This is a genomic window from Streptomyces sp. NPDC052299, from assembly GCF_040679335.1.
GTDB lineage: Bacteria > Actinomycetota > Actinomycetes > Streptomycetales > Streptomycetaceae > Streptomyces.
This window is the reverse complement of sequence record NZ_JBFAUP010000018.1, coordinates 113,370-159,006: the sequence shown is the minus strand read 5'-3', so window position 1 is coordinate 159,006 and position 45,637 is coordinate 113,370. Positions and strand designations below refer to the sequence as shown.

Annotated in this window: 37 protein-coding genes (1 of these 37 running past the window's edge); 15 read left to right on the top strand and 22 right to left on the bottom strand. The window is 72.7% G+C overall.

Translation table 11 applies throughout. From position 1 onward, the window contains the following. Nucleotides 1-417: 417 nt before the first annotated feature. The 3 genes from AB0L33_RS27580 to thyX form a co-directional block, all read right to left on the bottom strand. Nucleotides 418-2,103, bottom strand: coding sequence for a ribonuclease J (locus tag AB0L33_RS27580; protein WP_365685705.1), 1,686 nt, complete (start codon nt 2,101-2,103; stop codon nt 418-420). A gap of 148 nt (nt 2,104-2,251) precedes the next feature. Continuing rightward, nucleotides 2,252-3,151: a 4-hydroxy-tetrahydrodipicolinate synthase gene (gene dapA / locus AB0L33_RS27575; RefSeq protein ID WP_365685704.1), complete on the bottom strand. Its 900-nt coding sequence runs from the start codon at nt 3,149-3,151 to the stop codon at nt 2,252-2,254. Nucleotides 3,152-3,304: 153 nt separating this feature from the next. Beyond that, on the bottom strand, nt 3,305-4,045 hold the full coding sequence (gene thyX, locus AB0L33_RS27570) for an FAD-dependent thymidylate synthase (protein ID WP_161211431.1): 741 nt from the start codon (nt 4,043-4,045) through the stop codon (nt 3,305-3,307). 198 nt (nt 4,046-4,243) lie between these two features. On the opposite strand from thyX, the gene AB0L33_RS27565 reads away from it, so the two are divergent. After that, complete coding sequence (locus AB0L33_RS27565; RefSeq protein WP_365685703.1) at nt 4,244-4,483, top strand: hypothetical protein; 240 nt, start codon at nt 4,244-4,246, stop codon at nt 4,481-4,483. Nucleotides 4,484-4,577: 94 nt separating this feature from the next. Next, the gene (locus AB0L33_RS27560; RefSeq protein WP_365685702.1) at nt 4,578-5,129 is read left to right on the top strand and encodes a hypothetical protein; all 552 of its coding nucleotides are present in this window, start codon (nt 4,578-4,580) and stop codon (nt 5,127-5,129) included. Nucleotides 5,130-5,197: 68 nt separating this feature from the next. Here AB0L33_RS27560 and AB0L33_RS27555 read toward each other — a convergent pair whose 3' ends face one another. The 6 genes from AB0L33_RS27555 to eccD form a co-directional block, all read right to left on the bottom strand. Continuing rightward, nucleotides 5,198-5,734 carry a tetratricopeptide repeat protein gene (locus AB0L33_RS27555; RefSeq protein WP_365685701.1) on the bottom strand — a complete coding sequence of 179 codons (537 nt, stop codon included), beginning with the start codon at nt 5,732-5,734 and terminating at the stop codon, nt 5,198-5,200. 11 nt (nt 5,735-5,745) lie between these two features. After that, on the bottom strand, nt 5,746-6,498 hold the full coding sequence (dapB, locus tag AB0L33_RS27550; RefSeq protein WP_365685700.1) for a 4-hydroxy-tetrahydrodipicolinate reductase: 753 nt from the start codon (nt 6,496-6,498) through the stop codon (nt 5,746-5,748). Between the two features lie 21 nt (nt 6,499-6,519). Continuing rightward, nucleotides 6,520-7,899, bottom strand: coding sequence for a pitrilysin family protein (locus AB0L33_RS27545; protein WP_365685699.1), 1,380 nt, complete (start codon nt 7,897-7,899; stop codon nt 6,520-6,522). Then, the gene (locus AB0L33_RS27540) at nt 7,896-10,109 is read right to left on the bottom strand and encodes a polyribonucleotide nucleotidyltransferase (protein ID WP_365685714.1); all 2,214 of its coding nucleotides are present in this window, start codon (nt 10,107-10,109) and stop codon (nt 7,896-7,898) included. The genes AB0L33_RS27545 and AB0L33_RS27540 overlap by 4 nt, the downstream gene beginning before the upstream one ends. A 270-nt stretch (nt 10,110-10,379) precedes the next feature. Further along, on the bottom strand, nt 10,380-10,670 hold the full coding sequence (rpsO, locus tag AB0L33_RS27535) for a 30S ribosomal protein S15 (RefSeq protein ID WP_018102307.1): 291 nt from the start codon (nt 10,668-10,670) through the stop codon (nt 10,380-10,382). A gap of 177 nt (nt 10,671-10,847) precedes the next feature. Then, the gene (gene eccD, locus AB0L33_RS27530) at nt 10,848-12,296 is read right to left on the bottom strand and encodes a type VII secretion integral membrane protein EccD (protein WP_365685698.1); all 1,449 of its coding nucleotides are present in this window, start codon (nt 12,294-12,296) and stop codon (nt 10,848-10,850) included. Nucleotides 12,297-12,505: 209 nt separating this feature from the next. Between eccD and eccCa the strand changes: the two genes are divergently transcribed. Both eccCa and AB0L33_RS27520 read left to right on the top strand, forming a co-directional pair. Beyond that, on the top strand, nt 12,506-16,447 hold the full coding sequence (eccCa, locus tag AB0L33_RS27525) for a type VII secretion protein EccCa (RefSeq protein WP_365685697.1): 3,942 nt from the start codon (nt 12,506-12,508) through the stop codon (nt 16,445-16,447). 98 nt (nt 16,448-16,545) lie between these two features. Next, nucleotides 16,546-16,779: a DUF397 domain-containing protein gene (locus AB0L33_RS27520; protein WP_328902700.1), complete on the top strand. Its 234-nt coding sequence runs from the start codon at nt 16,546-16,548 to the stop codon at nt 16,777-16,779. A gap of 80 nt (nt 16,780-16,859) precedes the next feature. On the opposite strand, the gene AB0L33_RS27515 is transcribed toward AB0L33_RS27520, so the two are convergent. The 3 genes from AB0L33_RS27515 to eccB form a co-directional block, all read right to left on the bottom strand. Then, nucleotides 16,860-17,165, bottom strand: a complete 306-nt coding sequence (locus tag AB0L33_RS27515; RefSeq protein WP_365685696.1) for a WXG100 family type VII secretion target — start codon at nt 17,163-17,165, stop codon at nt 16,860-16,862. Between the two features lie 39 nt (nt 17,166-17,204). Further along, nucleotides 17,205-17,555, bottom strand: coding sequence for a hypothetical protein (locus AB0L33_RS27510; RefSeq protein ID WP_328902698.1), 351 nt, complete (start codon nt 17,553-17,555; stop codon nt 17,205-17,207). A gap of 79 nt (nt 17,556-17,634) precedes the next feature. After that, nucleotides 17,635-19,161, bottom strand: a complete 1,527-nt coding sequence (eccB, locus tag AB0L33_RS27505; protein WP_365685695.1) for a type VII secretion protein EccB — start codon at nt 19,159-19,161, stop codon at nt 17,635-17,637. A gap of 268 nt (nt 19,162-19,429) precedes the next feature. Between eccB and eccE the strand changes: the two genes are divergently transcribed. The 8 genes from eccE (at nt 19,430) to AB0L33_RS27465 (ending at nt 30,617) form a co-directional block, all read left to right on the top strand. After that, nucleotides 19,430-20,587: a type VII secretion protein EccE gene (gene eccE / locus AB0L33_RS27500; RefSeq protein WP_365685694.1), complete on the top strand. Its 1,158-nt coding sequence runs from the start codon at nt 19,430-19,432 to the stop codon at nt 20,585-20,587. Further along, complete coding sequence (locus AB0L33_RS27495) at nt 20,587-21,306, top strand: hypothetical protein (protein ID WP_365685693.1); 720 nt, start codon at nt 20,587-20,589, stop codon at nt 21,304-21,306. Before eccE ends, AB0L33_RS27495 begins: the two co-directional genes overlap by 1 nt. 326 nt (nt 21,307-21,632) lie before the next feature. Beyond that, on the top strand, nt 21,633-24,401 hold the full coding sequence (locus AB0L33_RS27490) for an SCO5717 family growth-regulating ATPase (protein ID WP_365685692.1): 2,769 nt from the start codon (nt 21,633-21,635) through the stop codon (nt 24,399-24,401). A 197-nt stretch (nt 24,402-24,598) separates the two neighbouring features. Beyond that, on the top strand, nt 24,599-26,470 hold the full coding sequence (locus tag AB0L33_RS27485) for an ABC transporter substrate-binding protein (protein ID WP_365685691.1): 1,872 nt from the start codon (nt 24,599-24,601) through the stop codon (nt 26,468-26,470). A 100-nt stretch (nt 26,471-26,570) separates the two neighbouring features. Next, nucleotides 26,571-27,650: an ABC transporter permease gene (locus AB0L33_RS27480; RefSeq protein WP_365685690.1), complete on the top strand. Its 1,080-nt coding sequence runs from the start codon at nt 26,571-26,573 to the stop codon at nt 27,648-27,650. After that, nucleotides 27,647-28,597 (top strand): ABC transporter permease, encoded by a 951-nt coding sequence (locus AB0L33_RS27475; protein WP_365685689.1) that lies wholly within the window; start codon nt 27,647-27,649, stop codon nt 28,595-28,597. The genes AB0L33_RS27480 and AB0L33_RS27475 overlap by 4 nt, the downstream gene beginning before the upstream one ends. After that, entirely contained in the window at nt 28,594-29,619 is a 1,026-nt protein-coding gene (locus tag AB0L33_RS27470; protein WP_365685687.1) for an ABC transporter ATP-binding protein, read from the top strand. The genes AB0L33_RS27475 and AB0L33_RS27470 overlap by 4 nt, the downstream gene beginning before the upstream one ends. Continuing rightward, nucleotides 29,616-30,617 (top strand): ABC transporter ATP-binding protein, encoded by a 1,002-nt coding sequence (locus AB0L33_RS27465; protein WP_365685684.1) that lies wholly within the window; start codon nt 29,616-29,618, stop codon nt 30,615-30,617. Before AB0L33_RS27470 ends, AB0L33_RS27465 begins: the two co-directional genes overlap by 4 nt. Nucleotides 30,618-30,663: 46 nt before the next feature. Here AB0L33_RS27465 and AB0L33_RS27460 read toward each other — a convergent pair whose 3' ends face one another. The 9 genes from AB0L33_RS27460 to rimP all read right to left on the bottom strand — a co-directional run bounded on the left by AB0L33_RS27460 (nt 30,664) and on the right by rimP (nt 42,423). Further along, nucleotides 30,664-31,623, bottom strand: coding sequence for a bifunctional riboflavin kinase/FAD synthetase (locus tag AB0L33_RS27460; protein WP_365685683.1), 960 nt, complete (start codon nt 31,621-31,623; stop codon nt 30,664-30,666). Between the two features lie 43 nt (nt 31,624-31,666). Beyond that, on the bottom strand, nt 31,667-35,266 hold the full coding sequence (locus AB0L33_RS27455; protein ID WP_365685681.1) for a serine protease: 3,600 nt from the start codon (nt 35,264-35,266) through the stop codon (nt 31,667-31,669). 206 nt (nt 35,267-35,472) lie between these two features. Next, a complete protein-coding gene (gene truB, locus AB0L33_RS27450; protein WP_365685679.1) occupies nt 35,473-36,369 on the bottom strand; it encodes a tRNA pseudouridine(55) synthase TruB in 897 nt (298 codons plus the stop codon). After that, nucleotides 36,366-36,818: a 30S ribosome-binding factor RbfA gene (rbfA, locus tag AB0L33_RS27445; RefSeq protein WP_161210327.1), complete on the bottom strand. Its 453-nt coding sequence runs from the start codon at nt 36,816-36,818 to the stop codon at nt 36,366-36,368. Before rbfA ends, truB begins: the two co-directional genes overlap by 4 nt. 23 nt (nt 36,819-36,841) lie before the next feature. Next, the gene (locus AB0L33_RS27440) at nt 36,842-37,138 is read right to left on the bottom strand and encodes a DUF503 domain-containing protein (protein WP_365685677.1); all 297 of its coding nucleotides are present in this window, start codon (nt 37,136-37,138) and stop codon (nt 36,842-36,844) included. A gap of 137 nt (nt 37,139-37,275) precedes the next feature. After that, nucleotides 37,276-40,338, bottom strand: a complete 3,063-nt coding sequence (gene infB, locus AB0L33_RS27435) for a translation initiation factor IF-2 (protein ID WP_365685675.1) — start codon at nt 40,336-40,338, stop codon at nt 37,276-37,278. Between the two features lie 147 nt (nt 40,339-40,485). Then, nucleotides 40,486-40,764 (bottom strand): YlxR family protein, encoded by a 279-nt coding sequence (locus AB0L33_RS27430; RefSeq protein WP_328902681.1) that lies wholly within the window; start codon nt 40,762-40,764, stop codon nt 40,486-40,488. Between the two features lie 118 nt (nt 40,765-40,882). Beyond that, nucleotides 40,883-41,923 carry a transcription termination factor NusA gene (nusA, locus tag AB0L33_RS27425; RefSeq protein WP_018102330.1) on the bottom strand — a complete coding sequence of 347 codons (1,041 nt, stop codon included), beginning with the start codon at nt 41,921-41,923 and terminating at the stop codon, nt 40,883-40,885. A 2-nt stretch (nt 41,924-41,925) separates the two neighbouring features. Next, entirely contained in the window at nt 41,926-42,423 is a 498-nt protein-coding gene (gene rimP / locus AB0L33_RS27420) for a ribosome maturation factor RimP (RefSeq protein WP_073963655.1), read from the bottom strand. Between the two features lie 175 nt (nt 42,424-42,598). On the opposite strand from rimP, the gene AB0L33_RS27415 reads away from it, so the two are divergent. From AB0L33_RS27415 to AB0L33_RS27405, 3 genes are read left to right on the top strand one after another with little or no spacing between them, the layout of a single operon-like run. Continuing rightward, nucleotides 42,599-43,114 (top strand): hypothetical protein, encoded by a 516-nt coding sequence (locus AB0L33_RS27415; RefSeq protein WP_365685674.1) that lies wholly within the window; start codon nt 42,599-42,601, stop codon nt 43,112-43,114. Beyond that, nucleotides 43,111-43,557 (top strand): ferritin-like domain-containing protein, encoded by a 447-nt coding sequence (locus tag AB0L33_RS27410; RefSeq protein WP_365685673.1) that lies wholly within the window; start codon nt 43,111-43,113, stop codon nt 43,555-43,557. The genes AB0L33_RS27415 and AB0L33_RS27410 overlap by 4 nt, the downstream gene beginning before the upstream one ends. A 44-nt stretch (nt 43,558-43,601) precedes the next feature. After that, a complete protein-coding gene (locus AB0L33_RS27405; RefSeq protein ID WP_365685672.1) occupies nt 43,602-44,525 on the top strand; it encodes an aminoglycoside phosphotransferase family protein in 924 nt (307 codons plus the stop codon). Between the two features lie 57 nt (nt 44,526-44,582). On the opposite strand, the gene AB0L33_RS27400 is transcribed toward AB0L33_RS27405, so the two are convergent. Next, on the bottom strand, nt 44,583-45,637 hold the 3' portion of the coding sequence (locus tag AB0L33_RS27400; protein WP_365685670.1) for a proline--tRNA ligase. It continues 649 nt past the right edge of the window; 1,055 of the gene's 1,704 nt are visible here — the last part of the coding sequence; its start codon lies beyond the right edge, outside the window; the stop codon is at nt 44,583-44,585.

The window sequence follows — 45,637 nt, the reverse complement described above, 5'->3', positions numbered from 1 at the left end:
CCTGCCGAAGCAGGCCGGGGTATCAACATATCTGGCGTTGACTTTTGGCACGCTGTTGAGTTCTCAAGGAACGGACGCTTCCTTTGTACTCACCCGCAGAACATTCTCTGGGGCTTTCCTCCGGGCGCTTCCCTTCGGTCTTGCGTTTCCGACTCTATCAGACTCTTTCGTGTCCGATTCCCGGTCGAAGCGGGTCAAGCTATTTCCGCTTTCCAGTTCTCCGCTTTCGCGTTTCCCTTTCCGGCGACTCCGACTTTATCAGAGGTTCTGAGTCGGAATTTCCACCCCCTCTTGGATGCTTCGGGGCGCACGGATGCGCTCGCTGCTTCCCGGTGAGGTGGAGACGTAAACGTACTGGAGCGGGGCGCCCCGATGCAAATCGGGGGCCCCGCTCCGGAGTTCGCGCCTGTCGGAGGGTCAGACCTCGACGACGACGGGGAGGATCATCGGGCGCCGGCGGTAGGTGTCCGAGACCCACTTGCCCACCGTGCGGCGGATCAGCTGCTGGAGCTGGTGCGGCTCCATCACTCCGTCCTGGGCCGACTTGTTGAGCGCATCCTCGATCTTCGGAACGACCGCGGTGAACGCCGCGTCGTCGATGCCGGAGCCGCGGGCCTGGATGTGCGGGCCGCCGACGATCTTGCCCGACGTGCTGTCGACCACCAGGAACACCGAGATGATGCCCTCGTCGCCGAGGATGCGGCGGTCCTTGAGCGAGGTCTCCGTGACATCGCCGACGGAGAGGCCGTCGACGTACACGTAACCGGCCTGGACCTTGCCGACGATCTTCGCCTTGCCGTCGATCAGGTCCACGACCACGCCGTCCTCGGCGATGACGATGTGGTCCTTCGGCACGCCCGTCAGGGCCCCGAGCTCGGCGTTGGCCCGCAGGTGGCGCCATTCGCCGTGGACCGGCATCAGGTTCTTGGGGCGGCAGATGTTGTAGAAGTACAGCAGCTCGCCGGCCGAGGCGTGGCCCGAGACGTGGACCTTGGCGTTGCCCTTGTGGACGACGTTGGCGCCCCAGCGCGAGAGGCCGTTGATCACGCGGTAGACCGCGTTCTCGTTCCCCGGAATCAGGGAAGAGGCCAGGATGACCGTGTCGCCCTGGACGATGCGGATCTGGTGGTCGCGGTTCGCCATGCGGGAGAGGGCCGCCATCGGCTCGCCCTGCGAACCGGTGCAGACGAGCACGACCTCGTCGTCCGGCAGATCGTCCAGGGTCTTGACGTCCACGACGAGCCCGGCGGGGACCTTCAGATAGCCCAGGTCACGGGCGATGCCCATGTTGCGGACCATCGAACGCCCGACGAAGGCGACCCGGCGGCCGTACTCGTGAGCCGTGTCCAGGATCTGCTGGATGCGGTGGACGTGGCTGGCGAAGCTCGCCACGATGATGCGCTTCTGCGCATTGGCGAAGACGTTGCGCAGGACGTTCTGGATGTCCCGCTCGGGCGGTACGAACCCCGGGACCTCGGCGTTCGTGGAGTCGGAGAGCAGGAGGTCGATGCCCTCCTCGCTCAGCCGGGCGAAGGCGTGCAGGTCGGTGAGGCGGCCGTCCAGCGGGAGCTGGTCCATCTTGAAGTCACCGGTGGCGACGGCCATGCCCGCGGGGGTCCGGATGGCGACCGCGAGGGCGTCCGGGATGGAGTGGTTGACCGCGATGAATTCGCAGTCGAAGACTCCGATGCGCTCGCGCTGCCCCTCCGCGACCTCCAGGGTGTACGGACGGATGCGGTGCTCCTGGAGCTTGGCCTCGATCAGGGCGAGGGTCAGCTTGGAGCCGATGAGCGGGATGTCCGGCTTCAGGCGCAGCAGGTACGGGACGCCGCCGATGTGGTCCTCGTGGCCGTGCGTGAGGACGATGCCCTCGACGTCGTCCAGGCGGTCCCGGATGGTCGTGAAGTCCGGCAGGATCAGGTCGATGCCGGGCTGCTCCTCCTCGGGAAAGAGGACACCGCAGTCGACGATGAGCAGGCGACCGCCGTACTCGAAGACCGTCATGTTCCGGCCGATCTCGCCGAGGCCGCCGAGCGGGGTGACCCGGAGGGCGCCCTTCGCGAGCTTCGGCGGGGTGCCGAGTTCAGGATGCGGATGACTCAAAAGACTCTCCTTACCACGCGCGCCACGTACCGCTTGGGCACGTGGCGCGCATGTCATTCGTGCACTTGCTGTTGTCTTGGTGGTGCTGTGGTGCGGGTTTCCCCACGTGTTCAGCTGTGTTTCGCGTATTCAGTTGTGAAGTCCGTTGTCAGAGCTCTACCCCGCCGGCGGCGAGATCGATCTTGAGCTGGGCCGTCTCCTGCTCGGTCAGCTCGACCAGGGGCAGCCGGAGCGGGCCCGCCGGGAGGCCCTGCAGCGTCAGCGCGGCCTTGGTGGTGATCACGCCCTGGGTGCGGAACATGCCGGTGAAGACCGGCAGCAGCTTCTGGTGGATCTCGGTCGCCTTCTGTACGTCCCCGCCGAGGTGTGCCTCGATGAGCGCCCGCAGGTCCGGGGTGACGACATGGCCGACGACGGAGACCAGACCGACCGCGCCGACGGAGAGCAGCGGAAGGTTCAGCATGTCGTCGCCGGAGTACCAGGCGAGGCCGGAGCGGGCGATCGCCCAGCTCGCACGGCCCAGGTCGCCCTTGGCGTCCTTGTTGGCGACGATGCGGGGGTGCTCGGAGAGCCGTACGAGCGTCTCCGTGTCGATCGGCACACCGCTGCGGCCCGGGATGTCGTAGAGCATCACCGGGAGGCCGGTGGCGTCCGCGATGGCGGTGAAGTGCCGCAGCAGGCCCTCCTGCGGCGGCTTGTTGTAGTACGGGGTCACGGCGAGGAGGCCGTGGACGCCACTGCGCTCGGCGGTGCGGGCGAGCTCGATGCTGTGCCGGGTGTCGTTGGTCCCGATGCCGGCGACGATGTGCGCCCGGTCCCCCACCGCTTCCAGGACGGCCCTGACGAGCTGGTCTTTCTCCGCGTCGCTGGTGGTCGGGGACTCGCCGGTGGTGCCGTTGATGATCAGGCCGTCGTTGCCTGCGTCCACCAGGTGGGTGGCGAGCCGCTGCGCGCCCTCGATGTCGAGAGCACCGTCCGCCGTGAAAGGCGTGACCATAGCGGTGAGGACCCGCCCGAAGGGGGTCTGCGGAGTGGAGATCGGAGCCATGGGTAACACGCTACTCGCTGCTCGACGCACGGTGCCCCCTCGGGGGGACAAGCAAGAGGAGCCCGGCACTGCCTGCTCGGGGGTTCAAGCAGTGCCGGGTCCGTTTGATCAGCCTAGATGAACTTCTCGAAACGCCGCAATACGGACACCGCCCTATGGGGCGACACGTCCATTTTTGTTGAAGGCTGCATGGGTGAGCGGCATCAGCCGGGCCCAGTGGGCCTCCATCTGCTCGCCCACCATCTCGATCTCCCGCTGCGGGAACGAGGGCACCTTGGCCATCTCGTGCTGCGTGCGCAGGCCGAGGAAGTGCATCAGGGAACGCGCGTTGCACGTGGCGTACATCGTGGAGAACAGGCCGACCGGGAGCACCGCGCGGGCCACCTCGCGGGCCACGCCCGCCGCCAGCATCTCCTGGTACGCCTCGTACGCCTGCCGGTACGAGTCCTCCATGGCGCGGGTGGTGAGCGCGTGCTGCTCCGGCGTGCCCTCCACGAACTCGTACTTGCCCGGGCGGCCCTGCTGGATGAGCTTGCGGGACGTGTCGGGGACGTAGAAGACGGGCTGCAGCTCCCTGTAGCGGCCTGATTCCTCGTTGTACGACCAGCCGACGCGGTGCCGCATGAACTCGCGGAACACGAAGATCGGGGCGCTGATGAAGAAGGTCATCGAGTTGTGCTCGAACGGGCTGCCGTGCCGGTCCCGCATCAGATAGTTGATGAGGCCCTTCGAGCGCTCGGGGTCCTTGGCGATCTCCTCCAGCGACTGCTCACCGGCCGTGGACACGCGGGCGGCGAACAGCACGTCGGCGTCGCCGGCAGCGGATTTCACCAGGTCGACGGTGACGTCGCTGCGGAAATGGGCCTTCGTGGGCTCGGGGGTGTCGTCGGTCACCGGCAGGGTCCTTCCAATGGCGTCGCTCGGGCGGCGTCCACTCTACGGGCCGGGCCGAGGCTGTTCGCGCGCGGCTTGTACGGGAACGTCTTTCCGTTTTTTTCCGATTTCACCGGGCGATTCGGGGCACCGAACGGGGTAGTCGCGCGTCTGACTCAGTAGCACCACCCGAAAGAGATTCCAAGGAGAGCCACCCCCATGTTCCGCCGGCGTGAATCCGTCCCGTTCTCGTTCGTAGCCGAGTCCGAGCGGTTCCGCAGTAACGTCACACCGCCTCCCCGCCCCCGCAGTACGGTCTCCGAGCGGGTGGGACGTGCCCTGATCGGGCTCGTCGTCGTCGGCGGCATCGCGGGGTCCCTGCTCCTCGGCCTGCCCGCTCTGGGCCCCGAGCAGGCTCCGGCGCACACGCAGCAGACGGAAGCGGCGCACGGACGCTGACCCGGACGGACCCCCTGGGGTGGTCGGTCCGGGCATCTCCTCGGTAGCCTCACCGGGCACAGCAATCGAGCGTGCTTGTGAGTGAGGATCAGTCGTGCCCCTGCCCTTTCTGACGGCCGACCGCGCGTTTGACGCGAACGCGGAGGACGTCGCGCTGCCGTTCGACGACCACGACAGCTGGCGGCGGCCGTACCGTCCCGGCCCGTGGCGGGTCGCCGCCGCCGCCGGTCTGCTGCTGCTCGCCTCGTTCATCCTGTTCGCGGGGATGATCATCGCGTTCGCCGGGGCGCTGCCCGGCGCGGGGGCGTGTCTCGCACTCGGTCTCGCGATCATCCTGTGCGCCCTGCGGATGCTGCGCATCGGCGCCTGGGTGAGCCGGCACGGTGTGCGCCGGGTGGGCTTCTTCCGTACGACGACCGTTCCGTGGAGCCGGGCCGCTGCCGTGCGTACGGTGCAGCAGCCGGTGAAGTGGCTCGGGTTCCCGCGTACCGTGCAGGGCCAGGCGCTGATCGTCGTCCGTAAGGGCGGGGACGCGGTGCCGCCGTTGCTCACGGACTCCAACGCGGATTTCCTCGCGCGCGCGGAAGCGTTTGATCGGGCTGCCGACACGATCGAGGCCTGGGGGGACGAGTACCGGCCGCGGTAGCGGTTTCGCGGCGCGAGCCGTCCGGTGACTGAGGTGTCCTCAATCGCCGGACGGCTCTTTTTTTGTCCTCAAACGCCGGACGGGCTGGAGTGCTCGCCCGACGGGCTGGGGGCGCCACCGGACGGGCTGGGGACGTCGCCCGACGGGCTGGGGAGGTCGCCGGGCCGGGTCGTGCGGTGCAAGGCGATTGCTCGTTGCATGGCCTTGCGGGCTCGGGGGGTGTCCCTGGCGTCCTGGTAGGCCACTGCCAGGCGGAACCAGCAGCGCCAGTCGTCCGGGGCGTCCTCCGTCTCCTCGCGGCGGCGTTCGAACACCGCGTCGGCGGAGGCGCGGTCGATGCGGCCGCTGGGCGTGCGCAGCAGTTCGTCGACCGGGAGGCCGCCCTGCGCGTCCAGTTCGGCGGCCAGGGCATTGGCCCTGCGGACGAACTGGGTGTTCTTCCACAGGAACCACACGCCGATCGCGGGCAGGACCAGCACGGCGATCCCGAAGGTCACCGTGATGAGGGTGCCGTGCTTGATGAGCAGGACGCCGCGGCTGCCGACCAGGACGAAGTAGAAGACCAGGACGGCAGCGGTGACGACGTAAGTGATCTTTGCGCGCATGGCGGGGCCAGTCAGTTCAGGTCGAGGAAGTGTTCCAGGCCGAACGTGAGGCCGGGAGTGGTCACCACGCGGCGGGCGCCGAGCAGGATGCCGGGCATGAAGCTGCTGTGGTGCAGGGAGTCGTGCCGGATGGTGAGGGTCTCGCCCTCGCCGCCGAGCAGCACCTCCTGGTGGGCCAGGAGGCCGCGGAGGCGGACCGAGTGGACCGGGATGCCGTCGACGTCGGCGCCGCGTGCCCCGTCCAGCGCGGTGTTGGTGGCGTCCGGCTGCGGGGCGCAGTCGGCCTCGCGGCGGGCCGCGGCGATGAGCTGGGCGGTGCGGGCGGCGGTCCCGGAAGGGGCGTCGGCCTTGTTGGGGTGGTGGAGCTCGATGACCTCGACGGACTCGAAGTAGCGGGCCGCCTGCTGGGCGAACTTCATGGTGAGGACCGCACCGATGGAGAAGTTCGGTGCGATGAGCACACCGGTCTCCGGGGAGGCGGAGAGCCAGCCGTCGAGCTGCGCGAGCCGTTCGTCGGTCCAGCCGGTGGTGCCGACCACCGCGTGGATGCCGTGGCCGACGCAGTACTCGAGGTTCTCCATCACCGAGGCGGGGGTGGTCAGCTCGACGGCGACCTGGGCGCCGGTCTCGGCGAGGGTCTCCAGCTTGTCGCCCCGGCCGAGGGCGGCCACCAGCTCCAGGTCTTCGGCGGCCTCGACGGCTCGTACCGCTTCGGCTCCGATACGGCCCTTGGCGCCGAGGACGGCCACGCGCAGCTTGCTCATTGCTCTGCTTCCTTAGGAGTTTCAGGAGACCGCTTCGTGGAGACGGGCGGCCTGCTTGTCCTTGAGCGGTCCGATGACGGACAGCGAGGGACGGTGTCCGAGGATCTCGCCCGCGACGGAGCGGATGTCGTCCGGTGTCACCTCGCTGATCCGGGCCAGCATCTCGTCCACCGACATCTGCTCGCCCCAGCACAGCTCGCTCTTGCCGATGCGGTTCATCAGCGCGCCGGTGTCCTCCAGGCCGAGGACGGTGGAGCCGGAGAGCTGGCCGATGGCGCGGCTGATCTCCTCGTCGCTCAGCCCGTCCGACGCGACCCGGTCGAGCTCGTCGCGGCAGATCTTGAGGACGTCGTGCACCTGGCTCGGGCGGCAGCCCGCGTACACGCCGAACAGGCCGCAGTCCGCGAAGCCGGAGGTGTACGAGTAGACGCTGTAGGCGAGGCCGCGCTTCTCCCGTACCTCCTGGAAGAGGCGGGAGCTCATGCCGCCGCCGAGGGCGGTGTTGAGGACGCCCAGGGCCCAGCGGCGTTCGTCGGTGCGGGCCAGGCCGGGCATGCCGAGGACCACGTGGGCCTGCTCGGTCTTGCGGCCCAGGACCTCGACCCGGCCGGCGGTGCGCAGGGCGCGGGAGCCCTCGCGGGGCGCGGTCGGGACCGCGTCCGTACGGGAGAGGGCGCCGGCCCTGTCGAACGCCTTGCGGACCCGGCGTACGACGGTGGCGTGGTCGATGTTGCCCGCGGCGGCGACGACGAGGCGTGTCGGGTCGTAGTGCTTCTTGTAGAAGCGGGCGATCTGGCCGCGGTTCAGGGCGTTGATCGTGTCGACGGTGCCGAGGACGGGGCGGCCGAGCGGGGTGTCACCGAGCATGGTGTGCGCGAACAGGTCGTGCACGCAGTCGCCCGGGTCGTCCTCGGTCATCGCGATCTCTTCGAGGATGACGCCGCGCTCGGCGTCGACGTCCTCGGGGGCGATCAGCGAGCCGGTCAGCATGTCGCAGACCACGTCGATGGCGAGCGGCAGGTCCGTGTCGAGGACCCGCGCGTAGTAGCAGGTGTACTCCTTCGCCGTGAAGGCGTTCATCTCGCCGCCGACCGCGTCGATGGCGGAGGAGATGTCGAGGGCGCTGCGCTGGGCGGTGCCCTTGAAGAGGAGGTGTTCGAGGTAGTGCGTCGCGCCGTTCAGGGCGGGCGTCTCGTCGCGTGAGCCGACGTTCGCCCAGATGCCGAAGGTGGCGGAGCGTACGGAGGGCAGGGTCTCGGTGACGACGCGGAGGCCGCCGGGGAGGACCGTACGGCGGACCGTGCCGATGCCGTTGCTGCCCTTGAGAAGCGTTTGGGTACGGGCGACGGCCCGCCCCTCCGAGGAGGGGCGGGCCGTCGTCGCGGAACTACGGGACGTCACTTGTCGGTGTCGTCCTTCTTCTCGTCTTCTTCGCCCTCGATGACGGGGACGAGGGAGAGCTTGCCGCGGGAGTCGATCTCGGCGATCTCGACCTGGACCTTGGCGCCGACGCCCAGAACGTCCTCGACGTTCTCGACGCGCTTGCCGCCGGCCAGCTTGCGGATCTGCGAGATGTGCAGCAGGCCGTCCTTGCCCGGCATGAGCGAGACGAACGCACCGAAGGTGGTGGTCTTGACGACCGTGCCCAGGTAGCGCTCGCCGACCTCCGGCATGGTCGGGTTGGCGATCGCGTTGATCGTGGCGCGGGCGGCCTCGGCCTGCGAGCCCTGCTGGGCACCGATGTAGATGGTGCCGTCGTCCTCGATCGTGATGTCGGCGCCGGTGTCCTCCTGGATCTGGTTGATCATCTTGCCCTTGGGGCCGATGACCTCACCGATCTTGTCCACCGGGATCTTGACGGTGATGATCCGCGGGGCGTTCGGGGACATCTCGTCCGGGACGTCGATGGCCTCGTTCATCACGTCGAGGATGTGGAGGCGGGCGTCGCGGGCCTGCTTCAGCGCGGCGGCCAGGACCGAGGCGGGGATGCCGTCGAGCTTGGTGTCGAGCTGGAGCGCGGTGACGAACTGCTTCGTACCGGCGACCTTGAAGTCCATGTCGCCGTACGCGTCCTCGGCGCCGAGGATGTCGGTGAGGGCGACGTAGTGGGTCTTGCCGTCGATCTCCTGGGAGATCAGGCCCATGGCGATGCCGGCGACGGCGGCCTTGAGGGGCACACCGGCGTTCAGCAGGGACATGGTGGAGGCGCAGACCGAACCCATGGACGTCGAGCCGTTGGAGCCCAGGGCCTCGGAGACCTGGCGGATCGCGTAGGGGAACTCCTCGCGGGACGGGAGGACCGGCACGATCGCGCGCTCGGCGAGCGCGCCGTGGCCGATCTCGCGGCGCTTGGGCGAGCCAACGCGGCCGGTCTCGCCGACGGAGTACGGCGGGAAGTTGTAGTTGTGCATGTAGCGCTTGCGGGTCACCGGGGAGAGGGTGTCCAGCTGCTGCTCCATGCGGAGCATGTTGAGGGTGGTGACGCCCAGGATCTGGGTCTCGCCACGCTCGAACAGGGCGGAGCCGTGCACGCGCGGGATGGCCTCGACCTCGGCGGCGAGCGTACGGATGTCCGTGACGCCGCGGCCGTCGATGCGGACCTTGTCCTTGATGACGCGCTCGCGGACCAGCTTCTTGGTCAGCGCGCGGTAGGCACCGGAGATCTCCTTCTCGCGGCCCTCGAACTCGGGGAGGAGCTTCTCGGCCGCGATCTCCTTGATGCGGTCGAGCTCCGTCTCGCGCTCCTGCTTGCCGGCGATGGTGAGGGCCTTGGCGAGCTCGGTGCTGACGGCCTTGGTGAGGGCCTCCAGGACGTCGTCCTGGTAGTCGAGGAAGACCGGGAACTCGCCGGTGGGCTTGGCGGCCTTGGCGGCGAGGTCGGACTGGGCCTTGCAGAGCACCTTGATGAAGGGCTTGGCGGCTTCCAGACCGGCGGCGACGACCTCTTCGGTCGGGGCCTCGGCGCCGTCCTTGACGAGCTGGATGGTCTTCTCGGTGGCCTCGGCCTCGACCATCATGATCGCGACGTCGCCGTCCTCCAGGACGCGGCCCGCGACGACCATGTCGAAGACGGCGTCCTCGAGCTCGGTGTGCGTCGGGAAGGCGACCCACTGGCCCTTGATCAGGGCGACACGGGTGCCGCCGATCGGGCCGGAGAAGGGCAGGCCGGCCAGCTGCGTGGAGCAGGAGGCGGCGTTGATCGCGATGACGTCGTACAGGTGGTCGGGGTTGAGCGCCATGACCGTCTCGACGATCTGGATCTCGTTGCGCAGGCCCTTCTTGAAGGACGGGCGCAGCGGGCGGTCGATCAGGCGGCAGGTGAGGATCGCGTCCTCGGAGGGGCGGCCCTCGCGGCGGAAGAACGAGCCGGGGATCTTGCCCGCGGCGTACTGCCGCTCCTCGACGTCCACCGTCAGGGGGAAGAAGTCGAGCTGGTCCTTGGGCCGCTTGGAAGCGGTGGTGGCCGACAGCACCATGGTGTCGTCGTCCAGGTACGCGACGGCGGAGCCGGCGGCCTGCTTGGCCAGGCGGCCCGTCTCGAAGCGGATGGTGCGGGTGCCGAAGGTGCCGTTGTCGATGACGGCCTCGGCGTAGTGGGTCTCGTTCTCCACTAGTGAATTCTCCATACTCGTCGTCTTTCGTCCGGGCGCCCGTGTGGCGCCGGACGGAGCGGAGAAGCGCGCCGTCTGTGCGGGGCCGGTCTTCGATCGAAGCTCCCGGGCGTTGTCCCGGGGGCCACTACCGAGGACCGGCGGCGGCCGTGCGGCGCCTCTCCTCGTCTGTTGTTGTACGTCCAGGTTACTGAGGTTGCCCCGAGTACCGCACGTACGGCAAAGGGAGCGGCTCCCTGAGTGAGGGAACCGCTCCCTTGCGCAGCGGTCTTACTTGGCGCCGCCGGCCGCACCGCGGCGGATGCCGAGGCGGTCGACGAGCGCACGGAAGCGCTGGATGTCCTTCTTGGCCAGGTACTGCAGGAGGCGGCGACGCTGGCCGACCAGGATCAGCAGACCACGACGGGAGTGGTGGTCGTGCTTGTGCGTCTTGAGGTGCTCCGTCAGGTCCGAGATGCGGCGCGAGAGCATGGCGACCTGGACCTCGGGGGAACCGGTGTCGCCCTCCTTCGTCGCGAACTCGGTCATGATCTGCTTCTTCGTAGCGGCGTCGAGCGGCACGCGGTACTCCTCTTGGTGTTCGATGCGCCCACGAGTGCCCCTGGTCTGGTTCTCAGGGGAGCTTGGGTGACTCGGGAGCGAGGGTCCGATGAGCGCAGCTCCCAGAGCGAACCGGGAACGCGTACACAAACGGCCACAGCCAGACTACCAGCCGACCGGACCCGCCCCCGCCGGGCGTCAGCCGGTGAGCGCCCTCGCGCGCGCGTAGAGGTCCAGGACCGCGAGGCAGAGCGGGACGAGGGAGAGCAGGAGCGCGCTCTCGGCCAGGTCCAGGAATCTGCCCCAGAACGGGGAGAGGCCCTTGCGCGGGACGGTCACCCCGGCGGCGGCGAGGAGCAGGGCGCCGGCGACGAGCGCGGCGCACAGTCCGGTCGTACGGGGATACGGGGCCGGGGCGCCGCCCTGGACGCCGAGGGCGAGGCCGATGACGGGGGCGGCGAGCGCGCCGATGCCCGCGACCAGCAGGCAGGCGACCTGGGCGGTGTAGCGGAAGAGACGGGCGCGGAGCAGGAGCGCGAGGCCGGCGGCGAGGGCGAGGAGCCGGGCCCAGGTGGTGTCCGAGGCGCCGAGGACGGCGGCCGAGATGGCGGCCAGGCCCGCGCAGCCCCCGGCCAGGCCGAGGAGCAGTTCGTGGCCGCGCCGCGCCCGGTCCGCGACGAGGCGGGTGTCGACGGGGTTGGCGTCCGCGGCGTCCGGGTCCTCGTGCTCGTCGTCCTCGTCCCCGAGGGAGCCGGCCGCCCGGGGCGCCGCGTACCCGGTCGGAAGCCGGGCGAAGCGGGCGGAGAGGCCGGGCAGGAACGCGATGAGGCCGAGGGCGGCGGGGACGCAGACGGCGGCGGTCGCGGTGGCGGACGCCTCGGCGAGGATCGCGGCGGACGCGGCCAGCGCTCCGGCACCGGCGAGGAGGGCGGCGCCCGCGAAGGGGGCGTCGCCGCACGGGGCGAGTGCGGTGAGGGCGGCCGAGACGACGAGGACGGCGGCGCACCCGAGCAGGAGCTGGAGCCGGCCCGCTCCCCCGCCCGGCTCCGGGGCGACGAGGCCGGAGCCGCCGAGGAGGACGAGCGGCAGGGCGCCCAGGCCGAGCGCGGCGGCGGTGACGCGGTCGGCCTGGACCCGGGCGCGCACGGCGGCGGCGGTGGCCGACAGGAGTCCGGCGGCGCCCGCGACGGCTCCGGACGGGCCGTGCAGGTCGTGGCGGACCGGGTCGGCCCGCCACAGGACGAGGGCCGCCAGGAGGAGGAGCAGCGCGCCGGCGGCCGGGGCGGCGCCGCGCAGCAGGTCGTCGCTCCACAGGTGGCGGTCGCGGCGGGTGGCGGAGGCGATGGCGTCGGCGACGTCGTCGAAGACGGGCGGGGGGAGCGAGGCGGCGAAGGGGCGCAGGGTGAGGATCTCGCCGTCGAGGACGCGTTGTGCGGCGAGGGTGCGGTCGCCGTCCAGAACCGTTCCGTCGAGCCGTACGAGGTGGTGGCCGGGGGGCGCGGTGCCGGGTGCGGCCGGTCCGGTGAGGCGCAGGATCTCGGGCCGGATGTCGGCGACGGCGATGTCCTCGGGGAGGGCGACGTCGATGCGGCTGTCGGGCGTGACGACGGTGACGCGGCAGAAGCCGGTCGTTGCGGTCGGACTCACGTGTCGGGGGCCCCTGTTCGTCGCTGGTCGGCGGTGTCCTCACGGTGGGCGGGTCACCCTATCGGGCGGATCGGGGCGAAGGCTGACAGTGCGTAGGATCGCGGGCGCTTCGGGGCAGAGGGTGTCGTCCGATGTGCGCACGCGTCGGCGGCGCCGTTCCCCTCGCCGCCCCGTCCCACACCCGCCCGGACCCAAGGATCGATGCACCGGTGAGTCAGATCGTCGTGAAGCGTCCGCCCCGTCTGCTGCCGCCGGAAGTTCCCACGAAAGAGGTGTTGTTGGAGCCCCCTCCGGCGGGGCCGCGCGGGCAGCGCGAGGGGGTGCTGATGCAGCTCCTTCCGGTGCTGGGCATGGCGTCGTCGGTGGTGTTCTTCTTCTCGCCGCAGGCTCCGCGGTTCATGCGGGTCATGGGTGTGCTGATGCTGGTCTCGACGCTGGCGATGGTGGTGGCCCAGGTGGTGCGCTACCGGCGCGGTACGCAGGGGCGGGCGGCGGACGTGCGGCGCGACTATCTGGCCCGGCTGGCCCGGACGCGGCGTGCCGTGCGGCGGACGGCGCGGGCCCAGCGCGAGGGTCTGCTGTTCACGCACCCCGCGCCCGGCCAGCTGTGGTCGGTGGTCGCGGGCGGGAGCCGGGTGTGGGAGCGGCGGCCCGGTGACGCGGACTTCGGGGTGGTGCGGATCGGGCTCGGCAGGCAGCGGCTCGCGACGCCGTTGGCCGTGCCGGAGCCCGCTTCGGGTGAGCCGGAGCCGGTGTGCGCGGACGCGGTGCGGCGGTTCGTGGCGGTGCACGGCTCGCTGGACGGCCTGCCGTTGTGCGTGCCGCTGCGGGCGGCGTACCGGGTGCGGCTGAGTGGTGCGACGGAGCCGGTCAGGGCGGTGGCGCGGGCGTTGGTGGCGCAGCTGGCGACGCTGCACTCGCCCCGGGACCTGGTGGTGGCGGTGGTGGCCGCGCGGGATGCGGCGGTGTGCTGGGAGTGGGTGAAGTGGCTGCCGCATGTCCAGTCGTCCGGTGCGGTGGACGGGGCCGGTGCGAGGAGGCTGTTCGCGCGGGACGTGGCTGGGCTGGAGCCGCTGCTCGGCGCGGTGCTGGAGGGACGGGGGCGCTTCGTGCCGGAGGGGGCGCCGTTGCCGGACCGGCCGCATGTCGTCGTGGTGGTGGACGGGGCGGGGGTGGCTCCGGGTTCGGTGCTGGGTGCGGCGGCGGGCGTGGAGGGGGTGACGCTGGTCGAGGTGGCCCCGGGTGACGCGGAGGGGCCGCAGGGGGCTCTGTGCGTGCGGGTGGGTCCCGGTGTGCTGGAGGCGGAGTGCGGGGTGGGTGTGCCGGACGGGCTGTCGCTGCCGTCGGCGGAGGCGCTGGCGCGGCGGCTCGCTCCGTTGCGGGCGGGTGGGCGGGACGGGGAGGAGCCGCTGCTGGCCGCGCTCGACTTCACGGACCTGCTGGACCTGGGTGACGCGGGTGCGGTGGAGGTGGAACGGACCTGGCGGCCCCGGCCGGTCGCGGAGCGGTTGCGGGTGCCCGTCGGAGTGGGTGAGGACGGTGTGCCGGTGGTGCTCGACCTCAAGGAGTCGGCGCTCGACGGGATGGGGCCGCACGGGCTGTGTGTGGGCGCGACCGGGTCGGGGAAGTCCGAGCTGCTGCGGACGCTGGTCCTCGGTCTTGCCGTCACCCATTCCTCCGAAACGCTGAACTTCGTGCTCGCGGACTTCAAGGGCGGGGCGACGTTCGCGGGGATGGCGGGGTTGCCGCACGTGGCCGCCGTCATCACGAATCTCGCCGACGACCTGGCGCTGGTCGACCGGATGGGCGACGCGCTGCGCGGTGAGCTGCAGCGCCGTCAGGAACTGCTGCGGGCGGCGGGCAATTTCGCGAGCGTCCACGATTACGAGCGGGCACGGGCGGCGGGGGCGGCGCTGGAACCGCTGGCCACGCTGGTGCTGGTCATCGACGAGTTCTCCGAACTCCTCGCCGCCGAGCCCGACTTCATCGACACGTTCATCCGGATCGGCCGCATCGGCCGATCGCTGGGCGTGCATCTGCTGCTGGCGTCCCAGCGTCTCGAGGAGGGCAGGCTGCGGGGGCTGGAAACGTACCTCTCGTACCGCATCGGGCTCCGCACGTTCTCGGCGGAGGAGTCGCGGGCCGCGCTGGGTGTGCCGGACGCGTACGACCTGCCGCCGGTGCCCGGTTCGGGTTTCCTGAAAACCGGTACGCGGGAACTGACGCGCTTCAAGGCGGCGTACGTCTCGGGGCCGTACCGGCCCAGCGACCCCGGGCGGACCGCGGGGGTGGACTCGGCCGGTCCCGCGGCGGCGCTGTTCAGCGCGCTGCCGGTGCCTGTATCCGTACCTGAGCCGTCCGCCACTGAGCCCGCGTCCGTGGCGGAGGGGCGCGGGAACGGCGCGGTGACGGATTCGGTACTCGATGTGGTGGTGCGGCGGCTCGAGGGGCAGGGCGTGCCCGCCCACCAGGTGTGGCTGCCTCCGCTGGACCGGTCGCCCGGGCTGGACGCGGTGCTGCCGGAACTGGGGACGGACCCGGAGCGTGGGTTCACCGTCGCGGGGGACGGCGGGCCCGGCGGTCTTGTCGTTCCGCTCGGGCTCGTGGACAAGCCGTTCGAGCAGCGGCGGGAGGTGCTGTTCCAGGACTTCTCCGGGGCGGCGGGCCACATGCTGGTGGTCGGCGGGCCGCAGTCCGGGAAGTCCACGGTGCTGCGCACGCTGGTGATGTCCTTCGCACTCACCCACACGCCGTGCGAGGTGCAGTTCTACGGGCTCGACTTCGGCGGTGGCGCGCTGGCGTCGCTGTCGGACCTGCCGCACGTCGGCTCGGTCGCCTCGCGGCTGGATCCCGAGCGGGTGCGGCGCACGGTCGCGGAGGTGGCCGGGGTGCTGCGGGCCCGTGAGGAGCTGTTCCGGGCGCGGGGCATCGGTTCCATGGCCGCGTACCGGAGCGAGCGGGCCCGGGGCGGTCTGCCCGGTGAGGCGTGGGGCGACGTCTTCCTCGTCGTGGACGGCTGGGGCGGCTTCCGCGCGGAGTACGAGGAGTTGGAGCCGGTCGTGGCCGACATCGCGGCCCGGGGGCTCGGCCACGGGGTGCACGTGGTGCTCACCGCCGCCCGTCATCTGGAGGTGCGGGCGGCGCTGAAGGACCAGCTGGCCGGGCGGCTCGAACTGCGGCTCGGTGACGTGTCGGACTCCGAGTTCGACCGGAGGGTCGCCGCCCAGGTGCCCGCCGGTGTGCCGGGCCGGGGCCAGGTGGCGGAGGGGCTGCACTTCCTGGCCGCGGCGCCGTGCCTCGGCCCGGTGGAGAGCGCGGCCGGCCTCCCCGACCGTACGGCGGCGCTGGCCGGACGGATCCGGGCGGACTGGGCGGGTCCGCCGGCCCCTCCCGTACGGCTGCTGCCCGCCGTGCTCCCCGCCGATCGGCTGCCCAAGGGCGACGAGTGCCCGGAGCGGGGTGTCGCGATCGGCATCGCCGAGACCGATCTCGCCCCGGTCTTCGTGGACTTCGACGCCGATCCGTTCCTTCTGGTGTTCGGGGAGAGCGAATCGGGGAAGACCGCTCTGCTGCGGCTGCTCGCCCGGCAGATCGCCCGCCGCTACTCCCCCGACGAGGCGAAGCTCGTCGTCGGGGACTACCGGCGGGGTCTGCTGGGCGCCCTGCCGGAGAGCCATCTGCTGGAGTACGCGCCGACACCGGACTCGCTCGCGACGCACATGGAGGCGCTGGCCGGGGTGTTCGCGCGGCGCCGGCCGCCGGCGGACGTCACGCCCCGGCAGTTGCGGGAGCGCAGTTGGTGGACGGGGCCGCGGATCTTCGTCGTCGTGGACGACTACGACCTCGTCGCGACGGGCACGGGCAGCCCGCTCGCCGCGCTCGCTGACTGTCTGCCGTTCGCACGGGACACGGGGGTGCGCTTCGTCGTCGCGCGCAACTGCGCCGGGGCCTCGCGCGCGATGTACGAGCCGTTCCTGCAACGGATCAAGGAGCTGGGCGCGCAGGGCGTGGTGCTGTCGGGCGATCCGGCGGAGGGCGATCTGGTCGGCTCGGTGCGTGCCCGCCCGATGCCGCCGGGGCGTGCGTGCATGGCGTCCCGGCGCGGTGGGAAGAGCCTCGTGCAGATTGGCTGGCTGCCCGAACGGGGCTGAGGGCAGGGCCGGTCACAGAGGTTCGGCGGAGCGGAACCCCGGCCGCCGTGTTGCCTGTACGGTGCCGTGCAGAGCCAGGTACGAAAGGAGCCCTCACGATGGGCACGCAGGCTGAGAAGGACGAGCTGTACGCACTCGACATCTCGGGGGTGAAGTGGCTGTGCGCTCCCGGCACCGAGCAGGAGGAGGAGCGCGTCGAGATCGCACACCTGCCCGGCGGCGCGGTGGCCATGCGGTCCTCCCTGGACCCGGACACGGTGCTCAGGTACACGGAGGCCGAGTGGGAGGCGTTCGTCCTGGGCGCCCGGGACGGCGAGTTCGACCTTCCGTAGTCGTCGCGGAGCAGGCGTGGGGGCACGTTCGGGTGAGCGTGCCCCTTTCCCGTGTCCGGGGCCGGTACGCCCCGCGCCGGTCAGTAGGCCTCGGTGAACAGGCGTGAGGACCGCAGGTCCGTCGCCCGGTAGTGGTCCTTGCCGGTCTCGATGAGCCTGGCGACCTCGTCGAGCCGGGCCCTCATGTGGTCGGCCTTGCTCCGGTACTTGCCCTGGAGGGCGACGTACTCGGCGTGCGCCTGGCCGTCCCAGGTGTCGGTGACGACCTTGAGGGCGCCGTCCATTTCCTCCAGGTCCCGGCAGATGTTCCGCGAGACGGCGCGGATGCGGTTGGCGACCTCCTGGACGCTCTCGTACCTGACCTTGGTGTGCGGGTCGTGCCCCATCGGGTTTCCTCTGGTCGTGTTCGGGGAACGGCGCCCGGTTCAGACGCCGTTCAGGGCGGAGGAACCGCCCGCGGAGGCCGGTTCGCGTACCGCCTTGAAGGCCGCGCGGACCTCCTCGTCGTTGGCGTTGCTGAGGTTCCTGGTGCCGTCGACGGCGTTGAGCAGTACGCCGAGGAGGCGCCGGATCTCGTCGTGGTCCTCGTTGACCACGAGCTGTGCGGAGGTGAACCCCGAGGCGCCCGCGCCGGTCCAGCCGGCGCCCACCGTCGCGAGGACGTCGGCCAGCTCGCGGGCCTGCCGGGACACCGCCTCGGCGGTGTGGACGATCTTGTTCCTGGCCTGGACGACCGGATCGTCGGCGAGCGCGAATCCACCCGTGGGGCTGGTCATACGAGGTCCTCTCTCTCTGCCGTACAGGCGGCTCAGGCTAGCCAGTCGGGCGTCCCCTCCCGGCCGGATCGCCGCCCGGTCAGGAGCCCTGCGGGCGGCGCGCGGCGGAGGTGTCGAGCCGTGGACCGCGGGGAAGGAACTTTGACCACTCGGCCGGTACGGGGACGGGCTCCACGTCCTCGTAGCCGAGCCGGGTCTGTGCCTCGCCGGGCCGCCCCGGACCGTGCGAAGCGCCGTCGGCGGGCAGCGCGGAGCCACCGTGACCGCCGTCGCCGTTCCCCTGAACCGCGTACCGCAATCCGCTGTCCGTCACCAGGAAGAGTGATCCGTCGGACCCGGCCCGGCGGCCCCGGGCCCGGGTGTAGAGGAGCCCGCTGCCGGGGGTGACGTAGGTGCTGGTGCCGCCCGCGCCGACGGCGGCGGGATAGGTGGTGCCGGCCCAGGTGCTCAGGGTGGTGCGCCCCCTGTCGTCCGTCGCGCGCAGTACGGAACAGACGGTGCTCCGGTGCGCGGTGTCGACGCGGACGGCCTTGCGGGCGGGCCAGTGCGCGGCCTGGCCGGCGAAGGGCGCGCGGTCGGGCACGAAGTCCTGGAGGCCCGCAGGGTAGGCGGTGCCGGCCTGGTCGAGGGCGGCGGTCTGCGGGGAGTTGACGATCAGCCAGGCGGTGAACTCGGAGACCGTCCGGACCCGGCCGTCGAGCACCACGTGATACGCGGTGCCCGCGCCGGTCCTGGTCCGCAGCACCGCGCCGATGCGGTTCTCGCGGGCGGACAGGTGGCCCTCGACGCGGGCGGGGGCGCCGATCTCGCCCGGGATCACGGGGAAGGCGACCGGGCTGCCGGTGTGCAGGGTGGCGAGCCAGTCGCCGGTGACGCGCTGCGGGCGGGCGCGGCCGACCAGGGCGTCGGTGAGGTGTCCGAGGTCGCCCGGCCGCTCGTCCACGCGGTACTTGGTGCCCCGGGCGTCCACGAGGTACCGGGTGCCGTGCGGGTCCTGTACGTAGAGGACCTGGCCGCCGGTGAGCCGGTTCGGGCCCTCCGTCAGCCGGTGGTCGCGGGCGGCGAGGACGAAGCCCGCCTTCCGCGCACCGGCGCCTCCGCCTCCTGGCCGTACGCACGCGGCCCATCGCTTGGCGGTGCCCGCGTCCCGCTCGCCGGGGAGCCGGTCGGGGGCGTACGGGATGCCGACCACCGGTCCGCGCGGGGGCCGTCCCGCGTCGAGGACGTCGTCGGCGACGTGGACGACGCCGTAGTCGCCGGGGTCGAGCAGCAGCCGGGCGGACGCGAGGTTCAGGACGGGGTGCAGCCGGGTACGGCGATGGGCGCCGCGGCCGGTGGTGAGCACCACGTAGCGGGTGGTCGACGTCCTGCCGACGACGACCTTGGCGCCGGGGCGGTCCCAGCCCTTGGGCGCGACCGGACGGAACATGCCGTACGCGCCGAACCCGGAGAGGAGGAGGGCACCGGTGAGCACTCCGGGGAGAACGGCGCGCAGGGGGCGCGGGGCGCCCTCGCCGGACCCGTCCGGTAAGGGCTGAAGGAAGGCGGCAAGGGCCCTTCGCTTCGCAAATGTGTACGCATTCAGCTGGTCCCGTCGGGTCACCATGGCCCGGCCCGCCTTCCCTCTCGCCCGCACCGCACACCTGCGGGCGCCCGCCGTCCGCGCTTCGGCCGGGGCTTCCCGCTTTCCGCGTCCACTATGCCGTCCGCACCTGGGTGTTGACCGTGGGCCGGTACGCTGGGCGCTTCCGCCGGAGAGCTCGGTGGGACGGGTGCGGCACGGGCCGGAACGGCGCGGACAGGGGCAGGGCGCGATGGCGTACAGGGGCGGGGCACGGCTGAACCGGCGGTCCGGGCCGATCGGCTCTTTTCGATTGCAACAGCTGGTTCTGTTCGAAGTGGCGGTGGCGGTCCTGCTGTGCGCGCAGGTCGCCGGGCCCGCGCTCCTGGGGCCTGCGGGCCTGATGGCGGCGCTGCTCGTGGTCCTCGCCGTCGTGCGCAGGCGTCGCCGTTCGCTGCCGGCCTGGCTGGCCACGGTCGTCGCGTTCCGGCTGCGGAACCGGAGGGCCGCCTCGCGGATGCCTGCCGGCGCAGGCGCGGTGGCAGCGCTGACGGAGTGCGTACCGGCCCTGCGCACCTGTTCGTTCACGCACCGGGACCGGCGGCCGGTGGGCATGGCCGTCGACGGTACGCACCTGACGGTGGTGGTGCGGGTGGACGCGGAGGACACGGTGCTACGGCTGGACCGGAGCGTGCGGCCGCTGCCGCCGGGGCTCGTCCGGGAGGCGATGGACGTCGACGGCATCCGCCTGGAGTCGGCACGGATCGTGCAGCACACCCGGCCCGCCCCGGCCCCGCACCTGCACGGGGACGCGGTCGCCACGCTCAACTACGCGCCTCTGCAGGCGCGTACGGGGTCACCGGCGGTGCGGCTCACCTGGGTCACGCTGACGCTGGACCCGGAGCTCTGCCCGGAGGCCGTACGCATGCGCGGCGGCGGTCTCAGCGGGGCGCAGCGGTGTCTGTTGCGGGCGGCCGACCAGTTGTCCGGCCGGCTGACCGGGGCGGGGTTCCACGCGACCGTGCTGACGGAGCCGGAGCTGGGGGCCGCGCTCACCACCGCGGCCTGCATGGACGCGACCGGCGCGCCCCGGGCCGATGGTGCCGCGCGGACCGTCCGTCGCACCCGGGAGACCTCGCGGACATGGAGCTGCGACGGGCACCGGCACACGGCGTACTGGGTTCGCAGGTGGCCGCGTTCCGGTGATGTGCCGATGCCCCGGCTGGTCGCGCTGCTCACCTCGGTCCCGGCGTCGGCCACGACGTTCAGCCTGACGCTGGCGCGGGGCGACCGGCAGGAGGTGGCCGCGGCGGGGCACCTGCGGGTGAGCGCGCGCACCGATGAGGAACTCCGGGCCGCGCGCCGTGAATTGGAGCGGGTCGCGCGCGGGGTGCGGGTCTCGCTCGTGCGGCTGGACCGCGAGCAGCTGCCCGGAGTGCTGGCCACCCTGCCGTTGGGCGGGGCACGCTGATGGCGGCGCCCGGACGGATGCGGGGCCGGCTGGGCTTCGGGCCGGTCGGTCCGCGCCGACGGCGTTACACCATCGGGCCGCGGCAACTCGCCTCGCTGCACGTGCCGGTGGGCGACGACGGGGTGGTGATCGGCGTGGACGAGGAGGGCTTCCCGGCCGTGCTCGGCGTCAACCGCCCTTCCCCGTACGAGATCGCGCTCGTCGGCGGGCTGTGGACGGCGCAGGTGCTCGCGCTGCGGACGGCGGCGACGGGTGCGCGGATCGCGGTGGAGACGGGGCGGGCGCACGCCTGGGCGAGCCTGGCCCGGGCCGCCGGTGACAGCGGGTGCGTCGCGCTGCACGAGGTCGGCCGGTTGCCGCCGCTGGGCGCCTCGGCGGCCTCGCCGGTCGTCGTCGTGCGGGACTGCGGCATGCGCCCGCCGCCCGGGCGGGCCGTGCCGGCACCCTGGCAGTCGGTGCTCACCCTGCTGCCGTATCTGGGGCCCGCCGCCGTCGGGCCGGTCGAGAAGGCGTCGCTGGTGGGCGTGCAACGGGTGTCACCCGACGAGGCGGAGGCGGCGGGGCGCCTCCTGCGGTTGCCGGCCGCCGCCGTCCGCGCCCTGCCCGCCCTCGCGGACGGGGCCACCCTCTGGTGCACGCGGCGGGAGAGCCGCCTCATCACGACCCGGGCGACCGACGCGGAGACGGGACTGCTGGGCGCCGCACGCCGGGTGGACTGATGGCCGTACGCCCTGGGGATCGCGAGGGCTCACTCCGAGGCGCGACGGATGCACATCGCAGGGCAGTTGTACGCATTTAACCGCTTTGGGTTTCACTCCCCGTCGCACTCGGTCCACTTGGGTGCACTACGTGACGTACGGGACAGCGTTCGCGGTCCCGTACGGCCTGCCGTGGCGGGGCCCATGGCGTTTAGGCTGGGTCCGGACGCGGCGGAGAACCTGTGGGCAGGCCATGCGCGTCCCAGGGGGAGAGCCGGGCGGTTCGCGTTACGGGAACGCCCCCACCCACCACGGCACAAGGGTGCTCGACCACACCAGGAGGCAAAGTGAACGGCGATCGGGACGAGATGCGCGGGGGCTGGGACAAGCCCGTCGACGAGTCGTCCGACGCGGAGCCCGCCGAGACGACGGGTGAGTTCACCATCGACTACACCCCGCCCGCCTGGTACACGCAGAACGCGCCGGGCGACTCCCTGGGCGGCGCCGGTGCGTCGCCGGCATCGCCCCCGCCGCCGAGCGGGGACCCCGTGCCGCTCCCCCCGCCTCCCGCGCAGCGCGGCTTCGACCCCGACTGGGCCCCGGCCCCGGCGGAGCCCGTGGACGCGGGTGCCCCAAACACCGGCGACCTCGACAGCGGCGCCACCATGCGGTTCTCGGCCTCCGCGCTGAAGCGGGAGATCGAGGAGCGGGACCGGGCCGCGCGGGACCGGGCCGAGCGCGAGGCGGAGACGGACGCCGAGGCGGCGGGCGGCGCCGCGCCGTCCGGTGCCGACGACGACGCCAAGGCGGCCGGTGCGGTTTCGGCCGACGAAGAGGCGGGCACGCCGAGCGCGGATGCGGAGGAGTCCTGGGACGACGTTCTGGGCAGGGTCTTCGACTTCGAGCCCGAGGAGGCCGCGACGACGCCGAAGCCCTCGGACGAGACCGGTGACAGCCCGGTCGCCGGGGACAGCGAGGAGGGCGACCGCGTCGGCCTCGCGCCGGCCGACGCGTCCTCGGAGCCGTACAGCCTGAAGTCGCACCGCGCGGAGCCGACTGCCGCGGAACCGTCCGACGCCGTGCCCTCCGAGCCCCTGCCCGCCGAGCCCGTTCCCACCGAGCCCGCGCCCTCCGACGAGACCCCCGCCGGCTCCGCCGAGGCGGACTCCCCCGCGCCGGACGCCGCCGCTGCCGTGAACGACGCCACCCCGGACGCGGCACCCCGCGACGTGCCGCCGGACAGCGCGCCGCAGGACTCCTCACCGTCCCCCTGGGCGCCGGCCGCCCCCGCGCGGGACGGTCTCCCGCCGCTGCCGCCCGCCTTCCAGCCCGCCGCCCAGCAGCCGCAGGCCCCGCAGCAGCCCGAGCCCGCCCGGCCCCAGCCCGCCGCCCCGCAGTCCGGCTACGGCTTCCCGCAGCAGGCGCCGCAGCCCCTCCCGGCGGCCAACCTCCCGGCGCAGCGCCCGCAGCCGTCCGCGCCCCAGGCCCCGCAGGCTCCCCAGGCCCCGCAGCCGCAGGCCCCCTGGTCCGCGCAGCAGCAGCCCCAGCCCCAGCCCCAGGGCGGCTACGGCTTCCCGCAGAGCGCCCAGGCCCAAGGCACGCCCGCCCACGGCACCGCGGCCCCATCGGCCGGCAGCGGCGCGCCGAACCTCCCCGCACAGGTCCAGCCACAGCCCGAACAGCAGCAGCCCGAACAGCCCCAGCAGCCCGTCGACCCCCGGGCCGGCACCTCCTGGCCCACCCCCGCCCCGCGTTCCGCGCACGGCGCCCCGCTGGGCTACACCGCGGCCGTGGAGCTCACCTCCGACCGGCTCATCCGCGGCAAGCAGAAGACCCGGAGCAGCCGTAACCCCTCGGGCGCCTCGCGCTTCAAGCTGGGCGGCAAGAAGGAGGAGCAGGAGAGGCAGCGCAAGCTGGAGCTCATCCGCACGCCGGTGCTGTCCTGCTACCGGATCGCGGTGATCAGCCTCAAGGGCGGCGTCGGCAAGACCACGACCACCACCGCACTCGGGGCGACCCTGGCCAGCGAGCGGCAGGACAAGATCCTCGCCATCGACGCCAACCCGGACGCCGGAACGCTGGGCCGACGGGTGCGCCGCGAGACCGGGGCGACCATCCGCGACCTGGTGCACGCGATCCCGCACCTCAACTCGTACATGGACATCCGGCGGTTCACCTCTCAGGCGCCCTCCGGGCTGGAGATCATCGCCAACGACGTGGACCCGGCGGTCTCCACGGCCTTCAACGACGAGGACTACCGGCGCGCGATCGGCGTGCTCGGCAAGCAGTACCCGATCATCCTCACGGACTCCGGCACCGGCCTGCTGTACAGCGCGATGCGCGGCGTGCTGGACCTGGCCGATCAGCTGATCATCATCTCGACGCCCTCGGTCGACGGCGCCTCCAGCGCGTCCACGACGCTGGACTGGCTGTCGGCGCACGGGTACGCGGAGCTGGTCCAGCGGTCCATCACCGTGATCTCCGGCGTCCGCGAGACCGGCAAGATGATCAAGGTGGACGACATCGTCCAGCACTTCCGGACGCGCTGCCGCGGGGTGGTCGTCGTCCCGTTCGACGAGCACCTGTCGGCCGGTGCGGAGGTGGACCTGGACATGATGCGGCCGAAGACCCGGGAGGCGTACTTCAACCTCTCCGCACTGGTCGCCGAGGACTTCGCGCGCGCCCAGCAGCAGCAGGGGCTGTGGACGTCGGACGGCAGCGGCCCGCCGCCGCAGTACGCCCCGCCGCTTCCGGGCCAGCAGGTCCCCGGCCAGCAGGTCCCGGGCCAGCAGGTCCCGGGTCAGCAGCAGCCGTACGCGCAGCAGCAGCCCCAGCAGCCGTACCCCGGACAGCCGTACGCGCCGCAGCAACCCGGTCAGCCCTATCAGCAGCCCCAGCAGCCGCAGCCGTACGGCGGCCAGCAGCCCCATCCCCCGCAGCCGGGCCCCGGCGCAGGGCAGAGCCGGCAGCAGCAGCCCCCGGCGCAGGCGCAGCAGCCGTACCAGCAGCCCCAGCCCCAGGGTGACCAGCCCGGTCAGCCCGCCCACCCCGAGCTGCAAGGCCCCGTGCCACCCGCCGGATGGCAGCAGCAGCCTCCGCCAGCGCCTCAGCAGTAAGGCGTCAGAGGTCTGAACCAATGAGGGTCCGCATCGCCTCCGCGATGCGGACCCTTTTGGCATATCCGCAGACCACACGCCGTTTCGGGGACCGTTGACGCGGCTCGACCACCGCTGATAAACCTTCGCAACACCAGCCGGCGAACCGAAGTTCAACACGCCTTTCCCGTGCGAGTCATGACGCGAGGTCCCAGACCATGGTCGTAAGAGTTCCACCGTCCTCCCCGCCACGCTCACGTCTGCGTGTGCTCCTGGCCTCCGGTGCCGCCGCCCTCGCTCTCGCAGCCGGGTCCATCGTGCCGGGAATGCCCCTCGGGGCCGCGCCCCAGCAGGCGCAGGCGGCCGACAGCGGCAACAAGACGCTGACCGTCGCGGTCGCGCAAAGCGTCGATTCCCTGAGCCCGTTCCTCGCCCAGAAGCTGCTGAGCACCAGCGTCTCGCGGCTCATGTACGACTTCCTGACGAACTACGACGCCAAGGACAACCACGCCATCCCCGGTCTGGCGACCAAGTGGGAGCCCTCCGCCGACAAGCTGACGTGGACGTACACCATTCGGAGCGATTCCAAGTGGTCCGACGGGCAGCAGGCGACCGCCGAGGACGCCGCCTGGACGTTCAACAAGATCATGGACGACGAGGCCGCGGCCCAGGCCAACGGCAGCTTCGTCACCAACTTCAAGAAGGTCACCGCCCCCAGTCCGACGAAGCTGGTCATCGAGCTCAAGGAGCCGCAGGCCACCATGGCCGCGCTCGACGTGCCGATAGTGCCGAAGCACGTCTGGGAGAAGGTCGGGGACTTCTCGAAGTTCAACAACGACACGAAGTTCCCCATCGTCGGCAACGGCCCGTTCATCCTGACGGACTACAAGGTCGACCAGTATGTGAAGCTCAAGGCCAACCCGGACTTCTGGCGCGGGAAGCCGAAGTTCGACGAGCTGGTCTTCAAGACGTACAAGGACCAGGACGCCGCCGTCGCCGCCCTGCGCAAGGGTGAGGTCTCCTTCGTCGCCGGTTCGCCCGCGCTGACGCCCGCTCAGGCGGACTCGCTCAAGGGCGACAAGAACGTCAAGGTCAACGAGGGCCCCGGCCGCCGCTTCTACGCGCTGGCCACCAACCCCGGCGCGCAGACCAAGGACGGCAAGAAGTTCGGCAACGGCAACAAGGCGCTGCTGGACCAGAAGGTGCGCCAGGCGCTGTTCCTGTCGATCGACCGGGAGACGATCATCGACAAGGTCTTCCAGGGCCACGCCGTCGAGGGCAAGGGCTACATCCCGCCGCGCTTCTCGGCGTACGCCTGGGAGCCCTCCGCCGACCAGGCGCTGAACTACGACCCCGACAAGGCGGCGAAGCTGCTGGACGAGGCGGGCTACAAGCTCAAGGGCGACCAGCGCGTCGGCAAGGACGGCAAGCCGCTCGACCTGCGCATCCTGTGCCACGCCACCGACCCGAACGACAAGGCGGTCGGCAAGTACCTGAAGGAGTGGTGGGGCAAGCTCGGCATCGGGCTGAAGGTCGACTGCCTGGACGACGTCTCCGTGCCCTGGTACGCCGGTGAGTACGACCTCGCCTTCGACGGCTGGTCGGTCAACCCGGACCCGGACTTCGTCCTCGGCATCCACACCTGCGCCGCCCTGCCCACCAAGGCCAAGGCCAGCGCGGCCACCGACAACTTCATCTGCGACAAGTCGTACGACGAGCTGTACAAGAAGCAGCTCGCCGAGTACGACCCCGCCAAGCGGGCCGAGATCGTCGGGCAGATGCAGTCGTGGCTGTACGACTCCGGGTACATGAACGTCATGGCCTACCCGAACGCGGTCGAGGCGTACCGCACCGACCAGATCAAGTCGATCACGACCATGCCCGAGGCGGCCGGGAACATCTACGGCCAGGACGGCTACTGGAGCTGGTGGTCGGCCGTGCCCGCGAGCGGCAACGGCGGCTCGGAGAGCAGCAGCTCCGGCTCCTCCACCGGTGTGATCATCGGAATCGTGGTGGCGGTGGTGGTCCTCGCAGGTGGCGGCTTCCTGATCTCGCGGCGCCGCCGCACCACCGCGGACGATCGCGAGTAGGTTCTCGAACGGGATGCGAGGAACCGGCCGGCGCGGGTGCGGTACCGACCCGCGCCGGCCGGTTCTTTCCAGGCACGAACACGAGTAACGAGAGTTCCCCATGACAGCTGACAGCACTCCGGCGCTCGTGCAACAGGCGGACGCGGCCACGGACGGCCCTCCGGCCGGCCCCTCGGCCGCACGCGGTCCACGGGCGCGCAACACCACGGCCTATCTGAAATATGTGGCCGCCAAGATCGCGGGCGCCGTCGTCTCGCTGTTCGCGGTTCTGGTCACCAGCTTCTTCCTCTTCCGGCTCATTCCGAGCGACCCCGTCAAACAGATGACGGGCGGCCGGCGCGTCTCGGCCGAGCAGCTGGAATCGATGCGCCATCAGTTCGGTCTCGACCAGCCGATGTGGCAGCAGTTCACCAGCTACATCGGAGACGCGCTGACCGGCGACTTCGGTGACTCGTACGCGTACCACGCGCCGGTCATCGACAAGATCGTCGAGAAACTGCCGGCGACCCTGCTGCTCACCGGCACCGCCTACGTCCTCTACAGCCTCATCGGCCTCTGGCTCGGCACCCGCACCGCATGGCGCAACGGCTCGGCCGGCGACCGGTTCAACACGGCGCTCGCCCTCACCCTGTACTCGGTGCCGTCGTTCTGGCTCGGGCTGCTCCTCATCATCGTCTTCTCGGTGGGCGTCGGCCCGATCCCGGGCATGTTCCCGACGGGCGGGATGTCATCCGGTGACACGAGCGGTCTCGACTACGTCATCGACGTCGCGCATCACATGGTGCTGCCGGTGATCACCCTGGTGGCGGTCGGTTACGCCCAGACGCTGCTGGTGATGCGGTCCTCGCTGCTGGACGAGATGGGCAGCGACTACCTGACGACGGCCCGCGCCAAGGGACTGCGGGACGACGTCGTGCGCCGCAAGCACGCCGTGCCCAACGCGATGCTGCCCACCTTCACGCTGATGTTCGTCAACCTGGGGCACGTGGTCGCCGGGCAGATCCTGGTGGAGACCGTGTTCTCCTGGCCGGGCCTCGGCTCCCTCTTCTACCAGGGCCTCAGCACCCCCGACCTGCCACTCGTCCAGGGCCTGTTCTTCGTCTTCGCCACCGCGGTGATCCTGGCGAACACCCTTGCCGATGTGCTGTATCCGCTGCTCGATCCCCGGGTGGGCCGATGACCACGACCGATTCCATGCCCACGCCGACCCCGGCGTCGGCCCCGCCCGAGCCCGTCCGGAGCGCCCGCGCCCTGGCCCGGGCCCGTAAGCGCCAGTCCGCGGCCCGCTTCTGGCGGGAGTACCGCCGCCACAAGGGCGGCATGTGGGGCCTGGCCGCCCTGATCCTGATCGCCCTGGTGGCCCTGGCCGCGCCCCAGCTGGTCGGCGCCGACTCGGAGAGCGTCACCGAGGCGTCCGGCGGCGCGCTCGAATCGCCGAGCGGCGAGTATCCGCTCGGCACCGACCAGTTCGGGCGCAGTGTGCTCGCGCTCCTGGTGTGGGGCGCGCGCGTCTCGCTGACCGTGGGGCTGCTCGCGGCGTTCCTGTGCGTCGCCATCGGCACGATCGTGGGCATCGTCGCGGGCCACTTCCGCGGCTGGTACTCGACGGTGCTGATGCGGGTGACCGACTGGTTCCTCGTGATGCCGACGCTGGTCCTCGCGGTCGCACTCGCCTCGGTGATGGACCGCTCCCTGTGGACCATCATCATCGCGATCGGCGTCACGACCTGGCCGACCACCGCACGCCTGGTGCGGGCGCAGACCCTCGCCGTGGAGTCCCGCCCGTACATCGAGCGCGCCCGCGCGCTGGGCGGCGGCCACGGACACGTCATGGTGCGGCACGTCCTGCCGAACGTGATGCCGCTGGTGCTCGCCCAGACCACGCTGGCCATCTCCAGCGCGATCCTGAGCGAGGCCACCCTCGCCTTCCTCGGCCTCGGCGACCCGACCATCACCTCGTGGGGCAGCATGCTCCAGGACGCGCGCGCCGCGGGTGCGGTGAGCGCCGGCGACTGGTGGTACCTGGCGCCGCCCGGCATCGCCATCGCCCTGGTGGCCCTGGCGTTCACGCTGTGCGGCCGCGCGATCGAGTCCGTCCTCAATCCCAAGCTGGGGGTGGCCCGTTGAGCACGACGAGCATCCGCAAGACGCCTCTCCTGGAGGTACGCGACCTCACGGTGACGTACGCCGGCGGGGCGCAGGCCGTCCGCGGCGTGAACCTCGAGGTGGAGGCCGGGCGCAAGCTGGGCATCGCCGGGGAGTCCGGCTGCGGCAAGTCCACACTGGCGCTGGCCCTGCTGCGGCTGCTGCCCGCGGGCACGAAGGTGACCGGCGAGATCCTGCTGAACGGCGAGGACGTCCTCGCGATGAAGTGGGGCCAGGTCCGGGCCGTCCGCTGGGCGGGCGCCTCCATCGTCTTCCAGGGCGCGATGCACTCGCTGAACGCCGTGCACCGCATCGGGGACCAGATCGCCGAGCCGATCCTGCTGCACAAGAAGGTCACCCAGGCCGCCGCGCGCATGCGCGCCGGTGAGCTGCTGGAACAGGTGGGGCTGCCCGCCGCCAGGGTGGACGCCTATCCGCACGAGCTGTCCGGCGGGCAGCGGCAGCGCGTGATGATCGCGATGGCGCTCGCCTGCGACCCGGGCCTGATCATCGCCGACGAGCCCACGACGGCCCTGGACGTGATGATCCAGGCCCAGATCCTGCGCCTGATCGAGGAGCTGGTCTCCGAGCAGGACCTCGGCCTGATCATGATCAGCCACGACCTGGCGGTGCTGTCCGACACCTGCGACCGGCTGGCCGTGATGTACGCGGGCCGGGTCGTGGAGCAGGGCCCGGCGTCCGAGGTCTACGAGAGCGCGCACCACCCGTACAGCAGGGCCCTGTCGGGCGCCTTCCCGCGCATCGGGGACCTTTCGTCCCGGTTCGCGCCGCAGGGCCTGCCGGGCGACCCGCCCGACCCGTCGGCGCTGCCGGCCGGCTGCACCTTCCACCCGCGCTGCGCCCTGGCCCTGGACTCCTGCGCCACGCAGGACCAGGCCCTGCGGGACGCGGGCCCGGGGCGGCAGGCCGCGTGCGTGCTAGTGGGTCCGGAGGGGGCGGCGCCGGTCCTGCCGGGCGCCGAGGAAGCAAGGAGCACATCATGACGACGACCCCCGTGGATCTGCTCAGCGCGCAGGGGCTCCGGATCACCTTCCCCGGCCGGCACGGGGCCGAGCCGGCGCGTGCGGTGGACGGGGTCGACCTGGACATCCGGCCCGGCGAGATCGTCGCCCTGGTCGGCGAGTCGGGGTGCGGCAAGACGACGCTGGCCCGTTCCCTGCTGGGCCTGGTCACGCCGACGGCCGGTCAGGTCACGTTCGACGGGAAGCCGCTGGACTACGGGAGCCGGGCGCTCAAGGCGTACCGCAAGCGCGCCCAGCTGGTCCTCCAGGACCCCAGCGGTTCGCTGAACCCGCGCCACACGGTGTACGACGCGGTGGCCGAGGGACTGCGCATCCACGGCTACGCGGGCGACGAGCGGCAGGCGGTGCACGACGCGCTGTCGCGGGCCGGCCTGCGCCCCCCGGAGCGCTTCTTCCTGCGCTACCCGCACGAGCTGTCGGGCGGTCAGCGCCAGCGCGTCGTGATCGCGGGGGCGCTGGTCCTGGAGCCGGAGCTGATCGTGGCGGACGAGCCGGTCGCCTCGCTGGACGCGTCGGTGCGCGGCGAGATCCTGGCGCTGCTGCTCAAGCTGCGCGAGGAGCTGGGGCTCTCCGCGCTGGTGGTGACGCACGACCTCGGGCTGGCGTGGAACATCGCGGACCGGGTCGCCGTGATGTATCTGGGCCGCATCGTGGAGACGGGCGCCGTCGAGCAGATCCTGACGGCCCCGCGCCATCCGTACACCCAGGCGCTGCTGTCGGTGCTGCCGGAGGCGCCGGGCGATCCGGTGGTGCTGACGGGTGAGCCGCCGGACCCGTCCCGGGTGCCGTCCGGCTGCCGCTTCCACGCCCGCTGCCAGGTGCTGGCCTCGGGCGAGGCGGAGCGGGCGGGTGTCGCGGACGCCTGCCGTACGCGGGACCTGCCGATCCTGTCGGGCGGCGGGGAGACCCAGGTGGCGTGCCACTGGGCCACGGCGAAGGTGGCCGCGCCCACGTCCTGACGGGCCTACGGGGTTCCCGGCCGGCCCGGCCGGGAACCCCGTGCGGTCAGTCCTGTCCGGCCTCGGCTGCGGCGACCAGTTCGCCGCACCGCTTCACGTCGGCGGCCATCGCCACCAGCAGGTCGTCGATCGTGTCGAACTTCAGCATCCCGCGTACGTACGCCAGGAAGTCCACGGCCACGTGGAGGCCGTACAGGTCGAGGCCGACGCGGTCGATCGCGTACGCCTCCACCGTGCGCTCGGTGCCGTCGAACTGCGGGTTGGTGCCCACCGAGATCGCGGCGGGCATCGCCTCGCCGTCGGCGTGCAGCCAGCCGGCGTAGACGCCGTCGGCGGGGATCGCGGTGTGCGGGAGGGTTTCGACGTTGGCCGTGGGGAAACCCAGCTCGCGGCCGCGCTGCGCGCCCCGGACGACGACGCCCTCGACGCGGTGCGGGCGGCCCAGGATCTCGGCGGCTCCGGCCACGTCCCCCTCGGCCACCAGGCGCCGGGTGAGCGTGGAGGAGAACGGCTCGCCGCCGCCCGCCGCGCCGCTCACCCGCAGGTCGATGACCTCGACGCGGTAGTCGTGCTCGGCGCCCAGCTCGGCCAGCAGCTCGACGTTCCCCGCGGCCTTGTGGCCGAAACGGAAGTTGGGGCCCTCGATGACCAGCTGGGCGTGCAGCTTGTCCACGAGCACCTTGGCGATGAAGTCGGCCGGGGCGAGCCGCGAGAACTCCGTGGTGAACGGCAGGATCAGCATCGCGTCCACGCCCAGCTCCGCCATCAGCTCGGCGCGCCGGTGGTGCGGGGCGAGCAACGGGGGGTGGCTGCCGGGCCGGACGACCTCGCTGGGGTGCGGGTCGAAGGTCACGACGACCGACGGCACGCCCAGCTCACGCGCCCGCTCGACGGCGCGGCCGATGATCAGCTGGTGTCCGCGGTGCACCCCGTCGTACGAGCCGATGGTGACGACGCTGCGCCCCCAGTCCTGGGGGATGTCCTCCAAGCCTCGCCAGCGCTGCACTCTGACCGCTCCTCGCCCGAACCTGTGTACGTGGATATCTCGCTTACGCAGGTCTAAGACTGCCATGCTCACGCCCTGCGGCCTGCATCGGCATGGTCATCGGCGCCCGCAGCGCCTCCACCGTGCGCCGTGCGCTGGGCCCGACGACGGCCGCCCACTCCTGCGGCGCCTCGGCCAGCCACCCCGCGACCAGCGCGCCGAACCCGGGGACGTCACGGACCAGCGCGACGAGCCGCCGGTCGAACAGGGCGGCTCCTTCGGGGGTACGCACGAGGAGCATCCCGGTCCGGTGCACCAGCGCCCGGGTGCGCACCGGCGACCTCCCGGCGCATCCGGCGGCGGCGGCCCGCAGCAGCGCCTCCAGGACCACCGGGTCCGGGGTCCCCCCGCGCTGCTCGGCGTCCAGCAGCACCTCCAGGAGCTCGTCCCGGGTGGGCTGCGAGGCGGGGCTGCCGGGCGAGGCGAGCACCGCGGCCAGCGATCCCCGGACCGGCGCGGCCGCCGGTCGGTCCCGGAGCAGCCCGGTCAGCAGCGGCAGGAGCAGGGCGCGGGCGGCGGGCCCGTGCTCCAGGCGGCGGTCGAGGTAGGCGGCGGTGTGCGCCGTGTCCTCCGGGTGGCCCTCGGCGTAGGCGCGGACGAGTCCGGCGGCGTGCAGCGCGAGTTCCGGGGCGTCGATCCCGGCCAGGGTCCGCAGTACCTCGCCCGCACCCTGGTCCGGCCGCGCGAGCCGGTCGCGGTAGGCGGTCACCACGATGTCCGCGTGCGTGGGCAGGGCGGCGGCGAGCGCGGCGGCGGGCACGCGCACGTCCTGCGGGCCCTCGGCGACGAAGGCCCGGACGGCCTGCGGGAGATACCGGGCCCGGGTCCGGGGGTCCGCGACGAGCAGGGCGAGGACGGGCCCGTGCAGTTCGCTGTCGGCCGGGCGTGCCAGCACCGCCAGCACGCCCCGGCGCACCCGGTCGCGGTCCTCGTCCAGGGTCAGCCGGGGGGCGAGGAGCGTCGCGTACGAGACGGCGGCGACCCGGCGGGCGCGCCGGTCCTCGTCCCCGGCCCACCGCTCGACGGCCCGGCAGAGCGCGGCGGGCTCGTCCTCGGCGAGCGCGACGAGCAGCTCCTCGGCCCGGGGGTGCCCGGCGTCGACGAGGGCGTCGGCCAGGTCATCGACGGCAAGGTCGCGGCGGGCGTACAGCAGGGCCTGCGCGGCGGCGGCGACGGTGGGGTGCACCGAGGAGTCCGGCGCCGCGGCGAGTGCCCGTTCGTCCGTGAACCACGCGCACAGGAGGGGCTGCACCGTGCGCGGACGGTCGGCGAGCCGCCGGGCGACGGTGTCGAGGAACCGCGTGTCGCCGTCCCCCTCTCCCGGCGGCCCGTCCGCCGGGACGAGGCGGCGGAAAAGATCCATCCGGTCCGTCTCGGGCAGCCGCAGCCCTTGCCAGAACCAGGGCCCGAAGTCCGCGTACGCCCCGCGCGCCCCGCCCTCGCCCGCCTCGGCGGAACTCCGCACGACGCGCCCGGCGAGCAGCCGGAGCACGCCGAGGTAGGGGCGGGCGTCGGGCACCCTCAGCAGCGTCTCGGCGAGCAGGCGCGCGGCCCACCAGCGCGGATCGGAGTGGGACCGGTCCCCGCCGCAGGCCGCCGCGGCTCCCTCCGGCAGCCGGTCCAGCGCGTCGATGAGGTCGGCGAGCCGGTGGGCCAGGGCGGCCGTGCCGTGGCGGCGGGCCAGCAGCAGGAGGGCCTGGATGACCGGGCCGATCCGGTGCCGGGGGACGGGCAGGCTGCGCGGTCCGGCGGGCGCCGGGTCCGCTTCGGGTGCGCCCCGGCGGGGACGCGGCACCCGGGCGTCGTCCTCCGCCGGCTCCGCGTGCCACCGGTGCACCAGCGCCCGCAGGGCGGCGTCCAGATCGAGGTGCGTGCTCTGAATCCAGTCCCCCACCTCCTCGTGCGCGAAGCGGTAGCCCGCGCCGGCCGGGACCAGGAGCCCTTCGGTGAGGACCGCCGGGGCCCACCCCGTACGCCAGGGGAACAGTTCCTCGAAGGCGGCCCGGTCCAGCTCGCCCTGCCCCGGGCCGAGGCACCGCCGGGCCGCCTCGTGGACCTGTCCGGCCACCCGGGCCGCCAGGCGCCGCACCGCAGTGGGTCCGGGGCGGCTCCCGGCCGCGATGCGGACGGCGATGCGCAGGCACAGCAGGTCGAGGTGGGCGGCGAAGACCTCCTCCGTGCCGGGGCGCCCGGCCGTGTCCGGCGGCAGGGCCCCGCGCACCTCGGCGAGCAGGCGGAGGGTCAGCGGATGACGGTCGTGGCCGGCGGCGAGGGCGTCGGGCGGGAGGCCGAGCCCTTCCCGGGCGCGTTCGGCCTGGCCGGCGGTGAAGTCGGTGACGCGGACCGCCGGGGGGAGCCGCCGGGCGGGCCTGGCGGGCCGGTGCAGGGCCTCGGGCGGGCAGAGCGCACCGGCCGTCTCCCAGTGCTCGGGGCGGCAGCCGACGACGAGCCGGGCGCCGTTCTCGCGGAGCCAGCCGACCGTGCCGGTGGTCCAGTCGGCGAGCCGGTGCGCGAGGACGGGCGGCATCTCTTCCGGGGCGTCCAACAGGACCAGCAGGGGCACGCCGGCGGCGGCGGCCAGCCGGGCGACCCGCTCGGGCGTGGCGACGGCCATGTCGCCCGGGGCTCCGGCGGCGCCGACGATGCGCCCGGCCTGCTGGAGCGTGCGCGCGACGGCGTCGGCGACGGAGGTGTCCTCCGCGAGGAGGTCGGCCCCGCGCAGCCACAGCGTGGGCGCGGGCACCGGCCCGGTCGCCCGGCGCGCGGCGAGGGCGGCGAGCTCGGTGGTGCGCCCGGTGCCCGGCTCGCCGACGAGGCCGAGGACCACGGCGGGCGCGTCCGGTCCGGCCGCCGCGAACGCCTCGGACTCGGCGCGGACGTCGGGCCGCTCCACCGGCTCGTGCCGCTCGTCCGGGCCGCCCGCCGAGCCGAGGGACATGGCGGTGAGCTGGAGGGCCCCGGCGAGGTTGAGATCGGGGCCGTAGCCGGGGACGGTGGCGGCGTTGCGCCGCAGCAGCTCGCCCAGCGGCCCGTCGGCGGGCGCCCCGGCCAGCGGCGCGGCGCAGCCTGCGGTGGCGTGCGAGGCGCGCAGGGCGAGCCCGATGACGGCGATGACGGCTCCGCTGTCCGGGTCGAGCACGGGTCCGCCGACCGCCGCGCCGCCCAGCCGGAGCGCGTCGCTGCCGTCCGTGCCGAGGGCCAGTTCCAGCGCCCGGTCGATCCGGTGGGTGCGGCCGCGGCTGGTGTACGTGACCGGCGTGCGGCCCAGCACGCGCGCCTCGCGCAGGCCGTGCGCGGCGACCGTCACATACGTACCGGGGTCGATTCGCTCGCGCACGCACATGGGCAGCGGCCGGACGCCGAGGGTGTCGGGGCCCCCGGTGGGCAGGAGGGCGAGGTCCCATTCCGGCACGGCGGTGATGTCGGCGGCCTCGACGTGGTGGCTGCGGCCGTCGGTGCCGTGCAGCACGAGGTGCGGAAGCCCGTCGACGGCCTCGTGGCTGGTGACGACCGTGCCCCGGTCGTCGGCGACGAAGCCGGTCCCCCGCGGCCGGCCGGCCGGATCGCACAGTCGTACCAGCGTCGCCCGGTCCCCGCATCCCATGATCCGACGGTAGGCCGCCGAAGATCCCCGCGCGGACCACTCCGGGCGAAAGCGCCCCCGTCACCCCCCTGATTCACTCCGAGCGCCTGCCCGTTGGGGTGAATCCGGGGCGTTCGCCGGACAGAAATGGGTGGGGGATCGTGGAGCGGGCACAGGGGGCTCCGCCCGCTCCACGATGAGGGTCCGGCGAAGGCGCCGGGGCCCGGTCAGCCGAAGACGGCGAGGCTCTTGGCCTTGCCCTTCTGCTCCTCGACCAGCACCAGGAACCGCCCCTCCGGCCCGAAGACGGCGACCGGCCCCTGCGGGTACGCGGGCATGTCCAGCCGTACGCCGTTCAGCAGCAGCTTCGCCCGCTTCTCGTCCACCTCCCAGCGGGGGAACGCCGACGCGGCGGCCTCGGCCACCGGCATCACGGTCAGCTCCTCCTGGTGCTGGTCCAGCGTGCGCGCGGCGTCCAGCCCGTACGGGCCGACGCGGGTCCGCCGCAGGGCGGTCAGATGGCCGCCCACACCGAGCCCGGCGCCGAGGTCACGGGCGATGGCCCGGATGTACGTCCCCGAGGAGCAGACCACCGAGACGACCAGGTCGAGCACGGGCGTACCGTCCTCGGCGACCGCCTCGCGGACGTCGTAGACGCGGAAGGACGAGACGGTCACCGGCCGGGCCGGGATCTCGAACTCCTCGCCGCCGCGCACCCGCGCGTAGGACCGCTTGCCGTCGATCTTGATGGCGCTGACCTTCGACGGCACCTGCATGATGTCGCCGGTCAGGGCGGCCACCCCGGCGTCGATCGCCTCGCGCGTCACCCCGGAGGCGTCGGCGGACGAGGTGATCTCGCCCTCCGCGTCGTCCGTGACGGTGTTCTGGCCGAGCCGGATCGTGCCCAGGTATTCCTTCTCGGTCAGCGCGAGGTGGCCGAGGAGCTTGGTGGCCTTCTCGACGCCGAGCACGAGCACGCCGGTCGCCATCGGGTCCAGGGTCCCGGCGTGGCCGACGCGGCGGGTGCGGGCGATGCCGCGCATCTTGGCGACGACGTCGTGCGAAGTGAAGCCGGACGGCTTGTCGACGATGACAAGGCCGTCCGGCGTCTTGTTCTGCGTCATTCGGAGGCTGCGTCCTCGTCGGTCTCGTCCTCCGGCTTGCGGTACGGGTCCGCGTCGCCGGCGTACGTGGCGCCCGAGGACGCCTCGCGCACCTTGGCGTCCGAGGCCCGCGCCCGGTCGAGCAGGTCCTCGATGGCCCGGGCGTTCTCCGGGAGGGCGTCGGCCACGAAGGTGAGCGTCGGGGTGAACTTCGTCCCCGCCGCCGAGCCGACCGCCGACCGCAGGATGCCCTTGGCGCTCTGCAGACCGGCCGCCGCGCTGGCCCGCTCCTCGTCGTCGCCGTAGACCGTGTAGAAGACCGTGGCCTCCCGCAGGTCACCGGTGACGCGGACGTCCGTGATCGTCACGTGGGTCCCCAGGCGCGGGTCCTTGATGCCGCGCTGCAGTTTCCCGGCGACCACCTCCTGGATGAGGTCCGCCAGCTTCTTAGCCCGCGCGTTGTCGGCCACTGGTCCGTCTCCTTATGCCTTGCTCAGTCGTCTTCGTCACTGTGCAGCCGCCGTCGTACGGACAGCAGCTCCACTTCCGGCCGGGCGGCGACGAGGCGCTCGCACCGGTCGAGTACGTCTGTGAGGTGCCGGGTCTCCCCGGAGACCACGGCGAGGCCGATCTCGGCCCTGCGGTGGAGGTCCTGGCCGCCCGTCTCCGCCGCGCTCACCGCGTATTTGCGCTGGAGTTCGGCGACGATCGGACGGACCACGGAGCGCTTCTCCTTCAGCGACCGTACGTCGCCGAGAAGCAGGTCGAAGGACAGTGTCCCCACATACATGTATGTCCGGATGTCCCGCCGGTTCGGGTTCGCGCCCCGCCGATGATCGGCGGGGACACAAGAACCGTACACGGAACGGCCGGGGCCGATCGACGGAAATAGGTCCCGTCGACCGGCCCCGACTGTTGAGGTACGGGTCAGCCTCGCGGCTTCTCGCGCATCTCGTACGTCGCGATGACGTCGTCGATCTTGATGTCGTTGAAGTTGCCGAGGTTGATACCGCCCTCGAAGCCTTCGCGGATCTCGGTGACGTCGTCCTTGAAGCGGCGCAGACCGGAGATGGTGAGGTTCTCCGCGACGACCTTGCCGTCGCGCAGCAGGCGCGCCTTGGTGTTGCGCTTGACCTCGCCGGACCGGACGAGCACACCGGCGATGTTGCCCAGCTTGGACGAGCGGAAGATCTCGCGGATCTCCGCCGTACCGAGCTCGACCTCTTCGTACTCCGGCTTGAGCATGCCCTTGAGGGCCGCCTCGATCTCCTCGATCGCCTGGTAGATGACCGAGTAGTAACGGACGTCCACACCCTCGCGGTCGGCCATCTGCTGCGCACGCCCTGCGGCGCGCACGTTGAAGCCGATCACGATGGCGTCGGAGCCGGTCGCCAGGTCGATGTCCGACTCGGTGACCGCACCCACACCGCGGTGCAGGACCCGGATGTCGACCTCTTCACCGACGTCGAGCTGGAGCAGCGAGGACTCGAGGGCCTCCACCGAACCGGACGCGTCGCCCTTGATGATGAGGTTGAGCTCCTGGACCAGACCGGCCTTGAGCGCCTCGTCCAGGTTCTCCAGGGAGAACCGGACACCCTTGCGGGCGAAGTTGGCGTTGCGCTCGCGGGCGGCACGCTTCTCGGCGATCTGGCGGGCCGTACGGTCCTCGTCCACGACGAGGAAGTTGTCGCCGGCGCCCGGGACGTTGGTGAGACCCAGCACGAGGACGGGGGTCGACGGACCCGCTTCCTCGACGTTCTCGCCCTTGTCGTCGAGCATCGCGCGGACACGGCCGTAGGCGTCGCCGACCACCATCGTGTCGCCGACCCGCAGGGTGCCTCGCTGGACCAGGACGGTCGCGACGGCACCGCGGCCGCGGTCGAGGTGGGACTCGATCGCGATGCCCTGCGCGTCCTGCTCCGGGTTGGCCCGCAGGTCGAGCGAGGCGTCGGCGGTGAGGACGACGGCCTCCAGCAGCTGGTCGATGTGCAGACCCTGCTTGGCGGAGATGTCCACGAACATCGTGTCGCCGCCGTACTCCTCGGCCACCAGACCGAACTCGGTGAGCTGGCCGCGCACCTTGGTCGGGTCGGCGCCCTCGACGTCGATCTTGTTGACCGCGACCACGATCGGCACGTCGGCCGCCTTGGCGTGGTTCAGCGCCTCGATCGTCTGGGGCATCACACCGTCGTTCGCCGCCACCACGAGGATCGCGATGTCGGTCGACTTCGCACCACGGGCACGCATGGCGGTGAACGCCTCGTGACCCGGGGTGTCGATGAAGGTGATCCGACGGTCCTCGCCGTTGACGTCGGCGGAGACCTGGTAGGCACCGATGTGCTGGGTGATGCCGCCGGCCTCGCCCGCGATGACGTTCGTCTTGCGGATCGCGTCCAGGAGTCGCGTCTTACCGTGGTCGACGTGACCCATGACGGTCACGACCGGCGGACGCGGCAGCAGGGCCTCGTCGCCGCCCTCGTCCTCGCCGAACTCGATGTCGAAGGACTCGAGCAGCTCGCGGTCCTCCTCCTCCGGGCTGACGATCTCCAGGACGAAGTTCATCTCGTCCGCGAGGAGCTTCAGCGTCTCGTCGGAGACGGACTGCGTGGCGGTGACCATCTCGCCGAGGTTCATCATGACGCCGACCAGCGAAGCCGGGTTGGCGTTGATCTTCTCGGCGAAGTCGGTGAGCGAGGCACCGCGCGACAGCCGGACGGCCTGTCCGTTGCCGCGAGGCAGCATCACGCCGCCGACCGACGGGGCCTGCATGGCCTCGTACTCCTGGCGCCTCTGCCGCTTCGACTTGCGGCCACGACGCGCGGGACCGCCGGGACGGCCGAAGGCGCCCTGCGTGCCACCGCGGCCACCGGGGCCGCCGGGACGGCCACCGAAGCCGGGACGGCCGCCGAAGCCGCCGCCACCGCCGGGACGGCCCGCGCCGCCACCGCCGCCGCCACCGGGACGGCCGGCGAAGCCGCCGCCACCGCCGCCGGGACCGGCCGGACGACCCGCGAAGCCGCCGCCACCGGGACGACCGGCGCCGCCCGGACGACCGCCGCCGCCGGGACCGCGGCCACCGCCGGGGCCACCACCGGGACGCGGGCCGGCAGCGGGACGCTGCGGCATCATGCCCGGGTTGGGTCGGTTACCACCGGGGCCGCCGCCCGGACGGGGCGCCTGCGGCCGGGGCATGCCGCCCGGAGTCGGACGCGGGGCACCGCCGGCCTGGCCCTGCGGGCGCGGGGCGCCACCGGGGCCGCCCTGCGGACGCGGGGCGCCGGGGCGCTCCTGGCCGCCACCGGGACGCGGGGCGCCGCCGGGACGGGGTGCCTGCGGACGGGACATGCCCGTCGAGCCACCGGAGGTGAAGGGGTTGTTGCCCGGACGGGGACCGGCCGGACGGGCGCCGGGGCGCGGGGCGCCCTGGCCGGCGGGACGCGCGGGGCGCTCGCCGCCACGGCCGCCGTCGCGCTGGCCGCCACCCTGCTGACCGGACGGGGCCGGACGCGCGGGACGGGGGCCGGGGGTCGCGCCGGTGGGGCGCGGGGCCTGCGGCGCGGCCGGCTGGGCCGGGGCCGGGGCCGAGAACTCCGCGGCGGGCACCGGCGTGACCGGGGCCTTCGGCGCGGGCTTCGGGCCCGGACGCGGGCCGGGGGCCGGCGCCGAGGGGGTGCTGCCGGGGGCCTCGGCGGCGGCCGGCTTGGGGGCCGGGGCGCCGGGCTTCGGGGCAGCGGGACGTGCCGCGGGGGCCGGAGACGGCGCCGCGGGCTTGGCGGGGGCGGCCTTGCGGGGCGCGCCCGGCTTGGCAGCGGGCTTGCCGGCGTTGCCGCCGGGCCCCTGCAGTGCGTCAGTCAACTTGCGCACGACCGGCGCCTCGATCGTCGAGGACGCCGAACGGACGAATTCACCGAGTTCTTGGAGCTTGGCCATGACGACCTTGCTCTCCACACCGAACTCCTTGGCGAGTTCGTATACCCGGACCTTAGCCACTTCGCTCCTTTTAGGTCCGGGTTACCGCCGGACCGTCGCTACTTCATGGGCGTACTCATCGCGTACTCATCGAGTGCTCATCGCAATCTCGACCTACTTCCAACTCGCGAGGTACCTGACCGCACGGGGACCCGTGCCGTTCATTTCTTACGGTGTCACCCGCTCGACGAACCGCTGTACCGCGGTCGGGTCGAACGGCCCCTTGGCCTTGAAGGCCCGGGGGAATGCCCGGCGGCGAACCGCCAGGTCCAGACAGTCGGGGACGGGATGCACATAGGCACCCCGGCCGGGCAGCGTACCGCGAGGATCGGGGACGCAGGCGTCCCCGTCCGCGACGATGCGCAGCAACTCGTTCTTGGCCGCCCGCTCCCGGCATCCCACACAGGTTCGCTCAGGGCAAGCGCGGGCGTGCGTCCGGCCAGACACGGTTAAGTCTACCTCCCCGCACCGACCTCACCCCTTTGGGGCAAAAATCGAACGGACGTTGTCGTGATCTCAGCGACCGGCCGACGGGATCTATTCCCCGGGCGCCGCTCGGGGTGCGTCAGCGCCGGTCCGAGCGCTCCCGGGCCCGCTCGGCCCGCTCGCGGTCGGCGACGTCGCGCTCGGCGTCGGTCTCGGTGTCCGGGCGGATGTCGATGCGCCAGCCGGTGAGCCGGGCGGCCAGGCGGGCGTTCTGCCCCTCCTTGCCGATCGCCAGCGAGAGCTGGTAGTCCGGCACGGTCACCCGGGCGGAACGGGCGCCGAGGTCAACGACCTCGACCTCGCTCACCCGTGCGGGTGACAGCGCGTTGGCGACCATCTCGGCCGGGTCGTCCGACCAGTCCACGATGTCGATCTTCTCGCCGTGCAGCTCGGCCATCACGTTGCGCACGCGTCCGCCCATCGGGCCGATGCAGGCGCCCTTGGCGTTGAGGCCGGAGCGGGTCGAACGGACCGCGATCTTGGTGCGGTGGCCGGCCTCGCGGGCGATGGCGCAGATCTCGACGGAACCGTCGGCGATCTCCGGGACCTCCAGCGCGAAGAGCTTCTTCACCAGGTTGGGGTGGGTCCGCGACAGCGTGACGGAGGGACCGCGCACGCCCTTGGCGACGCGCACCACGTAGGTGCGCAGCCGCAGGCCGTGGGTGTACTCCTCGCCGGGCACCTGCTCCTGCACCGGCAGGATGGCCTCCAGCTTGCCGATGTCGACCAGGACGTTCTTCGGGTCCTTGCCCTGCTGGACGACGCCGGTGACGACGTCGCCCTCGTGGCCCGCGTACTCGCCGAACGTGCGGTCGTCCTCGGCGTCGCGCAGACGCTGGAGGATGACCTGCTTGGCGGTGGTCGCGGCGATCCGGCCGAAGCCCGACGGGGTGTCGTCGAACTCCTTGGGCTCCTGCCCCTCCTCCAGGTCGGCCGGGTCCTCCTTGGCCCACACCGTCACGTGGCCGCGCTCGTCCAGCTCCACGCGCGCCCTGCGGTGGCTGCCGTCGGTGCGGTGGTACGCGATGAGGAGGGCCGACTCGATCGCCTCGACCAGGACGTCGAACGGGATCTCCTTGTCCTGCGCCAAGCCCTTCAGCAGCTTCACGTCGATGTCCACGGCTACGCCTCCTCTTCCTTCTTGTCCTTGCGGTTGAATTCCAGCTCCACGCGGGCCTTGGCGATCTCGTCGAAGGCGATCCGGCGGGCGGTGGGCTTGCGGCCCTTGACGCCCGGCACCTCCAGGTCGAGACCGTCCTCGTCCACCGCGAGGATGCGGGCCACCAGCTCGCCGCCCTCGCGCAGGGTCAGCCTGGCCAGGCGGCCGGTGTTGCGCACGTAGTGGCGGTGCTCCGAGAGCGGGCGGTCGGCGCCGGGAGAACTGACCTCCAGGACGTATTCGTCCTCGCCCATCACATCGGTCTCGTCCAGCTTCGCGGAGATCGCGCGGCTCAGCTCCGCGCAGGTGTCCAGCTCGACACCCTCATCGGAATCCACGACGATCCGCAGCACTCTGCGGCGGCCTGCCCGGGAGACTTCGATCTCTTCCAGCTCCAGCTGCTCGGCGCTGACGAGCGGTTCGACCAGCCCGCGCAGCCTCTCGCTCTGGGTGGTGCTCATCCGGGTGACTCCTCGGCCGCGTGTGCTGTTGTGGGGATCTCGCGTGTCTGGTCAAAGGGTATCCGGTCGCAAGGGGTGTTGCTGTCAGCCGGGCCCCCGAGCGCGGGTACGCTCACAGGCGGTGATCACTTCCGGACAGATCCAGTCAAGACAGGTCCAGCCCGAAGGAGAGCAAGTGCGGCGTACGGGGACGACGCGCAGGGGCGCGCTCGCGGCGACCGGCGCACTGGCCGCCGGGGCGGTGCTGTCCGGCTGCGGAGGCGACGACGACGGCACGGGCGGGGGCACCAAGAAGTCCGCGCACGGGGCTTCCGCGGTGCGCGCGGAGAAGACGCTGCGCACCAGCGCCACCCGCACCACGGCGACGCTGCTCGCCGGTTACGAGCACGTGCTCCGGGCCCACCCGACGACCGCGACGGCTCTCACTCCCCTGCGCGACGCGGTCCGCGCCCATCTCGAGGCGCTCTCCGCCGAGAAGGCCCCCGCGCTCGGCATGGCCCGCTCGCGCGCCACCACCCCCGCCGCCGCGGTCAAGGAGCTGGCGGCGGCCGAGCGCTCCGCGGCGGACGCCTGCACCGCGCTGCTCCTGGAGGCGCCCGGCGAGCTGGCCCGCCTGCTGGCCTCGGTCGCCGCGGCCTGCGCGGCACACGCCTACCTGCTGACCGAACTGGCCAAGGAGACCCCGGCATGAGCGACGTCAAGCGCGACGGCCCGCTGGAAGCGGCCCAGGCGGCGCTGGCCGCCGAGCACGCCGCCGTCTACGGCTACGGGGTGGCGGGCGGCCGGGTCGCGGCGGAGCGCCGGGCCGAGGCCACCGCCGCGTTCCACGCCCACCGCGCCCGCCGGGACGCCCTGGTGCGCACGGTCCGGGACCTGGGCGGTGAGCCGGTGGCCTCGGACGCCGCGTACGCCCTGCCGTTCGCGGTGCCGGACGCCGCGGCGGCGGTCCGGCTCGCCGCCGTCCTGGAGGACCGCGTCGGGTACGTCTACTCCGACCTGGTCCGCGCCGCCGACGGGTCGCTGCGGCGCAGCGCCGCGGACGCGTTGCGGGAGGCCGCGGTACGCGCGGCGCGCTGGCGGGGCAGCGGCGTACCCTTTCCCGGGCTCGCCGAGCGGGCCGGGACCGGCCACTGACGTGGGCGCGCACCGCAGCAGGCTTGAAAGGGAACACAGCACGTATGGGTTTTGAACCGCCGCAGCGTCTGGTGCGAGCGCTCGGCGAGTCGTACGGGGATACGGCCGCCGGGGAATGGCTCGCGGGGCTGCCCGCACTGACCGAGCGGGCGCTGGCCGCGACCGGCCGCGACCCGGTCGTGGAGCGGGTCGCGGCCCCCGGCGGGCGCAGCAGCCTGGTTCTGCTGGTCCGGGGGGCCGACTCCACCCCGGCCGCCCTGAAACTGGCCCCGTCCGGTGCCGCGCCCGGCCTCGAACAGGCGGCGCTGGCGCACTGGAACGGCTGGGGCGCGGTCCGGCTGCTCGATCCCGCGGACGGCGGGCGGCCGGTGGCGGGCGCGCTGCTGCTGGAGCGGCTGCACCCCGAGATGTCGCTGCGGTCGCTGCCGGAGGCGAAGGCGCTCCTCGAAGCGGCCGGGACGGTGCGCCGGTTGTGGGTCGACCCGCCGGCCGGGCACGGCTTCGAGACGGTCGCCGAGCGGACCGGGCGGCGCGTGGAGGCCATGCGTGCCGCCGCCGCGTCCGACCCCGCGCTGGAGCCCCTGGTCACCGCCGCGCTGGCGGCCCGGGATGAGCTGGTCGCCGGGTCCCCGGAGACGCTGCTGCTGCACGGCAACTTCCGGCAGAGCAAGGTGCTCGCGGGTGAGCGGGCGCCCTGGCTGACGGTCGGGCCCGAGCCGCTGGTCGGTGAGCGGGCGTACGACCTGGCCCGGCTGGTCCGGGACCGGGTGGAGGACCTGATCGCGTCGCCCGCCGGGGCCACGACGGCGCGCCGCAGGGTCAGGAAGCTCGCGGACTCGCTGGACGTGGACCAGGAGCGGCTGCACGGCTGGACGCTGTTCCGTGCCGTGGAGTCGGGCACCCGGGCGCTGGCTGCCGGACGCCGCCAGGAGGGCGAAGTCACCCTGGAGTTCGCGGGCTGGCTGTAGGACGCGCGAGGGCCCCGCACGGAGCGTTCCGTGCGGGGCCCTCGCGCGTGAGGAGGGTCAGTCCTGCTGCTCGGAGAGGCGGGCGATGGCCTCCTCGACCGTCAGCTCCTCGCGCTCGCCGGTGCGGCGGTCCTTCAGCTCCAGGACGCCTTCGGCCGAGCGGCGGCCGGCGACCAGGATCTTCGGGACGCCGATCAGCTCGGAGTCGGTGAACTTGACGCCGGGCGAGACGCCGGCGCGGTCGTCCACCAGGACGCGCAGTCCGGCGGCGGCCAGCTTGTCGGAGACCTCCAGGGCCAGTTCGGTCTGGAGGGCCTTGCCCGCGGCGACGACGTGGACGTCGGCCGGGGCGACCTCGCGGGGCCAGCACAGGCCCTTCTCGTCGGCGGTCTGCTCGGCGAGGGCGGCCACGGCGCGGGAGACGCCGATGCCGTACGAGCCCATCGTGACGCGGACGGGCTTGCCCTGCTGGCCGAGCACGTCGAGCGCGAAGATGTCGGCGTACTTGCGGCCGAGCTGGAAGATGTGGCCGATCTCGATGGCGCGGTCGAGCTGGAGGCCGGTGCCGCACTTGGGGCAGGGGTCGCCCGCCTCCACCACGACGACGTCGAGGTAGTCGTCCACCTCGAAGTCGCGGCCCGCGACGACGTTCTTCGCGTGCTTGCCGTCCTTGTTGGCGCCGGTGATCCAGGCGGTGCCGGGGGCGACGCGGGGGTCGGCGATGTAGCGGACCTTCTCCAGGCCCTGGGGGCCGACGTAGCCGCGTACGAGGTCGGGGCGGCCGACGAAGTCCTCGGCGGTGACCAGCTCCACCACGGCCGGGGCCAGGTGCTCGCCCAGCTTGCCGAGGTCCACCTCGCGGTCGCCGGGCACGCCCACGGCGACGATCTCGCCGTCGACCTTCACCAGCAGGTTCTTCAGGGTGGCGGAGGCCGGCACGCCGAGGTGGACGGCCAGGGTCTCGATGGTCGGGGTGTCGGGGGTGTCCAGCTCCTCGACGGGGCCGGTGCCCGAGGCGTCGCCGGGGGCGGCGACGAAGGTGACGGCCTCGGTGTTGGCCGCGTAGTCGCAGTTCGGGCAGTCCACGAAGGTGTCCTCGCCGGCGGGTGCCG

Coding starts and splice junctions, on each gene's coding strand:
- dapA (WP_365685704.1), bottom strand. CDS start 3,151: ATGGCTCCGATCTCCACTCCGCAGACCCCCTTCGGGCGGGTCCTCACC.
- AB0L33_RS27410 (WP_365685673.1), top strand. CDS start 43,111: ATGAGCGACGTCAAGCGCGACGGCCCGCTGGAAGCGGCCCAGGCGGCG.
- AB0L33_RS27555 (WP_365685701.1), bottom strand. CDS start 5,734: ATGCGCGCAAAGATCACTTACGTCGTCACCGCTGCCGTCCTGGTCTTC.
- AB0L33_RS27515 (WP_365685696.1), bottom strand. CDS start 17,165: ATGGGGCACGACCCGCACACCAAGGTCAGGTACGAGAGCGTCCAGGAG.
- AB0L33_RS27440 (WP_365685677.1), bottom strand. CDS start 37,138: ATGTATGTGGGGACACTGTCCTTCGACCTGCTTCTCGGCGACGTACGG.
- truB (WP_365685679.1), bottom strand. CDS start 36,369: ATGACGCAGAACAAGACGCCGGACGGCCTTGTCATCGTCGACAAGCCG.
- AB0L33_RS27520 (WP_328902700.1), top strand. CDS start 16,546: ATGGGCACGCAGGCTGAGAAGGACGAGCTGTACGCACTCGACATCTCG.
- AB0L33_RS27405 (WP_365685672.1), top strand. CDS start 43,602: ATGGGTTTTGAACCGCCGCAGCGTCTGGTGCGAGCGCTCGGCGAGTCG.
- rimP (WP_073963655.1), bottom strand. CDS start 42,423: ATGAGCACCACCCAGAGCGAGAGGCTGCGCGGGCTGGTCGAACCGCTC.
- AB0L33_RS27510 (WP_328902698.1), bottom strand. CDS start 17,555: ATGACCAGCCCCACGGGTGGATTCGCGCTCGCCGACGATCCGGTCGTC.
- AB0L33_RS27455 (WP_365685681.1), bottom strand. CDS start 35,266: ATGGGATGCGGGGACCGGGCGACGCTGGTACGACTGTGCGATCCGGCC.
- AB0L33_RS27495 (WP_365685693.1), top strand. CDS start 20,587: ATGGCGGCGCCCGGACGGATGCGGGGCCGGCTGGGCTTCGGGCCGGTC.
- AB0L33_RS27465 (WP_365685684.1), top strand. CDS start 29,616: ATGACGACGACCCCCGTGGATCTGCTCAGCGCGCAGGGGCTCCGGATC.
- AB0L33_RS27565 (WP_365685703.1), top strand. CDS start 4,244: ATGTTCCGCCGGCGTGAATCCGTCCCGTTCTCGTTCGTAGCCGAGTCC.
- AB0L33_RS27480 (WP_365685690.1), top strand. CDS start 26,571: ATGACAGCTGACAGCACTCCGGCGCTCGTGCAACAGGCGGACGCGGCC.
- dapB (WP_365685700.1), bottom strand. CDS start 6,498: ATGAGCAAGCTGCGCGTGGCCGTCCTCGGCGCCAAGGGCCGTATCGGA.
- eccB (WP_365685695.1), bottom strand. CDS start 19,161: ATGGTGACCCGACGGGACCAGCTGAATGCGTACACATTTGCGAAGCGA.
- AB0L33_RS27485 (WP_365685691.1), top strand. CDS start 24,599: ATGGTCGTAAGAGTTCCACCGTCCTCCCCGCCACGCTCACGTCTGCGT.
- AB0L33_RS27475 (WP_365685689.1), top strand. CDS start 27,647: ATGACCACGACCGATTCCATGCCCACGCCGACCCCGGCGTCGGCCCCG.